The following is a 57671-nucleotide window of genomic DNA, read 5'->3' on the forward strand; positions in this document are numbered from 1 at the left end:
TGTTTGCTGCGATAATGACAGGGGCCGGCGTTCCCGGAAGTATTTCAGAAAGGCAGACAGAAAGTATTTTGTTCTCCCCGTATTCGCCCAGGGTACGGACAAGCTGCTGCACACACCGGCGGCAGTCTTCCGTGAAGGGAACCCGTGAATCCGCCGCGTCTCCGGCAGAAAATGATGGATCGGTATGATGGTCTTTATAAGGGGTAAAGGCTTCAGCTCCCTCAAACCAGGTCTCTTCCATTTCAACGTAGTCGATGGCATCAAACCAGATATCCGGGTCTTCCGGGTTTGAATGACACCGGGATATATGGGGTGATAAGGCGGGAATAAGTGGCTGCATATTCTTCGGTCTTTATCCGTAACCAGGTACTGAATTTTCCTTACCCTATCATCATCAGATTTTTTTTCTTTCAGGGAAAAGCTTTATATCTGCCTTTATCAATCGATTATTCAATCGGGGATGGTTTTAGTATGAAATGAAAAAGTGACCGCCGTTATGCGGTCACTTAACGGAATAAAGACGGTACGCTTATTTCACTTCCGGCATCAGCCCGATAAAGACGGTTTTCTTACGCGGACCGGTCATCAGGTCTTCCAGCTTTTCCACACACTGTAAATAGTGCGGCGTTTTCTTATGTGCCGCCACGGCCGCATCATCGGCATAGGCTTCATAAATATAAAAGCGGGTTTCCACTTCCGGATCCTGTAATACATCAAAACGCAGGTTACCGGGCTCTTTTACCGACCCGAGATGATTTTCACGGAAAACGGCAATAAACTCGTCCACTTTGCCGGGTTTCACATTAATTTCCACTAATGTTACGTTCAAAATTTACCCCTTGTTCTTTTCGCTCAGGAACAGCTGATAAGCTTGTGCAGCACTTTCACCGCCATGCACAACGGCACGGATCGCTTTCATCATGGCAACCGGGTCTTCGGACTGGAAGATATTCCGGCCCATATCCACCCCGGATGCGCCCTGGTCAATAGCGCGGAAACACATATCGAGTGCTTCGTTTTCCGGCAGTTTTTTACCGCCCGCAATAACAATCGGCACCGGACAACCGGCGGTGATACGCTCAAAACCTTCTTCAACAAAGTAGGTTTTGATGATATTGGCACCCATTTCGGCGGCAATACGGCTGGCGAGCGAGAAATAACGCTGATCACGTGCCATATCTTTACCCACCCCGGTCACTGCCATTACCGGCATACCGACACGCATTCCCGCATCCACCATACTGATGATGTTTTTGATGGACTGGTGTTCATGTTCGGTGCCGATATAGACCTGGGCCGCAACCGCCGCCACATTCAGGCGAACTGCATCATCCATCGCCACCGCGACCGCTTCGTTGGAGAGTTCGGTCAGGATGGAGTTAGCGCCGGATGCCCGCAGAACCACCGGTTTGTTGGTCGCGACCGGCACCTGTGCGCGCAGGATCCCGCGCGTACACATCAGAACATCGGTATGTTCAAAGAGCGGGGCAATATTAATATCAATCCGCTCAAGGCCGGTGGTCGGCCCCTGGAAATAGCCGTGGTCAAAGGCCAGCATGACCGTTTTATTGTCCTGCGGATTAAAAATACGGGCCAGACGCGATTGCATCCCCCAATCCAGCGAACCGCAGCCTTTGAGGGTATAAAGGGTGTTTTTTTGCGGCGTATTAAGCCCGAAGTCTTTGCCGTCACGGATATCATCTAAATCAGCCATGGAATTCTCCCCTGGTTAAACTGGCACGGAGGGTGTCCGCGCCATTGGTTAAATCAGCAACTACATCAGAAATCATAGTTGTTAATGTTCTCTTTGGTGAAGATCACGCGCTCAGGCAGCACCACAATCCCGTTGCCTTTTGCCTCGTAGTCATAGCCCTGAACACTGTTCGGGGAGACTTCAACTTCACCGACACCGGCGACGGTGATCTTATCGCCGACATTCAGCTCACCTTTTTTCATCAGTGCATCAGCCACGGCGACAGAAATCTCGCCTTGTTTGACCACATCCCATAACGCGAACTGATTAACGGTGCCGCGCTCCACATACGGGCGCATCACGTTCGGGGTACTGAACCCGACAACCGCCACATCGTTGCGTTTCAGGTTTTCTTTGGCCTGAGCCGCCGCAGGCAGGGCGTTGGCATCCGGTGCGATAATCACATCCAGATCACTCCAGGCATTAAGAATACCTTCGGCAGTCTGTAAGGATTTGGTGGCATCGTTATAACCATACTGGGTGGTAACCACTTCCCAGCCCGGATGCTCGGCTTCGATTTTCGCTTTCGCTTCTTTGACCCACTGATTCTGGTCGGTTACGGTCGGGCTGGAATAGAAGAAAGCGACTTTGGCTTTCTCTTTTTTCACCTGATCCGCTGCCATATCCACCAGGATACCGCCGAGCTGTTTCGGGGTGCCCTGGTCGATATAAATGGAGCGGCATTCCGGGTTGGTGTCGGAATCCCAGGTCAGGACTTTCACACCGCGCTGCATGGCGCGTTTCAGGGACGGACATAACCCGTCCGGCGAAACGGCAGAAACAATAATCGCGTCATAACCGCGGTTAACGAAGTTGTTGATCAGCTGTACCTGACCGGACACACTCGGCTCGGTCGGGCCGTCGTAGGTGACATCGATACCGAGTTTTTTCCCGGCGTCCACAGCACCCTGGCCGCCGCTGGTAAAGAAGCCGACACCGACAAGTTTAGGAATAAAGGCGACTTTTTCTGCTGCATTCGCCCAGGAAACACATGCGAGACTTAATGCAGTGGCGAGCGCCAGTTTTTTCATGATGGGTTTCATGGTTTTCTCCATTTCGTCAAATCTGTGATAACAAACGTGTTTTACTCTGATACGAATTGCCTGTTGCGTTTACGCGCCCACCAGCCAAGGATGTGATGTCGGTGTAAAGAAACGGAACGACCAACAACGGCAACAATAAGCAGCGCACCCGAGAGTGCACTGGAGACCTGATTCGGTACGCCGATCATCTGCAATCCCTGCTGTAAAAAGCCGATCAGCAACACAGCCAGCGCGGTGCCTAATACAGAGCCGGAACCGCCGTAAATATTGGCGCCACCCAGAACAACAGCGGTGATCGCAGGCATCAGGAAGGACGCACCGAGATCCGCACGGGCAGAGCCGAAATAGGACACTAAAATGACAGAGGCGAGTGCGGCACTGACGCCGACCATCGCATACAGCAGACAGATAGTGCGTGTCACCGGGAAAGCACTGTAACGGGCGACACGGGCATTCTGTCCGATTAAAAAGACATTACGGCCCGGATGGGTGCGGTGCAGATAAAACCAGAACACCAGCACGCACAGGACAAAAATGATCAGCGGCAGCGGAATGCCGAGTAAATCAAGGTTAGCAAAATCAGTGAAGGCCGCCGGGAAGCCGCCGATCCCCTCAAAGCCGGTTGCACCGGATAATCCGGAGAGCAGCAGGGCGCAGCCGCCGAACAGATACATGGTGCCGAGTGTAATCACCAGCGGGTTAACACCGGTAAACAGAATCAGCAGCGCGTTAATCAGACCGCACAGAGCGCCGGTCAGCAGCGTCAGCGGAATAGCGGCAATCATCGGTACACCGGCCTGATTGAGTATGCCGAGTACAATGGCGGTCAGCCCGATGGTGGAGCCGAAGGAGATATCCATCCCGCCGCTGACAATCACCAGGGTCAGCGGCAGCGCCACCAAGCCGATACAGATAAAGTCACTGGTACTGAACAGCAGTACATTGACATCGAGCAGGCGCGGGTTACCCATACCGAATAACAGGATTTCGAGGACAATCAGCAGCGCCAGGGCAATTTCCCAGCCGTAACGTTTGGTGATGCTCATTTTTTCGCCTCCTGCGGTGCGGAAGGATTAAGGAACCGGGCATAGCGCTGGGCGCGGAGGTTTTTCTCCAGCGCCACACGCAGACGGCCGTCAAAGACCAGAACCGCGAGTAAAACAAACCCGGCGATAAAGTCATTCCACCAGGCAGGCAGTCTGAGCAGCACCAGCACACTATCAATCTGAGTCATAAAATAGGCACCGAGGATCGCACCGATAATGGTGCCGGTACCGCCGAGCAGGCTGATCCCGCCCAGCACACAGGCGGCGATAGCTTTCATTTCCAGGCCGTTACCGGTCTGATTCGGGATAAAACCAATTTGTGAGGCGAAAACAATCCCGGCGAGTGCCGCCATCATGCCGTTTACCGAGAAGGCAATGATGCGGGTGCGATCAACCGGCACACCTAACTGACGTGCGCCCTGTAAGTTATCGCCGGTGGCGTAGAAACCGCGTCCGGCAGTGGTGCGGGACAGGAACAGGGTCATCAGAATAATCAGCAGGATAATAAACCAGCCGATTGGCGACAGCCCGAGGAAGATCGGTTTTGACAGATCTTTCAGTTCCGCCGGTAAACCTTCGATCCATTTCCCGCCGGTGAGCAGCAGCATAATGCCGCGATACAGCCCGAGCGTACCGAGGGTGGCAACAATGGCGGGGATCCGCAGCCAGGTGACCAGGATGCCGTTGAAAAATCCGGCCAGCAGACCGGCGGCGACAGTCAGCAGGATCGCCACTGTCAGCGGCAGTCCCGCATTCAGCGCGATACCGACAATCACTGCACATAACCCGGTGGTGGAGCCGACAGACACATCAATATTGCGGGTCAGCATCACCAGGGTGGCACCGATGGCCAGCAGCATCTGGATTTGCGCACTGCCGAAAATCATGGTGACGGTTTGCAGACTGAAGTAACGGGTTTCCATACCGCCGAGCAGGGCAAACAGGCAGAGAATAGCAAGCAGTGCCGTTACTTCACGGTTGTTCTGGATATATTTCAGCATGATGCGGCTTCCTGTAACGGGTTGCTTTCTGTTTCTGTCTGCGGACGATGCTCGCCGAACGCCATATGCATAATGGTGTCGGTATTCAGCTCGTTGTGCTGCAATTCCCCGGAGAACTCGCCCTGATGCATCACCAGCACGCGGTCAGCCAGCGCCACCACTTCATCGAGGTCAGAGGAGATCAGTAAAATCGCCACATTTTGTTGCGCGATACTTTGTATCAGCTGATAAATGTCATTACGGGCACCGACATCCACGCCGCGTGTCGGTTCATCAATAATCAGCAGGGACGGATTGGCTTCGAGGCATTTGGCAATCAGAATTTTTTGCTGATTACCGCCGGACAGTGTGCGTACCGTCTGTTGTCCGTCACTGAATTTAATATTGAGGGCGCGGCGGTAACGCTCGAGCAATGCATCATCCCGCGAGCGGTTGACCAGCAGCCCCTGGTGGTTATGCACCAGCGCACCGATATTCCAGGTGAGCGGGGCATCAAGAAAAAGTCCGGAGGCCTGACGGTCTTCAGGTAAACAGACCAGCCCCCGGATGAGGCGTTTTTCACTGCTGACACCGCGCAGATTGTCACCGTTGAGGAAGACCTCTCCGGCGATCAGCGGGCGCAGCCCGTATAATGTTTCTGCGAGTTCGGTCCGGCCGGCGCCGACGACGCCGGCCAGCCCGACCACTTCCCCCGGGTTGACAACAAAACTGATGTTACGGAATCCTTCGCCGCACGCATTACGGACATCCAGCACCGGTGTATCATCCTGCGGACTGTTACGGGTGGCGGACAGATCCAGCCAGAGCTTCTGCGTCTCTGACAGCGGCTTTTTCTTCGCTTCAGGTGTGATGGCCTGAATAATTTCATCCGTGGAAAACTGTTTTGCCGGACCGGCCAGTGCGATATTACCGTCACGCATCACACTCAGATAATCGGCAATGGCATGTATTTCCGGCAGTTTATGAGAGATAAAAACAATCCCGACACCCTGCTGCTGTAATTCCCGCACCCGCTCAAACAGGCGTTCGGTTTCGGCGGGGGTCAGGGACGCTGTCGGTTCATCAAGAATAAGGATGCGGGAATCACGCATCAGCCCGCGCATGATCTCCACCAGCTGCTGATCCGCCACATTCAGGCTGCCCGCCCGCGCACTGAGATCAAAATTGCAGCGCAGTGATGTCAGCATCTGCTGTAATTTGGCTTTGCCCGCCTGATGTTTCGGCAGACGGAACAAAATGTTTTCCTGTACAGACAGATTAGGGAACAGCAGCGGCTCCTGCGGAACCAGATACAGTCCGAGCTGATGAGCTTTCGCCGGGGTCAGGTGCGATATCTCCTGACCTTCCAGCATCAGGGTGCCGGCGTCCGGCTGTTCAATCCCTGCAATAATTTTCATCAGCGTGGACTTTCCCGCGCCGTTGCCGCCCAGCAGCGCATGAACCTGTCCCGGCAACAGTGTGAAATCGATGTGTTTGAGGACAACCACACCGGAGAACTGTTTGGCTATTCCGCGGGCGGTGAGCAGCGGCTGAATCGGGTGTTGCTTCTCTGACATAACGGCACCTCTGGTGTTATGGGTATTGCTGCCGGATGTTATGTGATTAAGAAAACATCAATAAAATGAACATTTATAATTTATAAACACATTTGTTCATAAATGTAAGCCATAAAAATCAAATAAGACAATATTTCGGCCATATTTTGTGAAAAAATCAGATCTGCGTTAGAATTTGTTCAAAATTTTGGCCCGCACCTCTGGCAGATTTCTGTAAAAGGTGCTTATCTGTAAAAACGGAAAACAAAAGTTCACATGACAACAGTTTCAAAAAACACGAAAGCAGCCCCGGTAAGCTCCGTTTCTTCGATGGACTATGACGCCTCAGGACTTAGTATGAATGAAGAAGAGTTATTGGCCCGTATTGCCTGGTTCTATTACCACGATGGTCTCACACAGGGAGATATCGGGGATCTGCTCGGTCTGACACGGCTGAAAGTTTCGCGTTTGCTCGAAAAAGGACGTCAGTCCGGCGTCATCCGGGTGCAGATAAACTCCCGGTTTGAAGGCTGTCTTGAACTTGAAGATATTCTGAAAAAAAGATTTTCGTTAAAACAAATTCGCATTCTCCCGGCACTGAACGGCCCGGAGATCCACACCCGTCTCGGCGTAGCCGGTGCACATCTGCTGATGTCACAGCTTTCGCCCGGTCAGTTACTGGCCGTCGGGTTCGGGGAAGCGGCAATGGCGACACTGCAGCATCTGAGCGGGTTTGTCTCTTCGCAGCAGATCCGTCTGGTGACACTGTCCGGCGGCGTCGGGCAGTACATGACCGGTATCGGTCAGCTTGATGCCAACTGTCCGGTCAGCATTATTCCGGCACCACTGCGGGCATCGAATGCCTCAGTAGCCGCGACATTCCGTCAGGAACGCAGCGTGCAGGATGTACTGATGGCAGCCAGCGCAGCGGATATCGCGGTGGTCGGCCTGGGGGCGGTGAATCAGAAACAGGACGCGACCATTATGCGTTCCGGCTATATCAGCAGCGGCGAACAGCTGATGCTGGCACGGCGCGGGGCGGTCGGGGATATCCTCGGCTACTTTATAGGGCGCGAAGGGGAACTGACAGAAGACGTGGAGATGCACCGCGAACTTATCGGTATCACCCCCGCAGAACTGAAAAATATTCCGACGGTGGTCGGAGTGGCGGGCGGTGAGGAAAAAGCCGAGGTGATTGTGGCGGCACTGCTGGGGGGCTATATCAACTCCCTGGTGACAGACGAGCAGACGGCGCGGGTAATGCTGACATTATTAACCTGATGCACTGACTGTCCCGCAGACGAAAATCACGCTGTATTTCATGGTGTAACGGTATCAGTCCAATTGAATTTGTGAGGATGGCGACATGAATCAGATTACGGGCAGCGGCTCATCAGAAAAATACCTGATGGCGCTGGATGCGGGAACAGGCAGTATCAGAGCTGTTATTTTTGATCTTCACGGTAATCAGGTGGCGGTCGGACAGGCGGAGTGGCGTCATAATGAGCTGCCGGATGTACCGGGCTCGATGGAGTTTGATCTGCCGGTGAACTGGCAGCTGGCGTGCCACTGTATTGCGCTGGCGCTGAAAAATGCCGGTTTGCCTGCTTCGGCGATTGCCGGGGTGGCGGCCTGTTCGATGCGTGAAGGCATTGTACTGTATGATCGCAACGGCGAACCGATCTGGGCCTGCGCCAACGTGGACGCGCGCTCAAGCCATGAAGTCAGTGAATTAAAAGAACTGTACGATAATACTTTTGAATATGATGTTTATCAGTGCTCCGGTCAGACCTTAGCCCTCGGTGCCATGCCGCGTCTGTTGTGGCTGGCACATCACCGGCCGGATATCTACCGGCAGGCGGGCACACTCACCATGATCAGCGACTGGCTGGCCTGCAAACTAACCGGCGAGCTTGCCGTCGATCCCTCCAACGCCGGCACCACCGGGATGCTGGATCTGAAAACCCGTGACTGGCGGCCGGGACTGCTGGAAATGGCCGGGCTGCGGGCGGACATTCTCTCTCCGGTTAAAGAAACCGGTACGGTTCTGGGCTATATCACAGCGAATGCCGCGAAAGAGTCTGGTCTGGCGGAAGGCACGCCGGTGGTGATGGGTGGCGGGGATGTCCAGTTGGGCTGCCTCGGGCTGGGTGTGGTCAGAGCGGGACAAACTGCGGTGCTCGGCGGGACGTTCTGGCAGCAGGTGGTGAATTTACCTGCACCGGTCACCGATCCGGATATGAATACCCGCATTAACCCGCATGTCATCCCGGGGATGGTACAGGCAGAATCCATCAGTTTCTTTACCGGACTGACGATGCGCTGGTTCCGTGATGCATTTTGCGCGGAAGAAAAAATTATTGCCGAACGCCTCGGTGTGGACACTTACTCATTACTGGAAGATATGGCGGCCCGTGTGCCTGCCGGCTCTCACGGTATTATGCCGATTTTCTCCGATGTGATGCGGTTTAAATCCTGGTATCACGCTGCGCCTTCCTTTATTAACCTCTCGATTGATGCGGAAAAGAGTAACAAAGCCTCGCTGTTCCGCGCACTGGAGGAAAACGCCGCGATTGTTTCCTCCCTGAACCTCGATCTGATTGCAAAATTCAGTGGTGTGAAAGCGGATTCACTGGTATTCGCCGGTGGTGGTTCGAAAGGCAAACTCTGGAGTCAGATCCTGGCGGATGTTACCGGGGTGCCGGTACGGGTGCCGGTTGTTAAAGAAGCCACAGCACTGGGGTGTGCGATCGCTGCCGGAGCGGGTGTCGGGTTATATGATGATATGGTGACGGCGGGTGAGCGTCTGGTGCAGTGGCAGCATGAGTATCAGCCAAATCCGGCGCACCGTGAGGTTTATGATAAAGCCAAACAGAACTGGCAGAAGGTGTATGCGGATCAGCTTTCGCTGGTGGATTCCGGCCTGACAACATCGATGTGGAAGGCACCGGGGTTGAAATAACCGGCGGTATAATCAGGCCCCGGGGAGTGCCGTTAACGGGCAAAAACGAAAAGTCGCTGTGAATACAGTCCCTGTACGCTCAGGCTCGCCATCCATGGCTCGCATGCTTTTCGTTTCCTTTGCCCGTTACCGGCTCAGTACCTGACCGGCAGTGCTTTTTTCAACACTTATACAGCCGCGATCACTTTGATTTCGACTTTATAATCCGGGTGCATCAGTGCCGCTTCCACGGTGCAGCGCACAGGGGCACTGCCTTTCGCGACCCATGCATCCCAGGCGGTATTCATACCGGCAAAATCAGCTTTGTCTGCCAGAAAAATGGTCGCATCGAGGATTTTGCTTTTATCTGAACCGGCGCGGGCCAGAATTTTATCGATCGCGTGCAGGGCACTGGTGGTCTGGGCAGTAATATCGCCGCTCAGATCTTCCGGAACACTGGTGTAATAAACGGTGTTGTTGTGTACAACCGCTTCAGACCAGCGGTCTTCCGGATCAATTCGCTGAATTGTCATTCTCTCTCCTGTAAATATATCCAGTTTCTTACACGGCAAGGTGGTGCTATTGCTCAACCCTTGGCATAATTAGCGCCTATTTTGTCAGAAGAGAACGCGCGTGTCAGACGATTTTGCAAAAAACGGCCGCTTAGCCCGTGTCATTCCCGGTTTTCAGCCGAGGGAAGCCCAGGTCACCATGTCGGCGGCGATCAGCCGGATAATTGAAACGCAGGGACAACTGGTGGCGGAAGCCGGGACCGGGACCGGCAAAACCTTTGCCTATCTGGTGCCCGCGCTGCGTGCCGGAAAGAAAACCATTATTTCCACCGGCTCGAAAGCGTTGCAGGATCAGCTCTATAACCGCGATCTCCCCACCATTATTCAGGCACTGGATTATGACGGCAGGGTGGCGCTGCTCAAAGGGCGCTCGAACTATCTCTGTCTGGAACGGCTGGAGCAGCAGACCCTCGGCGATATTAATATGGAGCCGGAAACCCTCACGCAGATAGTGGCGGCACGGCGCTGGGCGACGGCGACGGAGCTGGGGGATATCACTACCTGTCACGATATTCCGGAAGACAGCCCGGTCTGGCCGCTGATCACCAGTACCAACGATAACTGCCTCGGCAGCGACTGTCCGCAGTATAAAGACTGTTTTGTACTGAAAGCCCGGCGCAAGGCACTGGAAGCGGATGTGGTGGTGGTTAACCATCATCTGTTTATGGCGGATCGCGTGGTGAAAGACACCGGTTTCGGGGAGCTTATCCCCGAGGCGGATGTGATTATTTTCGATGAGGCGCATCAGATCCCGGATATTGCCAGTCAGTATTTCGGTCAGCAGCTCAGCAGCCGTCAGTTATTTGATCTCACCCGCGATATCACATTAGCTTACCGCAGCGAGCTGCGCGACCAGGCGCAGTTACAGAAATGTGCGGATCGCCTGACCATGAGTGTGCAGGATTTCCGGCTGGCACTCGGTGATACCGGTTTTCGCGGGAATCTGCGCGAATTGCTGGCACAACCCCAGTTTCAGCGGGCACTCACATTGCTCGATGATGCGCTGGAACTTTGTTATGACGTGATGAAACTCTCTCTCGGCCGCTCTGCCATGCTGGATGCGGCGTTTGAACGGGCGACCCTGTACCGTAATCGTCTCAAACGGCTGAAAGACGTTTCCATCCCCGGTTACAGTTACTGGTTTGAAAGCTATGGCCGTCATTTCCTGCTGGCACTGACACCACTGACCGTGGAAGATAAATTCCGCGAAATGATGAGTAATCAGAAAATGGCGTGGGTGTTTACATCCGCGACACTGTCGGTGAATGATGATCTGCACCATTTTACCCGCCGCCTCGGGCTGGATAACGCCGAAACCCTGATCCTGCCGAGTCCGTTTAATTATCAGGAACAGACGCTGCTCTGTGTGCCGCGTTTTCTGCCGTCCCCGAATCAGTACGGTGCGGCAAAACAGCTGGCGGAACAACTGCGCCCGCTGATCAACCATAACCGTGGCCGCTGTTTCTTTTTATGCACCTCACACCAGATGATGCGCGATCTTGCCGCCGAATTCCGCCAGTCACTGACACTGCCGGTACTGGTGCAGGGGGAAACCAGTAAAACACAGCTGCTCCGTGATTTTATCTCCTCCGGTAATGCCTTGCTGGTGGCTACCGCCAGTTTCTGGGAAGGGGTGGATGTGCGCGGTGATGCACTGACCTGTGTCATCATCGACAAACTGCCGTTTACCGCACCGGATGACCCGCTGCTGAAAGCCCGCATGGAAGATTGCCAGGTGCGCGGTGGCGATCCGTTCCGTGATGTCCAGATCCCGGATGCGGTGATCAGCCTTAAACAGGGGGTCGGGCGGCTTATCCGTGATACGGAGGATTACGGCGTGATTGTGATTTGCGATAACCGGATTGTCATGCGGCCTTACGGGGAAATCTTCCTGAAAAGTCTGCCGCCGTCACCACGGACCCGTTCACTGACCAAAGCCGCGGAATTTCTGGCAGCTCGGCAGTCACAGCGACGTACAGCGGAATAACACTGAATCAGTTTCGCAATAAAAGTCACTGTTACTATGATTTTTTTGTTACCATAAACCTTATTTATTTGCCGGAGTTATGGCATGTCCAGCCGAATTTTAGCCTTAGATACAGCAACAGAAGCCTGTTCTGTTGCACTTTACAACAATGGTGAGGTCACCGCCGATTTTGCCGTCACCCCCCGCGAACACACACAGCGCATTCTGCCGATGGTGCAGGCGGTGCTGGCACAGCAGAATCTCACTCTTCGTGATCTTGATGCGCTGGCCTTTGGTCAGGGGCCGGGCAGCTTTACCGGTGTGCGGATTGGTGTCGGGATCGCGCAGGGCCTGGCGCTGGGCGCTGAACTGCCGATGATCGGTGTTTCATCACTGGAAACCATGGCGGAAGGGGTTTTCCGTACCACCGGGCTTTCCCGTGTGCTGGTTGCCATTGATGCCCGGATGGATGAAGTGTACTGCGCAGCGTATGTCCGTGATGAGCAGGGCATCTTCCGGCAGGAACTGGCGGAAGCGGTGCTGAAACCGGCAGATTTTGTCACGCGCTGTGCCGCACTCACCGGCGAATGGGGACTGGCCGGTACCGGCTGGGCCGCATATCCGCAGATGCAGGAAACGCTGCCCCTCAGCACACAAATGACAGAAATTACGCTGCCGCATGCACAGGATATGCTGCCGCCTGCACTGAATGCACTGCGCCACGGGGAAACGTCTGCCCCTGAATCGGCGGAGCCGGTGTATCTGCGCAACGAAGTGACCTGGAAGAAATTACCCGGCCGGGAATAACGTAAAAAAATAGCCTGCGTCAATTGTTGAACCGGCAATCATCAGCCACAATAAATGAATACTATCCGTCACAGGAGCTCATATCATGATGAATCGCATACGGAGCAGTCTGAAGTATGGTGTTGTGATTATATCTCTGGCGCTGACCGGCTGCGCCACAATCCCGGAGTCTATTAAAGGCAGCGGCACCACGATGCTGACGGATTTTCAGGCCGTTCAGAAAGCGCCGCAGGCCTATAAAGGAATGGAGGCGCGTTTCGGCGGGCGGGTGCTCAGCGTGCAGAATCAGCCCGATATGACACAGCTGGAAATCGCAGTGATGCCGCTTGACAGTACCGGTGCGCCATTCCTCGGTTCAACTATCACCGGCCGGATGTATGCCCGGATCAACAGCTTTATGGAGCCGGATAACTTCCGTGACCAGTATGTCACGGTCATCGGGCTGATGAACGGCACGCAAGCCGGTAAGATTGGTGATGTTCCTTATACTTTCCCGGTCATTGATGTCACCGGCTTCCAGCGCTGGCACCAGGCACGGCAGGTGATTATGCCGCCGCCGGTGTACGGGCCGGATCCGTGGCGCTGGCATAACGGGTATTACGGCGGCGGCTACTATGGCGGCGGCTGGTACTATCCGCCGGGACCGGCAGTGGTGCAGGATTATTTAGTCCCTTAATCGCGCGGATTGGCGGGTATAGTAACCTTAAAGTTCAGCATAGATGCGAATTTGAGTGTATAATCCCGCCCGCGACGATAAGCAGGAATGATTATCCTCAGCGTATTACAGTGAATAAATTAAGAGGCGGCATTTGCCGCCTCGATTATTATCTGGCGTTATAAAATAAATTAGTGATGTGACTCTCAACCTGAAACAGAAAAATTATCCGAAAACGCCGTTTTATGTAAATACTTTGTTTATGTAAATAATTTGTTAATGCCGGCGGGTCATGAGATGAGCAGCAATAATCAGGAGTAAAACCTTGGAAAGAGTCTGGCTTAAACACTATCCGGAAGATGTCCCGGCAGATATCAATCCTGACACCTATGCCTCAATGGCAGAGATGCTGGAGAATGCGGTATCGCGCTTTGCGGACCAGCCTGCCTTTATCAATATGGGCGAGGTGATGACCTACCGGAAACTGGAAGAGCGAAGCCGTGCATTTGCCGCTTACCTGCAAAACGGGCTGGGGCTGAAAAAAGGGGATCGCATCGCGCTGATGATGCCGAATTTACTGCAATATCCGATAGCGCTGTTCGGGATTTTACGGGCAGGGATGGTGGTGGTGAATGTCAATCCCCTCTATACACCAAGAGAGTTAGAACATCAGTTAAATGACAGCGGCTGTGCCGCGATTGTGATTGTTTCCAATTTTGCACACACCCTCGAAAAAATCGTTTATAACACACCAATCCGCCATGTGATCCTGACCCGTATGGGGGATCAGCTTTCCCGTCCGAAAGCGACGCTGGTGGATTTTGTGGTCAAATACATCAAGCGTCTGGTGCCGAAATATAACCTGCCGGACGCGATTTCATTCCGCCGTGCTATCCATCAGGGTTACCGCATGCAGTATGTCAAACCGGAAATTCACCGCGAAGACCTGGCATTTCTGCAATATACCGGCGGTACCACCGGGGTGGCCAAAGGCGCGATGCTGACTCACCGTAATATGCTGGCAAACCTCGAGCAGGCGCGCGCAGCCTATATTCCGGAGCTGAAGGTCGGCAAAGAGCTGATTGTCACTGCACTGCCGCTGTATCATGTATTTGCCCTGACGGTGAATTGCCTGCTGTTTATTGAAATCGGCGGTCGTAATCTGCTTATCACTAACCCGCGTGATGTCAGCGGGACGATTAAAGAACTGGGCAAATACCCGTTCACGGCCATTACCGGGGTAAACACCCTGTTTAATGCCTGGATCAACAATCCGGAATTTCACAAACTTGATTTCTCCACCCTGAATCTTTCTGTCGGCGGCGGTATGCCGGTGCAGAAAGCGGTGGCGGAAAACTGGGAAAAACTGACCGGAAAACACCTGCTGGAAGGCTACGGACTGACCGAATGCTCACCGCTGGTCGCCGGTAACCCGCATAACCTGAAAAGCTACAGCGGAAGTATTGGTTTTCCGGTACCGTCCACGGAGATCCGTCTGCTGGATGATGACGGCGCTGAGGTGCCGGACGGTCAGCCGGGGGAAATGTGGGTTCGTGGTCCGCAGGTGATGAAAGGCTACTGGAACCGCCCGGATGCCACTGCCGAAGTGCTGAAAGATGGCTGGGTTGCTACCGGGGATATCGCGCAGTTTGATGATAGCGGTTTCCTGCATATTGTTGATCGTAAGAAAGACATGATTCTGGTGTCCGGTTTCAATGTTTACCCGAATGAAGTTGAGGATGCGGTCATGCTGCATCCGGCAGTGCTGGAGTGTGCGGCTATCGGTGTGGAAAGTGACAGTTCCGGTGAAGCAGTGAAAATTTTTGTCGTCCGCAAGGATCAGTCACTGACGGAAGATGATTTGCGTCTGCATTGCCGCCGTTATCTGACCGGTTATAAAGTCCCGAAAATCATTGAGTTTCGTGATGAATTACCGAAATCGAATGTCGGTAAAATTCTGCGCCGCGAACTGCGCGAAGAGGAAAAGCACAAAACGGATGTTCAGCCGGTTGCATGACACCGTATCAGGCCGCAGAATAATAACGCCGGTAAAAACCGGCGTTTATCTGTTCTGTTATGACTATTGATTGAAATACCCTGATCTATTGAATTATTCTGTATCACATCACTTAACCACGTCGTTAAAGACTAAGAGAAGTTGTTTTGAATTATCAGTTGATTACCAGCGATACACATCTTGCCGCCTATTGTGAACAGGTTACCGGCAAACCTTATCTTGCTCTGGACACTGAATTTGTCCGGATCCGGACCTATTATCCGCATCTCGGTCTGGTTCAGCTTTATGACGGGGAGCATCTCGCACTGGTCGATCCGCTGGGGATCACTGACTGGACACCGCTGAAAACCTTACTGACTGCGCCGGAGATGATCAAATATCTTCATGCGGGCAGTGAAGATATCGAAGTCTTTTTCAACAGCATGGGATGTGTGCCGCAGCCGCTGGTGGATACCCAGGTACTGGCTGCTTTTACCGGGCATCCGCTCTCCTGCGGGTTTGCCACGCTGGTGGAAACCTATCTCGGCGTTACCCTGGATAAAAGTGAATCCCGGACTGACTGGCTGGCACGTCCGCTGACAGAAAAACAGTGTGAATATGCAGCGGCGGATGTGTATTACCTGCTGCCGCTGGCGGAAAAGCTGACTGAAAAAGTCCGTGATGCCGGTTACCTGGCGTCAGCGGAAGAAGAGTGTGCCATGATGGCGCAGCGCCGTATTACCCAGACCGACCCGGCGGAAGCCTACCGCGATTTCAGCGGTGCCGCGCAACTGCGTCCGCAGCAACTGGCCTGTTTACAGAAACTGGCGCAATGGCGGCTGGAACAGGCGCGTCAGCGTGATATGGCTGTCAATTTTGTGGTGCGCGAAGAACACCTGTGGAAAGTGGCGCGCTATATGCCAACGTCACTGGGTGAGCTGGACGGACTGGGGCTGACCGGGCAGGAAATCCGTTGTCACGGCAGACGCCTGCTGGCGTTAACGGAAGAAAGTCGTGCGCAGGATAACGCTGACTATCCGGCACCGGTAGAAAATGTGTCCGATCATCCGTTATACCGCAAAACCTTTAAGGCGATAAAAGCACGCATTACTGAGCTGAGTGAAGCGGAACAATTCAGTCCGGAACTGCTGGCATCACGCCGTCAGATTAACCAGTATCTGAATAAAGTGTGGGGATTCAAAAATACACCCGAAGAGCCGGAACTGCTGAGCGGCTGGCGCAAGCCGTTGCTGGAAACTGCACTGGCAGAGGTGGTTGCCGGTATTGAGGCAGGTGCTGTCTCCGGGGAATAAACATAAAAAAATACGGCGGGGTAACCCGCCGTGTTATCAGTGACAGTAACGGTACTATTTTACCGTCTCGTCTTTTTTCGTACCCTCATCGCCTTCAGGCAGCGTAACGTTCAGTTCAAGAACAGAGATATCATCACCTTTCTGCTCAAACTGGACAGACAGCATTTCCGGATCGACCTGAACATACTTACAGATAACGGCCAGTAAATCGCGTTTCAGATCCGGAAGGTAATTCGGTTCAGATTCACCGCGGCGACGCTCTGCAACAATGATTTGCAAACGTTCTTTTGCAATATTAGCTGTCGGTTTTTTTCTCGACAGGAAGAAGTCTAACAGCGCCATGGTTTACCCCCCGAATAAGCGTTTTAAGAAACCTTTTTTCTCTTCCTCAATGAAACGGAAAGGACGATCTTCACCCAGAATACGGGCGACAGTATCGTCATAAGCTTTACCTGCATCTGATTCCTGATCCAGAATCACCGGCTCACCCTGGTTGGATGAACGCAGAACAGACTGATCCTCCGGAATCACACCGATAAGCGGGATGCACAGGATTTCCAGCACATCTTCCATACTCAGCATATCACCGCGGCTGACACGGCCCGGGTTGTAACGGGTAAGCAGCAGATGCTCTGTAATCGGCTCCAGCCCCTGTTCCGCACGGCGGGATTTGGAGGACAGGATCCCGAGAATACGGTCAGAGTCGCGGACAGATGAAACTTCAGGGTTGGTGGTAATAATGGCTTCATCAGCAAAATAGAGCGCCATCAGTGCGCCGCTCTCAATCCCTGCAGGGGAGTCACAGATGATAAAATCAAAGTCCATTTCACCTAATTCATTCAGCACTTTCTCCACGCCTTCGCGGGTCAGTGCATCTTTATCGCGGGTCTGTGATGCCGGCAGAATAAATAAATTATCAGTCCGCTTATCTTTGATAAGCGCCTGATTCAATGTGGCATCGCCCTGAATAACGTTCACGAAGTCATACACGACGCGACGCTCACACCCCATGATTAAGTCAAGGTTACGCAGACCGATATCAAAATCGATCACTACGGTTTTCTTTCCTTTCTGGGCAAGGCCGGTCGCTATGGCCGCGCTGGAAGTGGTTTTGCCTACGCCACCTTTACCTGAAGTAACAACTAAAATGCGTGCCATGGAATTATTCCTTGTTAAAGGTCTATATGAGATTGTTGATAGTGAGTTCATTATTAACCAGACTGAGTTTGGCCGCTTTCCCGGCGAATTCGCCCGGGATTTGCTCACTCAGCCAGTATTGCCCGGCGATAGAAACCAGTTCCGCATGCAGGTGGGTGCAAAAAATCCCGCTTTCCGTATCACCTGCCGCACCGGCTAACACACGTCCGCGCATCAGCCCGTAAATATGAATATTACCGTCCGCAATGAGTTCTGCGCCCGCACTGACATTGGCGGTCACGATAAGGTCACTGTTCGGGGCATAAATGCGCTGGCCGGAACGGACAGGCACATTAATCAGCCGGGTTTTCCGGCAGGGGGAGTCTGCGGCGGCAGGGGAAGACACTGACGGTGCTTCAGGCTCCGGTATATCCGGTTCAGCAGTGCGGGCACTTTTGCCTTCATTGAGCAGCGGAAGCCCGTTACGGGTGGCTGCTTTGCGCATTTTCTCATCCTGACAGCCACTGACCCCGACAATCCGCAAACCGGCATCGGTCACGGCACGACAGATAATTTTCAGGTTCGCACCGGCTGAAATCTGGCTGACATTCAGCACAACAGGGGCATTCCGGAAAAAGGCAGGCGCCTGGCTGACTTTTTCGCGCACAGCCTGTTCAATAATCTGAGGATCCTCATTATTCAGATGAAGAACCGAAAGTGTGAAGTTACTGCCTTTAAGGTCAATTGGCGATGGTGACATCTGTCCGACTCAGTGTAATTAGCGGCCCGCTATTCAGCCATATATAAAATGTGCATTGCTGCGACGCAATGCCGGGTAACGATATTATCAAAAACAATAGCATGTTATAGTTAGTGCCATTTACTGGCAAGTCACGATTTGATTTAAACGGGATAATTCCAATGTTGTGTGCAATTTACAGAAGTCCGAACCGCGATCAAACCTATTTGTTCATCGAAAAGAAAGATGATTTTTCCCGTGTCCCGGAGGAATTGCTGAAAAGTTTCGGCAAGCCCGTCTTCAGCATGCTGATTAACCTTGCAAACCGCGATAAACTGGCCAATGCGGATATTGAAAAAGTGAAACAGGAACTGACGGCTGCCGGTTATTATCTGCAGTTCCCGCCACCGGTGGAAGATCTGTTATCAGAATACCGGGATACACTGAACATTCAGGATAAATCCTAATAATAATCCCCGCGAAATAACCAGAAAGGATATCGCTATGCGCCTGACATTATTAAGCGCCGTGATTATTACGGCCTCGCTGACGGCATGCAGTGCATCTCAGACGCCGGTATTACCGGCAAAATTACTGGCAGATACCCCGGCAGCACAGCAGACCGCCGCAGTACGGTTGTCAGTGGCGGATTTACAGCGGGAATTTCCGGCTGACTCACGGACAGCAGAACAATTTCCGGCCTATGCTGAACAACTGAAAGCGATGGCGCGTCAGGAGGGTATTAAAGAATCCACACTGACCCGCGCTTTTGAGAATTTTCATTTTATCGAACGTGTTATAACGTCTGATAAAAACCAGCCGGAGAAAAAAGTCACGCTGGATGATTATCTCTCCCGCCGCGTGACCAAAGGCGCAGTCAGTGCTGCAGTAAAACAGCATGATGCCAATGCGGCGCTGCTGGCCGGTATCAGTCAGCGTTACGGTGTGCCGGAGGAGTATATTGTCTCTCTGTGGGGGCTGGAAAGCGGTTTTGGCCGTTATCAGGGCAAAGAGGATGTCATTTCTGCTCTGGCAACCCTGGCGTATGAAGGCCGCCGTGAAGAGATGTTTGTTAAGCAGTTTATCGCCGCGTTACAGATTATCGACCAGGGCCATATCCCGGCAGATCAGCAGCTGAAAGGCTCCTGGGCCGGTGCCATGGGGCAAAACCAGTTTATGCCGACCAGTTATCTGACCTATGCCGTGGATGGTGACGGTGACGGTGTGGTGGATATCTGGAATAACAAAGCGGATGTATTTGCCTCCACCGCCAATTATCTGGCCACAGAAGGTTGGGTAAAAGCGCTGCCGTGGGGATATGAAGTCTCTGTTCCCGCAGGCTTTGACCGCAGCATTGAGGGAACAAAGAAAAACCAGAGCAAAACACTGGCACAGTGGAAAGCGCTGGGGGTGACACTCCCGGCACAGGCCAATCTGCCGGAATCGACCCCGATGTGGTTAGTCGTCCCGGAAGATAAGCAGGCGCGGGTGTATCTGGTCACACAGAACTTTATCACCATCATGCACTGGAACCGCTCGTATTTCTTCGCACTCAGTGTTTCACTGATGGCGGATAATGTCGGTGCGGAAATCCGCTGATGTCATCAGAATAATAAAGTAAAGGGGTAAGACTATGTATCAGCATCGTGACTGGCAGGGCGCTCTCCTCGATTTTCCGGTCGGGAAAGTGGTATGTGTGGGGCTGAATTATGCAAAGCATGTTGCGGAGATGAAATCACAGGCATCCGCAGAACCCCTTCTTTTTATTAAACCTGAAACGGCACTGTGCGATCTGCGCCAGCCGGTCGCCATTCCGAAAGAGTTCGGCGAAGTGCATCACGAAACCGAACTGGCGGTGCTTATCGGCGCTCCGCTGAAACAGGCCAGTGAAGACCGCTGCGCCCGGGCGATTGCCGGGTTTGGTGTCGCACTGGATTTAACACTGCGCGATGTGCAGATGAAATTAAAGGCGGCGGGGCAGCCGTGGGAAAAAAGTAAGGCATTTGACGGCTCTGCGCCGGTATCCGGGTTTATTCCGGTCAATGAATTCCCGGATCCGCAGAATGTCACCCTGAGCCTGACCGTTAATAATGAACTGCGCCAGCAGGGAAACACCCGCGAAATGCTGACGCCGGTGATACCACTGATTAGCTATATGTCCCGCTATTTCACGCTGCGTCCGGGGGATATTATCCTGACCGGCACACCGGAAGGGGTCGGGCCGCTGGTATCGGGCGATATGCTGAAAATCTCGGTAAATGATCATATGCTGACCACACGGATTATCTGAAACGGGTCAGCCACGAAGTAAAAGGAAAAAGAACATGTCTCAACCATTCTGGACGGTGAAAACCCTCGATGAAATGAGTGATGAAGAGTGGGAATCACTGTGTGATGGCTGCGGGCAATGCTGTTTGCAGAAACTGATGGATGCAGACACCGATGAAATCTATTTCACCGATGTGGCCTGCAATCAGCTGGATATAAAAAGCTGTCAGTGCCGTCATTATGAAGACCGTTTCCGCTATGAACCGGACTGTATCAAACTGACGCGGGAAAACCTGCCGACATTTGACGCCTGGCTGCCGATGACCTGTGCTTACCGCCTGGTTATGGAAGGCAAACCGTTATTACCCTGGCACCCGCTAATCAGCGGATCCAAATCCCTGATGCACCAGAAAGGGATTACCGTCCGCCATACCGCCGTCACCGAAAGTGTGGTACAGAACTGGGAAGACCATATTCTGAATAAGCCGGAAGGCGGGATCTAAGTTATACGTCAGCAATGATACTGTTCCGGATGAATATAGCGTAATCCGGAACGGTATAATCCGGAATCCGGCTGGTTATTATTCTTAATAAACAGACTATCAGCGGTACAGCAGAATAAATTATGGAGTTAATGCGTAATCCGGGCTATATGTGAGGGGTGTCCGGTAATATATAAAGGGAGTTTGCATGGGTATTATTACGCAGGAAAATAAAAAGAAAGAAATAAAAGAACCGATGCTGAGACAAATAACGCTCGGTGAAATGGCAATGGCTAAAACCATATTTGGTAATTCAATGTCCTATAATGTCTGGGTTCATTGTGATAGTTATCTGCCATTCGGCATGCAGTCAGACAATGTAGCCATGGCGCCGAATGGGGATATTTATTTCAGAAAATTACTTTACAGGCACGATTTTTCAGAGGATTTTGCTGAATATAAACATCTCTTTATGCATGAGCTTACGCATGTCTGGCAGCATCAGAACGGGATGTGGGTCAGAACAAGAGGGTTATTTAGTAGCCTTGCTGACTACAATTATTATCTTGATAGTAAGAAAAAATTAAGTGATTACGGCATGGAACAGCAGGCCAGTATCGTTGCTGATTATTTTATTCTGAAAACGTATGGTATCAGCGGGCTTATTACTGGTATTCAGGATGGCTATGTTCGTATTAGTAATCGAATAGATCCCAATACTATAGAGAGTATTTACAGATCAGTGCTGCCAAATTCCATTTTATAGAGACTTAGTATGCGTAAATTTACTATCATACCCCTGATATTTCTGCTGAGTGCATGCTGGCATGGGAATGACCCCAGACCAAGAATGGTTAATGGCAGTGTGAGCACTAATGCAGGTAAACTATGTGTCAAAGCGCCGGATGCATCTGATGATGAATATATTTTGTATGTAAGAATATTTGATTATAAAGAACAGATAGACATTGCCTCTCTCGATTTTAGTGCAAACCCTGTTAAGTTAGATGAAAAAACGTGTTTGCCATCACCTGATATTCAGTATCAGGCAGACAATAAATATGCGTACAGAGCTTCTACGGTTTTACAGAAAAAACAGGCAAAGAAAATTAATCCCCACAGACGAACAATTGTGGCGACGTTTTTTATTAAAGACGTTGATGGTGATAAACAAGCCGTTGATGTCTTAAACCGGTAATTTCAGCAAAACCACCGGACTTAACAAATCCGGTGGTTTTCACCTTTACGACATAACTCACTACTTATTATTTTGTACTGACAACGGCAATATAGCGCAGGCGATCACGGTTCTGCCGGAAATGGCGGAACATCTGTAAAAACTGCGGGCGATTCTCTTTTTTCAGGGCGTTGCGGATAATCTTCAGCGTGCCGGAGAGTCCTTCATCGTGCAGCATGCCTTTTGGTGTCATCAGTGTCATCGCACCCTCCGAACGGATCACATCACGGAAACCTGCGTCACGGAACAGTGCCAGCCAGTCATCACTCAGCATCGGTTGTGCTTTGACATGGATGGCAGCCTGCATTTCCTGCGTGACACACTCATCCTCACGCCGCCCTGTCAGCGCGATATCGTGGGTCAGCAGACGACCGCCGGGCTTCAGCACACGGAAATATTCCTGTAACAGGCGGGCTTTGGCTTTGTCCGCATACATGGTCAGCATGGCTTCATTGATCACCACATCAAAATGATTATCCGGGAACGGCAGTTTTGAGGCATCCGCTTCCTGCACGGTGATTAGGTGCGATAATCCGTTAGTGAGGATATTTTTCCGGGCATTGGCAAGTGCCTGTTTATCCATATCAATACCAGTAATATGGCACTGAAAACGCTGTGCGATTTCAATCGCGGTGGTGCCCATATTACAGGCAATCTCCAGCACCCGGCTGTCGGTCTGCAATCCGCTGTGTGATAACAGCCATTCTGTGGCGGTGCGGCCCCCCGGGCGCAGGCGTTTTTTACCCAGACGCGCCAGAAACTTGTGTCCGGCTTCATGACCGGTATGTGTGCTTTCCATTATTCAGTCCTGTTTGTTTTCCGGTTCACGTAACATCACCAGCAGCATTTTTGCCCGCTCCGGCGCGTCCACAGCATGAGGAATATTGGCCGGCATACGGACAATATCCCCGGGTTTTGCCGTCACCGGTTTTCCGGCAATGGTCAGGATCAGTGAACCTTCGGCAATCATTACAATGGCATCAAACGGGGCGCTGTGCTCAGAGAGCGCCTGGCCTTTATCAAAGGCAAACAGGGTGATATTGCCGCCGCCGTTTTTAGCGAGAACACGGCTGGAAATGCCTTGTTCGGTGTAGTTGACCAGGTCGGCAATCACTAATGCTTCTGCCGGGGTAATCGTGTTATTGCTCATAATAAATATCCTTATGGTTAATCAGGTAATAAATGGGTTCAGCGGAACAGCGGGATCACGCCGCAGGTCTGCCGGTGCGGGTGGTTAACCGGCACGACAGAAACCGGAAGCTGATACAGCTTTCCCAGATTCTCTTCCGTCAGCAGTGCGGGTGTCTGACCAAACTGCGCCTGTGTGCCGTCAAACAGTAACAGTGAATAATCCGCAATATGCAGGGCATGCTGCGGATAATGGCTGGTAAACAGGATGGTTTTGCCGCGTTCGGCGGCCAGCATTTTCAGAACAGAGAGAACTGTGTCCTGGTTAGCCAGATCCAGCGCGGAAGTGGGTTCATCCAGGATCAGAATGTCCGGTTCACCGGCCAGTGCGCGGGCAATCATCACCATTTGTTTTTCACCGCCGCTGAGCAGGTTAAATGCGGTGTCCGCAAACGGGGTTAATCCGAGGTCAGCCATTGCCTGTTCGGTGATGTCATGATCACGCCGCGACGGGGATGCATACCAGGGCAGATGGCGAACCCTGCCGAGGCTGACCATGGTGCGGACCGGGTAATTGAACAACGCACCGCTGAGTTGCGGCACATAGGCTGCCGGTGCACTGAGCCGCACAGTACCGGTTGCCCCTTTTTGCAGGCTGAGCAGCAGGCGCAGCAGCGTGGTTTTCCCGCGTCCGTTCGGGCCGAGAATGGCGGCGATAGTGCCCGGCGGCTGGCGGAATGTGAGTGCGTCAAATAACGGACGTTTACCGGTGTGGTAACTGAGCTGATTAACATGGATCACAGGTCTGCCACCTTTTTATTCATGGAGTGAATGAGCAGGGCGAAAATCGGTGCCCCGATCAGCGCGGTGATGACACTCAGCGGGATCTCGGCACTGGTCATACTGCGCGCCAGGGTATCGACGGCGATCAGATAAATCGCGCCGGTCAGGGCACTGGCGGGCAGAAGGACGCGATGGTCATGTCCGCTGATCAGTCGTGCGATATGCGGAATAATCAGTCCGACCCAGCCGATGGTGCCGGAAACGGCCACGGTGGCGCTGGTGATCAGCGTGACGCAGACCAGGATAGTCCAGCGGGTTGTTGTGACCGGCAGTCCCAGCGCCTGAGCATTTTCTTCGCCGAGGGACAGCACATTGATGCGGAAGCGCAGAGCAAAAATAATCCCGCCTGCAATGATGACAACCGGCAGTAACACGCTCACTTTCAGGTAGGTTGCGGTGGCAAAACTCCCCATCAGCCAGAACACGATGGTTTGCAGGGTATTGTTCGGATCCGCAAAATAGGTGATCAGCGAAATCAGGGCGGCAAAAAAAGCATTAATAATCACGCCTGCGAGGATCAGCATCAGAAGACTGCTGCCGTGCCGGTTCAGTCCCAGCAAAAAGACCAGCACAATAGCCAGCAGACCACCGAGAAAAGCAAAGCTGATAGTGATAAACAAAGAGGAGAAGAGCAGCAGTGCCAGTGCGCTGCCCAGCGCTGCGCCGGATGAAACACCGATAATCTGCGGTCCCACCAGCGGATTACGGAAGATGCCCTGTAAGGCGGCACCGGCAACCGCCAGCCCGGCACCGGCCAGCCCGGCGATCAGAATGCGCGGCAGACGGACATACAACACCACATTTTCAGCGGTGCGGCTGTATTCCGCAGACGGACTGCGTCCGGTCAGGGTATCCGCCATGATTTGCAGAACCGTTGTTACAGATACCGCATAGCGGCCGGCACACAGCGCAAGCACGATGGTCAGTAATAGCAGGGAGGATAACAGGCACCATTGCAGACGGGATTTTCGCATCACGGCCGCCCCATCAGTGTCAGATAATCACGGCCTTCCCGGTTCAGATCAAGCTGCAGAATACGGTCTGTTTCTGCCTCAGTGAGGGAATAGCCGTACAGTTGCAGATAGCGTTTGCGGATCTCCTCGCGCAGCGGAAATACCGCACTTTCCGGATGAAAAATCTGAGCCAGCCACTGCCAGTAAAGCGGTGTTTCCTGATTTGGCGCATCCCAGATAAAGCCGCCGATCGGCAGTTTATAGACCCGTTTATTCTTTACCGCCGTCACATCACTGAGCATCGGATTGTTATAAATATCCGCGGGTGCCAGTCCGGCCTCAAAATTACCCAGCAGGATAATGTCCGGATCCCACACCAGAATCTGTTCGATATTCAGGGTGCGGGGACCGGTCAGGTCACGGTTGAGGCTGACACCTCCGGCGAGTGCAAAATCCGCATTGTTATGAGAGGTGGATCCGAACGTCTGAATACTTTGTTTAAAATGGGAAAGATAAAGCACGCGCGGCTGTTGTGCTTCCGGAATGGCGGCAACACTGTTTTCCAGCTGGTTGATCACCTGTTTGCGCCAGGCAATCAGCCCGTCCGTTTTGGTTTCTTTACCGAGGGTTTTCCCCATCAGGGTTAACCACTCCTGTGTATAGGCTTCTTTGCCGTAATCCAGCGTGGCGACTGTCAGACCGGCATTGCGCATCGGTGTGATAATGTCATCGCCCCGGTGTCCCCATTGCCAGACCAGATCCGGGTTAACCGAGAGCAGGGCTTCAATATTGGGTGCGAAATCATTTCCCACCACATCACTGCGTACAGAGAGGACATCCGGAAACATCACACTGAGCATGCCGTCACGGGCGGCGACACCGGCGAAGGGATGCATCCCGGCGAGCCGCTTGCTGTTCTCGTCAACGCTGACCAGCATGGAGGCGGCAGGAATCGGGATCACCACAATCCGCTGTGCAGGTGCGGCGAGTTCAATATGCTGCTGTGACATATCGGTGAAATGCACGGCACCTTTTGCGGCATAAGCTGCTGTTGTGCAGGTAAAAAACAGGACCGGAAATAATGCAAATCTATTACTAATCATAAGGTTATTCGCCTTTTATTTTATGATTAAATTGATAATGCGATTGGTTATCATTTATAATTGCATTTATTCTGACCGCACTGAGAGGAAAACCCTATGACATTTGTCAAAAAGACCCATGCCCCCGCACAGCAAATGGCGATCCTCCGGTCGTGCCCGTTATTTCAGGCGGCAGAGGATGATGATCTGGCGCGGGTACTGGCAGACAGCACACATCGTCAGTTTGCGGCGGGGGAATTGATCAGTCGTGAAGGGGAAACAGTAAAAGCCTGTCCGCTGATGATCAGCGGGCAGATTGATGTTTTCCGTCACACCTGGTCGGGTGAGGAAAAAGTATTTGGTATGTTTACTGCCGGTGAGCTGGTGGCGATCGCCGCTGTCTTTATGCCGCATAACCGTTTCCCGATGAGCCTGCGGGCGAGAACAGACAGCAGTGCGCTGATGCTGGATAAACAGGCGATTTTACGGCTGTGTCATGCCTGTCCGGCAATTATGGCGCAGTTACTGGCGCGGTTCAGTCTGAAGCTGTATGAAAATATCAACCATATCGACTGGCTGACCTCCAGTTCCGCAGAGCAGCGGCTGGCGGCTTATCTGCTGGATCTGAAACGGTGTCAGCAATCGGATTGTGTGGTGCTGCCGTTATCGCGCGGGCAGTTAGCCGCAAAACTGGGTGTCCGTTATGAAACCCTCAGCCGCCTGTTTTCCGGCTGGCGGCAGAAAGCGTTTATCGGGATTGATAAAGACGCGGTGCGGATCACCAATGAATCCTATCTGGCGGAACTGGCTATTCCGGCGCAGCGTCCGTTCTGAAGAAATGAAAAATCCCCGTCCGGCGGGGATTTTTTATGTCAGTAAGATCAGAAATTATAGGTGATTCCGCCGTTGACACTGAATCCCATCCCCGGGAACAGGGTGCTGTCTTTGTCGGTAACGGAGCGGTTCGCCACAGAGGTGGTCGCATAGTGCTCGTTGGTCAGGTTATCCATCGACATATAAAGCGACCAGTTCTCTGCAGGCTGATAAGTGCCTCTCAGCCCTAGCACCGTATAGTGTTTACGCTTCTGAATATCGAGATGATTTTCGTGATCGACAGCCATATCGGTCGGTGCCCAGTGAATATTCGGGCCGAAACGCCAGTCGCCGATGCGGTACAGCACTTCCGCCGAGACGATATTGCGCGGGATCCCGGCGATATAATTGCCGTTATATTCGCCGCCCATAAAGCGGAAATCATTCCACGTCCAGGCCAGTTTGTATTCCACATCACCGGGACCCGCCGGAATGACGCCGTTAATGCCTGCTTCCAGCCCCTGATGGCGGGTTTTGGCGGCATAATTAAAGACACCGGTGATATTTCCCTCTGAATCATAAGTTGTGATGTATTCATCTTTGATAAAGCTGCGGTAGAGCGCCACATTCCATTTTAGTTGTTCAGTAAAATCACCATCGCCGCCGATTTCGAAAGTTACGCCTTTCTGCGGATCCAGTTTTGTCAGGCGACCGTCAGAGGAATTAATGATTTCATGGAAGGTTGCGGGCTCCTGACTGGCGCTGACGTTGGCAAACCAGCGCTGATTATCCGCCGGACGCCAGATCACCCCGGCTTTCGGTGTCCAGAAAGTCCAGCTCTGATCCAGTGAAACGGAACTGTTGCGCTTTTCTGTATTCCGCCGTGCATGTGTGGCTTTGAGATCCAGATTCAGGGTCAGATCCGGAGTCAGATGAATACCGGCACCGGCAGAGGCATAAATATTGTCTGCGTTGCCGTCAAACTTACCGATCGGTGTTTTGTCCATCTTTGTGCCGCGCCGGTTCTGCATCAGATCGGTTTCCAGACTCATATGATCCGCCGCCAGTGCCGCCCGCCAGGAGACCGGCTCGGTTTCCATCTGCCAGCCCAGCTGCATACCTTCACTGTGGCTCTGGCTGAAACGGTAATACGCCGGGGTGGTGAAATTATCATGAGTGCGGATATACCAGACACCGGCACTGATGCGCTGATTATCGATCTGCCAGTCGGAACGGTTGGCGGCACGGAACTGCTCCACATTGCGGTGCGGATCCCGCAGCCAGACCATCGGGTAAACCTCTGTCGGGTCACTATCGAGTACCGCTTCGGAAACCGGCCCCGCGACATCAAAGCGCAGATCGGTCCAGTTCAGGGAGGTGCGGTTTTCAAAATTATCTCCGGTATAGCCAAAATTACCGCGCACGGTTTTGCGCTGTGATGAGGAATGTTTGCGGTAGCCGTCGAAATGGTCATAAGTGAAATTGATGCGTCCGTCGAAGCGTCCGTCATCTGATACACCGCCGAAGGCGGTCTGCAAACCTTCACGGCCGTAAGAGCCGTATTCATAACGCAGGCGTCCGCCTTCGTCACGGCCGGTATAGGAAATCAGATCCAGTTCGCCGCCCAGGCTGTTACTCTGCGGATTCAGGCTGTTAGCTCCGCGCCGGACACTGATCATCCGCGCATCCCGCATTTCCAGGGTACTGATATGGAAACTGCCGTCCGCATCGGTGACCGGCAGCCCGTCCTGCATCAGCAGAATACCGCGTGCCAGCGGGGCACTCTGTACGCCGGAGCCGCGGATATTCAGCCGTGGCTGATCAATACCGCCGAAGAAATTCTGCACCAGCACGCCGGGCTGATAATCCAGCGCATCATGCAGCGTCGCCAGCCGGGTATCTTTTTCAACCATAATCAGGTTGGTGCCGCCAGCGACATTTTCCAGTTTTTCTTTTTCCTGAGCGGCATCCGGCGCGAGGCGGCTTTGCTTTGCGGCGGTGACAATAAGGGTGTCCGGCGCGGGTTCCGCTGCCGCAGCGGAGACACCGGCAGTAAGTGAGAGCGCGAGGCAGTGTGTCAGCCTGCGGCGGGTGATTTTATTCTGCATTATCCCTGACCTCATAAATGTAATGGTTATCATTTTCATTTGAGGTCATAACATAGTGCAGAAAATGCGGCTTACCCTATGACATTTGTCAAAAAGTCCCGTCCGGGGATTATTTCAGCCCCAGACGTTTTGCCAGCCGGTGCACGGGATGTTCCAGCTTCCGCACTGTTGTCCGGTATTCCGCAGGTCTGTATCGCTCTTGCGATACCCACACCGCATAATGCTGCCGCTGAACATATATTTGAACCACTCTTTTAAGCCATTTTAAATGACGTTTAATTCTTTAAAAAATCATCTGATCTACCGATGTGATTAACTTGCCGGCGAGATAATATCATCCTCATTATTTTTTAACGGCACCTCGCCTGTAAACTAATTTCACCCTGCGTCCTTAATATGTCTTTACACAGGAGTATTTGTTATGCCCTTTCACCTTGAGTCAGGATATTTTTCTGCTGCTGTCAGTAACAACCACATTAACCAGACAGCCAACTCTGATATTTACCCTTACGTGAGTGTATGGGAAAAAATTAAGGTTTTTTTCTGCCAGACCCATGAGTCTGACGCACTGGAATGCATACGAAAGATTTGTCACCCGACGGTCAGAACGACGAGAGAAGATGTGGCCGGCAGATTTGAACAGCTCAGAAAGATCGCGTATCCGGGATATGAGGAAAACATCCGGTCCGGTCGGTACGCGGAAAACCACTTCTGTATTTTGGACGAAAACAGCCGGGAAATACTGTCGCTGACCCTTAATGATGCTGGCGGGTATATTGTGGAATGTGAGGGACATAAGATTATACATACCCTCACAACGCCCTCGCAACGGGCGAAAGAGTATGAGGTTGTCTGGTCAGACTGGATAAGGGAATTGCCGCCTGAAGAAGCTGAAGCCCGTAATGTCGTTGTACAGAAAATGCGGGACTGCCTGGAAGGTAAATCTGCATCACTGAGCTTTTCCTTCTCAGATTTTTCCTCATTACCGCCAATCCCGGAAGGTGTACTGTCATTAGAATTGAGTAATCTGGAAAATTTACAATTAATGCCGGTTTTACCTGACAGTCTGAAAAAACTGAACATTTATTATTGCGAAAATCTCGATATTTCAGACCTCCCAAATGGAATAGAAGAACTGGATATAGTTGCAGTAAACAAAATCTCATTTATACCGGATGGAGTTCGCAGTCTCACTATCATAAACTGTGATTTCTCCTCATTACTGCCAATCCCGGAGGGTGTACGGTCATTAGAATTGATTGATCTGAATAATTTACAATTAATGCCCGTTTTACCGGTCAGTTTGAAAAAACTGAGCATTCATTGTTGCAAAAAACTCGATATTTCAGATCTCCCAAATGGAATAGAAAAACTTAATATAAGAGAAGTAAATAAAATTTCATCTATACCTGATGGAGTGTGTAATCTTAACATGTATAAATGTAATTATGAAGACGAAATAACCTCTGATTCTTTTACTAATCTAAAAGAACTTAGGATTGAGAAATGTGATAAAGTTAAAATTCATGAATTTCCATCCGGTCTTGAGTTGATTAAAATCATCGGGGATAATTTCAGCCTTCCAAACTTCCCCGATGGCTTATTGACGCTCTCACTACACTACACCGATAACAATAGTGTAACTAAAATACCGGCGCTGCCAGGTCAGTTAAACGAACTGAACATACATTTTGGCCTAAAAGGGGTGGGGATTCCAACAAAGTTACCTGAAACCCTGTCAAAAATAACGATAACATCCCGGGTAAAGAATCAGTGGGATATTTCACCAACAGATTTGCCACGAAATGTTAATATTTACACGGCTAATATTTCTTTTAATCCAAAGTGCTATAATCGACAGGACATAATGTTTAATAATGTTTATACTGACTCATCTGTAAAATTTGAATCAGGAGATATTGTGTATGGTCTGGCAAGGAGGCTAGGTACCATAAATAATATTATAGAAAAAATAAACAAATTTAATGAAAAAGATATCATTATACAAAGTACACTTACTGATGCAGTCCTGGATAAGAATAGTTATAGCAAATTCAATTCTGACGATCAAATCGAAGCATCATTAAATGATAGTGTTCGTGGTATTGAGTTTAAAAAATTCCTTGAGAATCATAAGCGTTATAATGTCACAAACGAGCATTTCAGGGATTTTCCCTACAGGGATATTTGGGCAAAAACAAGTAAAGCAGGGCTGGAATTTCAGACTAAAGTAAGAGAACGTAAAGTTATTTTTTGCGTTGATCAACTAATTGATTCTATAGATTATATTGCCGATAAACGAGATGATTATGGTAATGCGATCACCGCACATGAACTCAGATGGATTTACCGCCATCGTGACGACAATAAAATAAAAGAAAATGTGATATTTTCTTTAAAGGGGAAACTTGTTTCTCAGGAATACGTTTTTTCTCTGAAAGGTTGGGAACGATATCAGCCTAAAAGAGTTTTGTCACATTAAATGCGGCTTACCCTATGACATTTGTCAAAAAGTCCCGTCCGGGGATTATTTCAGCCCCAGACGTTTTGCCAGCCGGTGCAGATTTCCGGCATCAATACCGAGACGGCGGGCCGCCGCAGCCCAGCTGCCGTCACTGCGGGTAAGGGCAGTGCGGATAAGCTCTGCCTGAAAGGTATCGGTGGCCGTGCGCAGATCCTGCCCGGCTTCTGCGGGGGCGGATTCAGGGCTGACAACCGGTTCAGGGATTTCTTCCGGTGAGAAGTGATGAGGCTGTAACAGCAGTTCTTCACTGTTGCAGGTGGCACGCGCCAGCACAATGGCGCGGTGTACTGCATGTTCCAGCTCCCGTACATTACCCGGCCAGTGATAGTGCAGCAGTGCCAGGCGTAACGCAGGACTTATCACCACCTGTGGTAAACTAAATGCCTGGCGGTAGCGTTCGCAGAAATAGCCGGTCAGCAGCAGGATATCATCGTGGCGTTCCCGCAGCGGCGGTACCTGTAGCGGGAAGATGCTGAGCCGGTGGAACAGGTCGGCCCGGAAGTGGCCTGCAGCAACTTCCGCCCGCAGATCCCGGTTGGTGGCAGCCAGCACGCGGACATTTACCCGCAGCGGCCTGTCATCCCCGATCCGCTGGATATCACCATACTGTAAGACCCGCAGCAGCTTGGCCTGTAACGCCGGAGATAATTCACCAATCTCATCCAGAAACAGGGTGCCGTTATCCGCCATTTCAAATTTCCCGCTGCGGTTGCTGATAGCCCCGGTAAATGCGCCTTTGACATGCCCGAATAGTTCACTTTCCGCCACGGTTTCCGGCAGTGCCGCACAGTTAAGATACACCAGCGGGTGATCACGGCGGGCGGATAATTCGTGAATGGATTGCACCACCAGCTCTTTACCGGTGCCGGTTTCGCCGCTGACCAGCACATTCATATCCGCACCGGCCACAATGGCGATCTCTTTCTTTAACTGCATCATGCAGGGCGAAAGGCCGATAATATCGGTTTGCCCGCCGGATTGCCCTGCTGCCAGTCCGGCGGAGGCGCTGAATGCCAGCTGCTGGTTCTCGAGCTGGCCGATAAGCAGGGCGTTATTAAGTGCTCCGGCGGCCAGAGCAGCAATCAGGCGTAATTCCTCATCACTGAATGTATCAAACTGATCCGGAGCAAGACTGTCGAGTGTCAGCGCGCCGATAAGGTTTTGCCCGGCAAACAGCGGCAGACCGGCGCAGGCGTGTACTTTCAGATGGATATGATCCGGGATCAGCCCGTCATAAGGATCAGGTAACTGACTGTCTGCGGGAAAACGGACGACATCCCCGGCGCGGGCGATGGCTTCCAGTCTGGGGTGAGCATCCAGCCGGAAGCGGCGGCCGAGAACATCCGGCGACAGTCCGTCAATCGCCAGCGGAACAAACTGATGTGACTCATAGCGCAGCAGTGCAGCCGCATCACAATTAAGTACCCGGCGCAGCGTGGAGACCAGACGCTGAAAGCGATCCTGATGACCGATATCCCGCTGTAAGGCAATGGCAATGCCGGTAAGTACATCAACTGAAAATCCCATGTTGTCCTCCGCTGTCATTATGACAACACAATGTCATATTGACAGTTAATTGCATAGTCATTTTGACACTTACTTTTCCCGGTAAAATTTAAAATCCTTATAAAACAACATAATAAAAGTTGGCACGCAAATTGATTATCTCTCTGTAACGAAGCATAAAAACAGAAGGTAACTATCAAATGGCTATTCATGTAAAAAATAATGTGCATTGGGTCGGACAGCGTGACTGGGAAGTCCGCGATTTCCACGGAACAGAATACAAAACCCTGCTCGGCAGCAGCTATAACAGCTATCTGATCCGTGAGGGGAAAAATGTCCTGATTGATACGGTTGATCACAAATTCAGCCGTGAGTTTGTGCAGCATTTACAGACACAAATCGACCTGAACGATATTGATTACATTGTCATTAACCATGCGGAAGAAGATCACGCCGGGGCATTAACCGAACTGATGGCGGCGATTCCGGACACACCGATCTATTGTACAGAAAATGCCATTGATTCGATTAATGGTCATCATCATCACCCGGAATGGCATTTTAATGTGGTGAAAACCGGGGACACCCTGGATATCGGCAACGGCAAACAGCTGATTTTTGTCGAAACCCCGATGCTGCACTGGCCGGACAGCATGATGACCTACCTGACCGGAGATGCCATTCTGTTCAGTAATGATGCCTTTGGTCAGCACTATTGTGACGAGCGGCTGTTTAATGATGAGGTGGATCAGACTGAGCTGTTTGAGCAGTGCCAGCGCTACTATGCCAACATCCTGACACCGTTCAGCCGCCTGGTGACCCCGAAAATTAATGAGATCCTCGGGTTCGGGCTGCCGGTGGATATGATCGCGACCTCACACGGCGTGGTCTGGCGCGATAATCCGACCCAAATTGTGGAGTGGTATCTGAAATGGGCGGCGGATTATCAGGAAAATCGCATCACGATTTTCTACGATACCATGTCCAATAATACCCGCATGATGGCTGATGCAATCGCACAGGGGATTAATGAAGCGGACCCGGATGTGGCGGTGAAAATCTTTAACATCGCCCGCAGCGACAAAAATGACATCATTACCAGTGTGTTCCGTTCAAAAGGCGCGCTGGTGGGCTCATCCACCATGAATAATGTCATGATGCCGAAAATTGCCGGTATGTTGGAGGAATTAACCGGCCTGCGCTTCCGCAATAAAAAAGCAGCGGCTTTCGGCAGTTACGGCTGGAACGGCGGCGCGGTTGATCGTGTGCAGACCCGGCTGATGGATGCCGGTTTTGAAACCACGATGTCACTGAAAGCAAAATGGCGTCCTGATCTGAATACCCTTGAAGAGTGCCGTCAGTACGGGCGTGATCTGGCGCGCCAATGGGCGACCGGGGTATTACCGGCAGTCAGCAGACCGGCAGTGCAGGCACCAAACCCGGTTACACCGCAACCGGCGGCAGCTGTAAATGAAACAGAAGACGTAATACAGTGTGACACTGTCACTAATGTATCGTCGCAGGATCTGGGATCGTGCATGCAGTGCAGCGTGTGCCAGTGGATTTATGACCCGGAAAAAGGTGAGCCGATGCAGGGCGTGGAGCCGGGCACACCGTGGTCCTGCGTGCCGGACAACTTTTTGTGCCCTGAGTGTTCTCTCGGCAAAGAGGTATTTGATGTCCTGGCGACGGAGGCCGTATGAGCGCAGGCATTGTAATTATCGGGGGAGGCTTTGCTGCCCGCCAGCTGGTGAAAAATATCCGCAAAGCTGATACACAGGTGCCGCTGACGGTGATTGCGGCAGACAGTATCGATGAATATAACAAACCGGATTTAAGCCATGTGATAAGCCTGAATCAGCGTGCCGCTGATCTTATCCGGCAGTCAGCACCGGAATTTGCACAGCAATATAATGTGGCGTTGTTCCCGCATACCCGGATCAGCAGCATTGATGCACAACAGCATCTTATCAGCAGTGGTCAGCAGCAATGGCACTATGACAAGCTGGTATTGGCGACCGGCGCAACGCCGTGCCGCCCGCCGGTGCCGGGTAATGAACTGATGGTGACACTCAACAGCCGTGAGGACTTTCAGCAGCACGAAACACCGCTGCGTAATGCACAGCGGGTACTGATCCTCGGCAGCGGCCTTATCGGCACAGAACTGGCTATGGATTTTTGCCGCGCCGGTAAAACTGTTACCCTGGCGGATATGGCCGCCAGTATTTTATCGTCACTGATGCCCGCAGAGCTCAGCAGCCGTCTGCGGCATAACCTGTCTGCCTCCGGGGTTCGGGTGCTGACCGGCACACAGTTGCAGTCACTGATAAAAACGAAAGACGGCATTGAAGCCCGCTTTGATCATGATTGTGTGACCCGGGCGGATGTGGTGATTGCCGCCACCGGCCTGAAACCGGATACTTCGCTGGCTGAGCTGGCCGGTCTGACTGTCCGGCGCGGTATTGTGACAGACAATTCATTACAGACATCCGACCCGGATATTTATGCTCTCGGCGACTGCGCGGAAATTGACGGCAAAGTGATGCAGTATCTGCAGCCGATTATGCTCAGTGCGGTTTGTCTGGCGAAAAATCTGACCGGCGGAGAGGGAAAACTGACACTGCCGCCGATGCTTATCAGGGTAAAAACGCCGGATCTGCCGGTACAGCTTGCCGGGAATTTCCGTCATCCGGATTTGCAGTGGAGTATTGATATCAGCCACCGTGGCATGATCGCCAAAGGCCATGACAGCGCCGGAAACCTGCATGCGTTTGCGGTAACGGAAGACAAACTCAGTGATGCATTTACGCTGTTACGTCAGCTTCCGCAGCACTGATTATCACCGTTTACGACTGAATTCTGAGGTAACAAAAATGACATTACGTGAAAAAACCCTGGGTGAACTGGCACTGTCTGTAAATGGTGCATCGGCACTTTTCCGCCGTTATGACCTGGATTTCTGCTGCGGCGGAAAACGGACGCTGGCAACAGCGGCAGAGAAAAAATCCCTGAATATCGATGAAATTGAACAGGCATTACTCGCCCTGAAAGATGAGGCACCGGTGCAGGACTGGCGGAAAGCGCCGTTGGGCGACATTATCGCTTTTATTATTACCCGTTATCACGATCGCCACCGCGCACAGTTGCCGGAGCTGATTTTACAGGCAGAAAAAGTGGAGCGGGTACATGCTGCCAAAGCCAGTGTCCCGAAAGGGCTGGCCCGGCAGCTGACTGCACTGCATGAAGAACTGACCTCACATATGATGAAAGAGGAACAGGTGCTGTTTCCGATGATCTGCAACGGCATGGGGCCGCAGGCGGCGGGGCCGGTACAGGTGATGGAAGCAGAGCATGATGATGCGGGGGATATTGTGGAGGTTATTAAGTTTATCACCAACAATGTCACACCGCCGGAGGAAGCCTGCACAACCTGGCGGGTGCTGTATAACGGCATCAATACATTCATCGATGATTTGATGGAACACATCAGCCTGGAGAATAACTTACTGTTCCCGCGTGCCCTGGCCGGGAAATAGTTCAGTCGCTGAGATCATGACGGAACAGCGGGATATATTGTCCGCCTTGCTGTTCCGTCTGTTGCTTTTCTTCCTTATTCCAGCCGTAGTTAACAGCACGGCTGACGGCGCCGGAGTCCCGGAGGGTGACAATCAGTGAGGCCGCCGGGGTTGCCGTGTATGCAGAGAGTGCCCGGATAAGTATATTCAGTTCATCACGGGTGAACATGACCTGTGATTCAGGCGCAGTGGTTTGCAAGCGTTGTAACAGAATTACCAGGTGGTCATCCATTAATTTTGCCTCTTTTTTTTACCGGTATCATTAAAATTACTTAATTTAAAGGTAACGGTACCATATGATAAAAAAGAGAACTACCGGCTGAATCTGATAGTAACAATGGCGGATATGGAGATGGTTTTTTCTTTATCACAAATAAAAAAATCAAACACCCGGAGATGTTTGATTTAAGTGAGGTCTGTTATTTATTGTTTTTGATTTTACGGGATATGTGTTGTTTTTAATGACCCCGTTATTTTGTTTTTATATTTGCTGTGTAGTATATCTTTGCCAAATCAGCGATAGCTTACAGTAACAATATGTTTTTCTGAATCAGATGAAACAGGTGCGATGTTTACTTCACCAATATTATCCGGTATTAATGTGCCGTTAAGTTTATTGCCTGCCTGAATACTGCCATTAAATTTGGTCGTATCGCCGGCGCGGTAGCATTCGGTATTCACACTGTTACCGGATACCCGGTAAGTGCAGGGTGCTTCTGTCAGTGACCCGTAGAAATGAATGACACCGCCTTGCTGGCCCTGTAATGACTCACTGTGTGCGACAAAAGATAATGCAATACCTGCAATTAAAACTAAACGGTTTAACATAGACATATTTTTACTCTCTGTATTCGATATTAACCGGAAGCATCCCGTTTTAATATTATGGGAAAGCCTCCGCTAATAACATCACGAATGATAGTTTACGGTTAATGATAATATATGGTTGCTGCGTCTTACTTTATAGATGCAATGTTACATCAATATAATTAAACAGAGCCATAACAAAGAGAATGCCGTAACAAAACTGTGTCTGTTGTGTGTGTTCTCTTTATTTAGGCTTTGTTTATTAAGTATGAGTTATAATGCGGACATTAAAACAAAAAATAGATTAATCAATATCTGTATCCTGTCCGCCCCGTTCGGGGCTTCTTTTATCCGGAATATATTTACTCTTAAATCTGACCAATATCGAAGGGAATATCAGCTGCCGTGATTATTGAGAAAATCTCATCAAAAAACTGAGGCGAATCTTAGCATCAAAAATTGAGATGAGCAAAATTGAGAATAAACTTAATGACACTGCCTAAGTTTATGTTTCTTGGTTTTTTTATAACCAAAATCCCGGAGAACAGGATAAAATCCCCGGGATTAAATTGTAATGTTCTGTGTAGTAGTCACTAGTTTTGTAACACTGCGTTACAGGATGTTTCGCCATTATAGAGGGCAGTGATGTTTTCCAGCGTGGTTTCGCTGATACTCAGCAGTGCTTCTTCTGTCAGAAACGCCTGATGACCAGTGAACAGTACGTTATGACAGGAGGAAAGGCGGCGGAACACATCATCCTGAATCACATCATTTGATTTATCCTCAAAAAATAAATCCCTTTCGTTTTCATAGACATCCATGCCAAGTGCGCCAATTTTTTGTTGTTTGAGGGCATTAATCGCGGCAACGGAATCAATCAGTGCTCCGCGGCTGGTGTTGATTATCATCACACCGTCTTTCATTTTGGCAAATGCGGCTTCATTCAGCAGGTGGTGGTTTTCCGGTGTCAGCGGGCAGTGGAGAGAAATCACATCAGACTGTGCGAACAGGGTGTTCAGATCGACATACTCTGCACCCAGATCCAGCGCTGTCTGGTTAGGGTAAGGGTCAGAGACCAGCAGACGCATCCCGAATCCCTTTAATATCCGCAGTACGGCCAGCCCGATTTTGCCTGTCCCGACAACCCCGGCAGTGCGGTTATGCATATTAAAACCGGTCAGACCTTCGAGAGAAAAGTTAGCATCACGGGTGCGCTGATAAGCCCGGTGAATACGGCGGTTCAGGCTCAGCATCATGCCGACAGCATGCTCTGCCACGGCTTCCGGTGAATAGGCCGGAACACGGACAACCTGAATACCCAGTTCTTTTGCAGCGGCTAAATCCACGTTATTAAAACCTGCACAGCGCAGTGCGAGGATTCTGATATTGAGATCCGCCAGTTCCTGTAATACTTCCCGGTTCGCATCATCATTAACAAAGATACAGACAGCATCGGCACCCACTGCGTTTTTTGCGGTCTGTTGTGTCAGCGGGAAATCAAAATATTCGATATCATACTGAAAGCGCGGATCCTGATTAATCAAATCCATATGTTTGCTGTCGTAATGTTTGGTACTGTAACTGACGATTTTCATCGGGGTTCCTCCGCTAAAAAAATAAATCGCTACACTAAACCGGATAGCCCTGACAAAATAGGGCGGTCCTGTGTTCAGAAATGATTGAAATCTGCTGACTACAGTATAACGCTTAGTTGATGTATCTGTAACCGGGGAACTGCACCTCTGAGGTCTATGAAAAAATTACTGAAAGTGCTGGTGGTACTGCTTGTTCTGCTGATGATTATCCTCCCGGCGGCCTGGCTGACAATGCCGTGCTGGCTGCCTGCCGTGGTGAAATCCTCTCTGCCTGATGGCGTTACATTGTCACTTTCTCAGCCGAAAATTCGTGCCGGTGGTCTCTATATAGAAGAAGTGTCTCTCCGCAGTAATGCCTGCCTGCTGGCAGGCGGGGAAAAGTTATCACTTCACTATCAGCGCGGCGGTCACTGGGTTATTGATGCCGGTTCACTGATCGGTGATGCGGATTGCTTTCAGAAATTACCTTCCGGCTCTGAAGATACAGACAGTACACCGGTTGATATCGGCGCGCTGTTATCGCGGCTGCCGCCGGTGACGCTGACCGCTGATACTGTTATCCCCGTGCCCTGGCAGAGGTATCAGGGAAAACTGAGCCTGACAACCGCACCCGGCCGGGGACAGCATCTGAGTTATCAGGGAGAGAATATTCAGGCGGAACTGGCGGTTGATCCGGCGCTGAACCTGACCTTGTCACAACTGGACGCCACTATCGGTGATGAAAAATTTGCCCTCAGCGGCGCACTGACTCTGCCGCTGAATACGGCGGCGCTGCCCGGAAAAGGCGGTTTGCAGGCGGAAATTACAACCACATACCGGCCACAGCCGCTGAGAGTGACCTTTGACTGGCAGGGACGGCAGGGTGTGCTGGCTCTGAGCGAAACCGATCCGCAGACTGTGCTGCTGAATATTCCCTGGGAAGCCACGGCGGAAAGCATTCTGATTAAAAACGGGGAATGGCGCTGGGATGAGTGGGAGCAGCCACTGAAGGGAACGATCAGCGCAGAACTGAAAAACTGGCTCGCCTCACCGGCGGATATGCTTGTGGGCGCCCGGATCTCCGTGACCACGCAGGGTGTGCGCGGTAAAGGTACAGTGGTATTGCAGTTACCGGAAACACCGCTGCCGCTGACTGAATTTGATATTCCTTTTGAGCTGGCCGGGCAGGTCAATCACAATGATATGTGGGCAGCCGGACGGGTACCGGCGGTACTGACCGGCACATTTGCTGACCCACTGATCCGGTTACGCTCCGGGGCGCTGGTGCGGGCACGCGGGAAGCTCAGTCCGGATTTTCTGGTGGAAGAACTGCGTCTGCCGCTGGCGGGAACGTCGTTGTCACAGCAGGGAATTTCCGGGCCGCTGGATGCCATTGTGACGGTGAATAATCCGGAGCTGGGGCGTTACCGCTTTCAGATGAAAGGCCAGGCGCGGGAATTTCTGCCGGATAACGGACGCTGGTACTGGCAAATCTGGGGAAAAGGCCGGATGAAGCCGCTGAATGCGGACTGGACATTCTCCGGCGCCGGTTCCTGGCTGGATGAGGAAATCCGCATCCGCAAACTGAATACCGGATTCAATGGTATCCGCTACGGCGTCATGTCAATGGATGCCCCGGCGCTGACACTGCTGTCTCCGCTGATCTGGACCCGGACCGGCGGACAGGAGAAACTGTCCGGTAAAGTGCAGCTGACCACCCGTAAAATCCGGCTGGATAACAGTTATCTGCCGTCCGCTACCTTTGATATGACGTTGGATGGCCGTGATCCGCGTGATTTTTCTGTTAAAGGCAAACTGTCAGCCGGAAAAAATATCGGACCGATACATTACTGGAGCCGCTGGGACGGCGTTCGTCTGCGTGGTGAGGCGCGCTGGCCGGAGCAGGATATGCGGGCATTTCAGACGCTGATCCCGGCCGATCTGGGGATCACACTGCGCAATGGTGTTTTCTATGCCCAGGCAGCGTATTCCGCCGCGCCGGGGCAGGGATTTGTGGCCGGCGGGCACTGGGTGGTCAAACAGGCGGGCATGTGGCTGAAAGACGGCGAAGTGGACGGTGTGGATTTTGTGCTGCCGTGGCGTCTTTCGGACAGCCGCTGGCAGCTCGGCAGTAAAACGCCGGTGATGCTGCGTATTGCGCGGGTTGAGAATCTGTTTGACGTGACGGATATTAAAGCCGATTTACAGGGCTATTATCCGTACGATGATGCCTATCCGCTGAAACTGTCCGGCGTCAGTCTGGATGTGCTGGGCGGGCAGGTGACTATGCCGTTGCTGACTATTCCGCAGAAAACCGCAGCGGTGATAAAGCTGGATAAGCTGAATACCGGCCCGCTGATCAATACGCTGAAGGTGACACAGTTTGCCCTTGAAGGCAGTATCAGCGGGGAATTGCCGTTTTATATTGATAATCCGCAGTGGATTGTGCATAACGGTTGGGTGGAAAACGACGAACCGCTGACCCTCAATCTGGATAATCAGTTTGTTGAATCGGTCAGTGAAAATAATATTTCAGCGGGTACGGCGATTAACTGGCTGGATTATCTGGTGATGAAGCGGGTGCGGACGGATGTCAATCTCACCAACCTGGGTGTCCTGACAATGTCATCGGTGATTTCCGGCTATAATCCGGTACTGGATGCACGGCGGACGGTAAACCTGAATTACCGGCATGAGGAAAATGTGTTTCAGTTATGGCGAAGTCTGCGTTTCGGCAGCAATCTGGAAGCCTGGCTGGAAAAGAGTATTTCACAGAATCAGGAGTAACCTCCGACGGAGTCAGAATGAAAAAATGGATAGCAGGTGCGGTATTACCGCTGATGATTATCGCGCTTAACGGGTGTCTGCGGGTGGAAGTCGCTACACCGGACAAACCCATTGATATCAATATGAATGTCAAAATTGAACATGAAATTAATGTCAAAATTGACCGTCAGGTTGAAGATTTGCTGAAAAATAACTCAGCGATATTTTGAGGTGAATAATGCGTAAATTCATTAACAGCGGGCTGGCTGCGCTGACATTACTGATCAGTACCTCCGCGTTTGCCCTGACCCTGGATGAAGCCAAACAGCAGGGACTGGTGGGCGAAACCTTCAGTGGTTATATCGCAGCGGTGGATAAAGCATCGTCACGGCAGGATGTCAGCGGTCTGGTGAAAGAGATTAATACAGCACGGACGCAAAAATACAGCGAACTGGCACAAACCAACCGGATGAAAGCGGATGAAGTGGCTAAAATCGCCGGACAGAAACTGGTGACCCGCGCACCGCAGGGAGAATATGTGCTCGGTATCAACGGTAAATGGCTGAAGAAATAGCGCCGCAGAAAAAAAACAGCGCCGGATTATCCGGCGCGCAGGCCGTTGACAAGCCCGGAGGGATTGGCGACGACCGACAGAGGTTGTAAAAATAAACGAGGAAAATCAATTTATTGATTTTCGGCTGATAACACAAAGCAGGAAAAACCACGTTTTATCCTGCTTTGTCAGCAAGTTCTGCGCCGGATGACCTGGCGCGGAACAAGGATGATTAATGATGATACTGCTTGTTTTTATGTTGTTATCCGGTTATGCGGAAAGCGCTTCAACGCACTGACGGGCATTCTGCTGTGCTTTTTCAGCAAAATCTTCACCCATCGAGACACCTTCGGCATAAATAAACTCAATATCACTGATCCCGATAAAACCCAGGAACTGCGTCATAAACGGCACAATCAGGTCAGAGGTCTGATCGCGGTGGAAACCGCCGCGGGCGGTGAGGACAATCGCACGTTTGCCCGACACCAGCCCTTCGGCACCGTTTTCGGTATAGCGGAACGTTTTACCGGCAGCAGCAATGAAATCCAGATAGGTTTTCAGTTGTGTCGGTATCGTGAAGTTATACATTGGTGCGGTGAATACGATAACGTCGTGTGCAAAAAGCTCATCAATCAGTTCAGTCTGTAATGCATTTGCGGACTGCTGACGCTGTGTTAAGGTGCCGCCTGCCGGCGCGTGCATACCGGAAACAATTTCGTTATCCAGCACCGGTACCGGGTCTGCACTCAGATCGCGGACAGTGATCGCATCATCTGCATGATTTTTCCGCCATTGTCCGATAAAATAATCCGCCATTTTGTTGGTGTGTGAGTAGTCCGCAAGAATACTGGATTTCAGAACGAGAACTTTTTGCATAGTAAACCTTGTTATTGTGATTCAGCTTATTTATTACGTAATCAGTGTATGAAAGCCGCTGCATAAAGAACAGCAGATAAATTCGGCGCATAACATCAAAAAATCTGACCATAGCCGGATATGGCAAGTTTAATCAGGATGTGCAGTGTGTGTTACTCCGAAAACGGGATAACAATGACAGAGGGGAGACCCGCCGCACAAAAAGCCAAACCGTACAGACGGCACAAAATTACCGACCAGAAGGACAGCAAGGTGAATTCCCTTCTTAATGAATTAAAACAGTTAATCCCTCATTTATCGCTGCGGGAGCAGCATCAGTTCCGCAAACGGCTGGCGGGGGTGGCGAAGATCCGCAACCCGGAATCGCAGCAGAAGGTGCTGGCAGGGTTACAGGATGAGATGCTGCGCGGTATTACCCGCACAGAGCTGCGTATTGCCAACCGGCCGGAAATTACCTATCCGGATAATCTGCCGGTCTCACAGAAGCGTGAAGCTATTTATAACGCGATCCGTGATAATCAGGTGGTGATCATCGCGGGGGAAACCGGATCCGGGAAAACCACGCAGATCCCGAAAATCTGTCTGGAGCTGGGACGCGGTATCACCGGGTTTATCGGCCATACTCAGCCGCGCCGTCTGGCTGCGCGGACTGTGGCCTCCCGCATTGCGGATGAGCTGAAAGTCCCGCTTGGCGGCGCTGTCGGTTATAAAGTCCGTTTCAGCGATCAGGTCAGTGATAATTCGCTGGTTAAGCTGATGACGGACGGGATCCTGCTGGCAGAGTTACAGCAGGACAAGCTGCTGCTGCAATATGACACCATTATCATCGATGAAGCGCATGAACGCAGTCTGAATATCGATTTTATCCTTGGCTATCTGCGTCAGCTGCTGCCGAAACGTCCGGATCTGAAAGTGATCATCACCTCCGCGACCATTGATCCGGAGCGGTTTTCCCGTCATTTCGGTAATGCACCGATTATTGAAGTCTCCGGGCGTACCTATCCGGTGGAAGTCCGTTATCGTCCTGTGATGGGTGAAGAGAATGACTCGGATCGTGACCTGACTCAGGGCATTCTGGATGCGGTGCATGAGCTGGGACGGGAAAGTGCCGGGGATATTCTTATCTTTATGAGCGGAGAGCGGGAGATCCGTGAAACCGCCGATGCGCTGAATAAAGCCGATTTGCGCCATACCGAAGTGCTGCCGTTGTTTGCCCGTCTTTCCAACAGCGAACAGAACCGGATTTTTCAGCCCCACACCGGGCGGCGTATCGTGCTGGCGACCAACGTGGCGGAAACATCACTGACCGTTCCGGGCATCAAATATGTGATTGATACCGGGTTTGCCCGTGTCAGCCGCTACAGTTACCGGACAAAAGTTCAGCGCCTGCCGATAGAACCGATTTCACAGGCTTCGGCAAACCAGCGGAAAGGGCGTTGCGGCCGTGTTTCTGACGGGATCTGCATCCGCCTCTATTCTGAGGATGATTTCCTGTCACGACCGGAATTTACCGACCCGGAAATTCTGCGTACCAACCTGGCCTCCGTTATTCTGCAGATGACCGCGATCGGGTTGGGGGATATCGCTGCCTTCCCGTTTGTGGAAGCGCCGGACAAACGCAATATTCAGGATGGCGTCAAACTGCTGGAAGAGCTGGGTGCTATCGATGGTAAAACCTCCGCTGAAGGGCATTATCATCTGACACAAACCGGCCGCCAGCTGGCAAAACTGCCGATTGACCCTCGTTTGGCGCGGATGGTGCTGGAAGCCCGTAACCACGGCGCGGTACGGGAAACCATGGTGATCGCTGCTGCTCTCTCCATCCAGGATCCCCGTGAGCGTCCACTGGAGAAACAGCAGGCGTCGGATGAAAAACACCGACGCTTTGCGGATAAAGAATCTGACTTTATTGCCTTTGTTAATCTGTGGAACTACCTGAAAGAGCAGCAGAACGTGTTATCTAACTCGCAGCTGCGCAAACAGTGTCGTCAGGAGTTTCTTAACTATCTGCGGATCCGGGAATGGCAGGATGTGTATACCCAGCTGCGTCAGGTGGTAAAAGAGCAGGGGATCCCGGTTAACAGCGAACCGGCGGATTATAAAAGTGTCCATCTGTCGCTTCTGAGCGGTCTGCTGTCCCATGTCGGGCAGAAAGACACGGAAAAACAGGAGTTCACCGGGGCGCGCAATGCGCGTTTCTCTGTCTTCCCGGGCTCCGGCTTATTTAAGAAGCCGCCGAAATGGGTCATGGTGGCGGAATTGGTGGAAACCAGCCGGTTATGGGGGCGTATTGCTGCCAAAATCGAACCGGAATGGATAGAGCCGCTGGCACCGCATCTGGTGAAATATCACTATAGCGAACCGCACTGGGAAAAATCACAAGGTGCGGTGATGGCAACGGAAAAAGTCACGCTCTACGGGCTGCCGGTTGTGGCGGGACGTCCGGTGAATTACGGTAATATCGACCCGGCGCTGTGTCGTGAACTCTTTATCCGTCATGCGCTGGTGGAAGGTGACTGGCTGACCCGTCATGCGTTCTTCCGGGAAAACCAGAAACTGCGCAACGAAGTGGAAGAGCTGGAACATAAATCCCGGCGCCGCGATATCCTGGTGGATGACGAAACGTTGTTCAGTTTCTACGATACCCGTCTGCCGCCGGATATTATCTCATCACGGCACTTTGATAACTGGTGGAAACGGGAACGGTTACAAAAACCGGATTTTCTCAATTATGAGAAAAACATGCTGATTCGCTCTGATGCTAATCAGGTGACGGCACAGGATTATCCGAACTACTGGTATCAGGGGGATCTGAAATTCCGCCTGAGTTATCAGTTTGAGCCCGGAACGGAAGCGGACGGCGTGACCGTACATATTCCGCTGCCGGTACTGAATCAGGTCAGTCCGGAAGGGTTTGACTGGCAGATCCCGGGACTGCGTGAAGAACTGGTTATTGCGCTGATCAAATCGTTGCCGAAACCGGTACGCCGTAATTTTGTGCCTGCACCAAACTATGCGGGCGCATTTATGGAGCGGGTGCCTGAGCCGCAGGGCGCGCTGCTGGATGCGCTGGAGCGGGAACTGCGCCGTATGACCGGTGTTACCGTTGATCGTGAATCCTGGCAGTTGGATCAGATCCCGTCACATCTGAAGATCACCTTCCGTATCACGGGGGATAAACAGAAAAAACTGGCGGAAGGTTACGATCTGGAAGCGCTGAAACTGAGCCTGAAAGCGCAGGTACAACAGACACTGTCCGATGTGGTCGATGACGGTATCGAACAAAGCGGTGCCCATATCTGGCGTTTCGGCGACATTCCCGGCTGTTATGAGCAAAAACGCGGTGGTTATGCGGTTAAAGCATATCCGGCGCTGGTGGATGAAAAACAGAGTGTCGGCATTAAGGTTTTTGAAACGGAATTCGAGCAGCAACTGGCGATGCAGGCGGGAACACGGCGTTTGCTGTTGCTGAATATTCCGTCGCCGATCAAATATCTGCATGAGAAATTACCGAACAAAGCCAAGCTGGGACTGTATTTTAACCCGTACGGCAAAGTGCTGGATCTGATTGATGACTGTATCGCCTGTGGTATCGACAAGCTGATCGCACAATACGGCGGCGTGGTCTGGCAGGAGGATAAATTCGCGCAGTTACAGGAATTTGTCCGGGCTGAGCTGAATGAAACCGTTGTCGGTATCGCGAAGCTGGTGGAGCAAATCCTGACCACCACATTTGCTATTAATAAACGCCTGAAAGGGCGGATTGATATGCAGATGGCGTTTGCCCTCTCTGACATCAAAGCACAAATGAGCGGTCTGGTTTTCCCGGGTTTTGTGACGGCGCACGGCTGGCAGCGTCTGCCGGATATCCTGCGCTATTTACAGGGGATAGAGCGGCGCATCGAAAAACTGGTATCTGACGTTAACCGCGACAGGGCGAACATGAGTAAAATCGAGCATGTTCAGAACCTGTGGAAGCAGTGGCAGGGTAAATTGTCACCGGTGGAGAAACGCAGACCGGAAGCGGAGGCGGTGCGCTGGATGATAGAAGAGTTGCGTATCAGTCTGTTTGCCCAGCAATTGGGGACACCGTATCCGGTTTCCGATAAACGGATTATTCAGGCAATGGAACAAATCAGCGGGTAAAGTGCCGTTTTTACGGTATACTGTTTATTTATCCAGTGTCGGTGATTATAGTAACAAACGGGCATATCATCGCCCGTTTTCTTTTGCCCTTTTTTTGTGCCTTTATCTTTTTAGTTACAACATACAATTTGTTTTTATCCACGTACTCTGCAGGAAGCAATGAAGTCTGTTTGTGTTTAGCAGCGAAAATTGGCGGGATGCGGGGGAGGTGATAAAAAAGCCGGTCAGTGACCGGCTCCTGTTATCAGATTTTCAGCGCACCAGATACCAGAGTGCGGGAACTGCTGCTATCAGCAGGGCAGCAATAATGCTCCATTCGATAAAATGCAGTGTGGTTTTTATCTCACGGTTTTTCAGGGCATACAAAAATACCAGAATACCCGGTGCATACAGCACAACGGACAGCATCAGATTGATAATGCCGGATGCATAAATCAGCCATAAGCCATACAGGGCTGCGATCATGCCAACACCGAGCAGTGCCGGTTTTTTCATTCTCAGGGCGGTTTTTACCAGGAATGCACCGACCAGGAAATAAGGCACCAGAATCATTTCAGAAGCAATGGTCAGCAGCGTATTATAATTACTGCCGCTGAGCCAGATCAGCACCAGTGCCAGCTGTACCGCACCGTTAGTCATCCATAAAGAGGAGGATGGGGCATTATTCGCGTTCTGTTTTTTAAACGGTGACGGGAAAGAGCCATGTAATGCGGCAATAAACGGCACTTCGGCAGCCATAATTGTCCAGCTCAGATACGCACCGCAGACTGAAATAATCAGACCTGCTGCGATAATAATCTCACCGCTGCCGCCAATCAGATTCACCATCAGAGTTGCCATCGATGGATTACGCATTTCTGCCAGTTCAGGACGGGCAACCACCCCCATTGACAGCAGGGTAACCAGGATATAAATCGTCAGTGCGGAAATCACCGCCATCATGGTCGCCAGACCGACATCTTTACGGCGGCGGGCACGGGCGGAAACCACAACGGCACCTTCAATCCCGATAAACACCCACAGGGTGATCAGCATGGTATCTTTCACCTGCTGCCACACCGGCACACCGAGATCCACACCGGTGAAATCCAGATGGAAAGTATCCCAGCGGAACGCGATCACCGCCAGCACGATAAACAGGCCGAGCGGCACCAGTTTGGCGAACGTTGCCAGCTTGTTGATACCGGCGGCAGTCTGTACCCCGCGCAGCACCAGACAATGCACAAACCACAGCAGAACAGATTCACCAATCAGCGCCTGCCAGGTATTTCCGTCACCGAAAACAATGTTACCCGGGGTATCCGTAAAAAAGCTGAACGCCGCAAACACAATCACCAGATAGGAGACGTTGGCGATCACCGCACATAACCAGTATCCCCAGGCGGAGCAAAAACCAATCAGCTCTCCGAAACCGTCTTTGGCATAGGTAAAGATGCCGCCGTCGAGATCCGGACGCAGCCGGGAGAGCAGCAGCAGGGCGAAAGCCAGAAAGAGGATACCGACACCGGTAATTGACCAGCCGATAATAAGTGCAGCCGGACTGGCCACTTCGGCCATATTCTGCGGAAGACTAAACACACCGGCACCGACCATAGAACTGAGCACTAAAGCGGTGAGCGCGGTTAAACTGAGTTTCTTATCCAAAAGACCTTCCCGGTAAATCTGATGCGGTAAGCAGGGGATTCATGCAGTCAATCTGACTGAATACGCAAAAATTGGCGCTGATTGTACGGATACGCGGCGGGATATGCAATGTTTAATCATGCATTAATTGCATTATATTATGCATATTTACTGTTTATCAGAATGACAGCAGAAGAATGTAGTGAAAGTGTTAATACCACAGCGGGAAGCCATAAAAAAAGCGTATCTGAGATACGCTTTTTCCGGTGAACTGTCAGGCGGTGATTATTTAAATAAGTCGGCGCTGATAGTCACGTTACCGCCGCTGGACTGCCACTGGCGGGTGATATGGTAATATTTCGCCCCTTTGGCTGCCGCACGTTTAGCGACCTGATAAGAGACTTCCGGTGACGTGGTGTAGTAACCGGTGAAGGTCACGCTGTCAAACGGCGCCATAACAGCGGCTGATGCTTTGTTCAGTTCCTGAACCTGGGTGCCGTCCGGCAGCGTGACGGTATAACGACCGCTGCGGGAGGACTGAGTTTCAAAGAAACGGCCGACATTATTACCGGCGGTATCAGTGGAAGAGGCTACGCCCGGGATTTCAACCTGTTTGGCGGCTTCGCCACCGGCAGCCAGTGCGGCACGACCGGCATCTGAATCCGCAGGGATCAGCGCTTCTTCTGTCTGCAGTACACGTTTTGGTGCATCCGCTTTATAGACATAGGCAGTGACCAGCTGGTTGCCGCCATCGTTGGTGAAAATATTACGGACGATAAAGAAAGAGGCCGCACCTTTTTTCACTGCTTCTTTGGCGATAGCATCGTTCAGATCTGGACTGTTGGCAAAAAAACCGCTGACAGTGACGGTATCAAACGGCTGAAGGCCGATAGCATCTTTCTCAGGTAATTCATTAATGCCACGGAACTGGCGGTAGCCTTTTTTCTCGGCCGGCGGTGCATCACGGTGGTAAACATCCGCAACAACGCGCATATTGCCATTGTTGTTCAGATCATCGAGGCTCTGGATATAGAAAGCATCGGCACCCATTTTGTCTGCTTTACGCGAAACGGCAGCTGCGGCTTCATAAATAGCATTAAAACGCCCTGTAACTGCAATCCGCTCAAATGGCTGGTACTGAGCGGCCTGTTCCGGTGTTAATTCCTGTGCCGCCTGAGCGGGGAGCAGACTGGTAAATGAAAAAAACATCGCAGATGCGATGACCGTTGTTTTCAGCTTCATACAAAATCCTTCCGCCTTGCGCAATTAATATTCATAACGTGCTGAACCTGTAAATTTTATATCCTGGCCGCACAATTATGACATGTATTTGTGCTTGTTGTCGCTTTAATTTATCGTGCAATCTAACGACTGTTAATCATACAGCTATTTTTACCATAAATTTATGCAATCATAGTCATTTATCGGCAAAAAATTTTTCCTCCCGGATAAATGCCGTTTTAATTTCATCCGGCAAACAAATTAGATGGATCGATATCACATTTTTCAGTAGCTTATTAGGACATATCGGATAAAAGGGTGCTTTTGATCTGAATTTGTGCAGTTGGTTGTTTTTTTACGCACATGTCCGACCAATCATCCGTAAAATACTTGAGCTTATATAAGGGAACATTATGCGTATTGGTGTACCAAAAGAGCGACAGTCCAGTGAAACCCGGGTCGCCGCCACGCCGGCAACAGTAATACAACTGAAAAAACTCGGATTTGATGTGGCTGTTGAAACAGGAGCCGGTCATCTTGCCAGTTTTGATGACAACGCTTACCGCGAAGCCGGTGCTGATATTGTCAGCACACAGGAAGCCTGGCAGTCTGACCTTATTTTTAAAGTGAATGCCCCTCAGGATGATGAAATTCCGCTGATGAAGGCGGGCAGTTCACTGGTCAGTTTTATCTGGCCGGCCCAGAACCCGCAGCTGCTGGAAAAACTGGCGGCACAGGGTGTCAACGTATTCGCGATGGATTCTGTACCGCGTATCTCACGCGCCCAGTCGCTGGACGCACTGAGTTCGATGGCCAATATCGCCGGTTACCGTGCGATTGTGGAAGCCGCCAACGCCTTCGGCCGTTTCTTCACCGGGCAGATCACCGCCGCCGGTAAAGTACCGCCTGCCAAAGTGCTGGTGATCGGCGCCGGTGTTGCCGGTCTGGCCGCCATCGGGGCGGCGGGCAGCCTCGGGGCTATTGTCCGTGCTTTTGATACCCGTCCTGAAGTAAAAGATCAGGTTAAAAGTATGGGTGCCGAATTCCTCGAACTCGATTTCGAAGAAAATGCAGGCAGCGGTGACGGTTACGCGAAAGTCATGTCGGAGGCCTTTATTAAGGCTGAGATGGCACTGTTTGCCGATCAGGCGAAAGAAGTGGATATTATTGTCACTACCGCGCTGATCCCGGGTAAACCGGCACCGAAACTCATCACCAGAGAAATGGTGGAGTCGATGAAATCAGGCAGCGTAATTGTTGACCTGGCGGCTCAGAACGGCGGTAACTGTGAACTGACGGTACCGGGTGAAATCCACACCACAGAAAACGGTGTCAAAATCATCGGTTACACCGACCTGGCAGCACGCCTTGCCACCCAGTCATCCCAGCTTTACGGCACCAACCTGGTGAACCTGATGAAGCTGATGTGTAAAGAGAAAGACGGGCAGATCAACATCGATTTTGATGATGTGGTGATCCGTGGTCTGACGGTAGTGAAAGCCGGTGAAATCACCTGGCCTGCACCACCGATTCAGGTATCCGCTCAGCCGCAGGCAAAACCGGCCGCTGTGAAAGCAGAGAAAAAACCGGAAAAACCGATGTCACCGTGGCTGAAATACGGCCTGATGGCACTGGCATTTATCCTGTTCTCCTGGCTGGCGAATGTGGCTCCGCCGGAATTCTTATCCCACTTTACCGTGTTCGCACTCTCCTGTGTGGTCGGCTATTACGTGGTCTGGAATGTCAGCCATGCACTGCATACCCCGCTGATGGCGGTGACCAACGCAATCTCGGGGATTATCGTTGTCGGCGCACTGCTGCAAATCGGCAGCGGCGGCTGGGTGACATTCTTCTCCTTTATTGCGGTACTGATTGCCAGTATCAATATTTTCGGCGGATTCACCGTCACACAGCGTATGCTTAAAATGTTTCGTAAGGGGTAATGAATATGTCGGGCGGAGTCGTTACAGCGGCATATATTGTTGCCGCAATCTTATTTATTTTCAGTCTGGCCGGGTTATCCCGCCATGAAACCTCACAACGGGGTAACCTGCTGGGTATTACCGGTATGGCTATCGCGCTGGTTGCCACCATCTTCGGGCCGTATTCTGCTAATATCGGCTGGATTATTGTTGCCATGGTGATTGGTGCGGTGATCGGTATTCGTCTGGCACGTAAAGTCGAAATGACCGAAATGCCGGAGCTGGTTGCTGTTCTGCACAGCTTTGTGGGTCTGGCAGCGGTACTGGTCGGTTTCAACAGCTATATGGATCACGACCAGGCACTGACCTCTGCGGTGATGAATAACATTCACCTGACAGAAGTGTTCCTCGGTATCTTTATCGGGGCGGTGACTTTCACCGGTTCTATTGTTGCTTACGGCAAATTATGCGGGAAATTGTCCTCCAAACCGCTGATGCTGCCTAACCGCCACAAACTGAACCTAGCGGCACTGGTGGTGTCTTTCCTGCTGTTATGGACCTTTGTCAAAACTGACAGCACCGGCTTACAGGTCTTCACCCTGATCCTGATGACCGTGATTGCACTGGCCTTCGGCTGGCACCTCGTCGCCTCTATCGGCGGTGCGGACATGCCGGTCGTGGTCTCCATGCTGAACTCCTATTCCGGATGGGCAGCGGCGGCGGCGGGCTTTATGCTCAGCAACGACCTGCTGATTGTCACCGGTGCGCTGGTCGGTTCTTCCGGTGCGATCCTGTCTTACATTATGTGTAAGGCGATGAACCGCTCCTTTATCAGCGTGATTGCCGGCGGTTTCGGTACTGACGGCACCGCATCATCCGGCGATGAAGAGCAGGGCGAGCACCGCGAAATCAGTGCGGAAGATGTGGCGGAGATGCTCAAAGGGGCAAGTTCCGTCATCATCACCCCGGGCTACGGTATGGCGGTTGCCCAGGCTCAGTATCCGGTTCACGATATCACCCAGAAACTGCGTGATAAGGGCATCGAAGTCCGTTTTGGTATCCATCCGGTTGCCGGTCGTCTGCCGGGACACATGAACGTCCTGCTGGCTGAAGCAAAAGTGCCTTACGATATCGTACTGGAAATGGATGAAATCAATGATGATTTCAAAGACACCGATGTGGTGCTGGTGATCGGCGCGAACGACACCGTTAACCCTGCGGCACTGGAAGATCCGAACAGCCCGATTGCCGGGATGCCGGTTCTGGAAGTATGGAAAGCGCAGAACGTGATTGTCTTTAAACGTTCGATGAATACCGGTTATGCCGGGGTTCAGAACCCGCTGTTCTTCAAAGAAAACACCCAGATGCTGTTTGGCGATGCCAAAGCCAGCTGTGACGCGATTCTGCGCGCACTGTAATCCGGGTAAAAAAGCATAAGATGCACAAGGCGGGTAAATGTATTACCCGCTTTTTTTTCACTCAGAGGGTTCAGATTAATGAAAAAAATAATGGCCGTTTCACTCTTTCTCTTTTCTGCCTCCGCATTAGCCATTCCGAATATCTGGACATCCGGTTTCGGTCAGGGGTTTATTGAGTACGGGATCAGTAATGACACCGGTGTGACTGTTGTTGTCGCCTGTAATGTCGGGGCGGACCCGGAGGATTATGAAAATTCAATCGATCACAGTATTGCTATTTCCGCCGGAGATCATGAAGTGGAAGGGCAGATTGAATTTCTGATCGACGACGAAGCGTATTTTGTACCGGACAGCACCAAGAACCGTGCCGGTGCTGCGGCCTGGACCAATCTGACGGAAGCGCTCAGTAAAGCCACAGAGTTTAAGGTTTATTCCGATAATAACGTGGTCGGTGAATTTAAACCGAATAAGAAGAACGTGAAAAAAGTGCTCGGTGACGGGATGTGTGCACCGTTGTTCTGATTATCGCAGAACGCGAAGAAAATTCCCGCAGATGCCGTGGCCTCTGCGGGAGACAGAATTAATCATCGTCACTGGTATCGATCGGACAAACAAAACCGTCCGGTTTCACCGCCAGCAAATCACACTTCAGGTGGTCGATAACATGCTCTGCGGTATTGCCGAGGAACGCGGCAGAAATACCGGTACGGCCGATAATACCCAGCACCACCACCCCGGCATTCAGTTCACCGCACACTTCCGGAATCACTTTCTCCGGTAATCCCTCATAAACGTGGGTGTACTCCTCGCCGATGGCGAATTGCTGGCGCAGCTCTTTCATGGCGATAAGATGCTGACCGCGCAGTGCGTTGTTGTAAGTATTCGGGTCAAAATCCGGTAATTCGATAGCGATATTGATAGGCGCTACCGGATAAGCACTGACCAGATGGATAGCCGGGTCTTTCACAATCCGTTTTGCGAGATCCTGTGTCAGTGACACCAGTTTGAGATTCAGCGCGTCATGGTAGGATTCTTCATTGGACAGATTCACACCGACCACCACAGAACCCTGTTCCGGCCAGACTTTATCCTTAACCATCCAGACCGGACACGGACATTTGCGCAGAAGCTGCCAGTCCAGCGGGGTGAAAATCAGAGACTCAAATTTATCATTCTGATGTGCCATTTTCAGCAGCAGATCATGACCACCACTGACAACTTCCCTGATAATCGCCTCATAAGGCCGGTTATGCCATACCACTTTCACGTCGATATCGATACCGGCTTCCAGATAATAACGCGCCTGCTGTTTGATCCACGCGCAACGCTGAGCAATCACGCCTTTGCGCATGGCATCCCGTTCTTCGGGGGACAACAGGGTGGTCATATCGTATGACAGATCATAGATAGGTAAGAAAGCTTTGATGCGTCCGCCATTGCGTTGCACGATATATACCGCACGCCGTAATGCCGGCTGATCATCCTGATTGGGGTCTATTGCAACTAAGAGGTTCTGATATTCAGACATTCATCTCTCCTCGCGGGGCTGGATACGTATCTATAAAGATAAACCAAACGGGAGCAGTAATGTAGGAAATATTCGCACCAGACCGAAATTAACCGGTCTGATGCGTTTTACGGCAGGCAAAAATGCTGCCGGGAGGGGAATGATTAATCCTGCGGCAGTGCAGGTACTTTACCAGCCAGTGCCGCCAGCTGTTCCATATCTTCGATGGTGATATATTTGCCTTTTACTGCCAGCATTCCGCTTTTCTGGAAACGCCCCAGCAGACGGCTGATAGTCTCGACCGTCAGGCCCAGATAGTTACCGATATCACCACGGGTCATGGTCAGACGGAATTCCCGCGGGGAAAAACCGCGCTGCGCAAAACGGCGGGACAGGTTATAAATAAAGGCCGCCAGACGCTCTTCCGCATTCTTTTTGGAGAGCAGCAGGATCATTTCCTGATCGCCTTTGATTTCACCGCTCATCAGGCGCATCATCTGCTGACGCAGATTCGGCATTTTACCGGACAGGTCATCCAGGGTCTCATACGGAATTTCACAAACCATGGAGGTTTCCAGCGCCTGAGCGAAACTCGGATGCTCGGTATTGATAATGGCATCAAAGCCGACGAGGTCACCGGCAAGATGGAAACCGGTGATCTGCTCATCACCTTCTTCGGTGATGGTGTAGCTCTTGATGGTCCCGGAGCGGATTGCATACAGTGATTTCAGCTCATCTCCGGCTTTAAACAGTGCCTGACCTTTCTGGATAGGCTTTTTACGCTCGATAATATTGTCGAGCTGATCCAGTTCATGCTCATTGAGCGTGAACGGAATACAAAGCTGGCTGATGCTGCAATCCTGGCAGTGGATCGCGCAGCCACCTGATTGAATTCTACGTACTACACGTTTTTCCGGGATCATAGGCTTGCTCTTGAAATAATATTGATTTGAATCAATTTTATCACAGACTACCAAAAGTGGTAAGTAGTCTGAGTTTAAATATCGTCATACCGGGCTGAAAACAGGGGCATAATATTGACATATTATGCTTTTTCCGTGATGTCATAATGTGAATTATTTGATTAAACTCTCAATAATCCGGTTTAAAATAACAGAGCGGGGGAATGCAGGTCAATTTCCTGCTTATCAGCCTGTTAATAAGCCGGTTAAATATGAATAATGCGTTCCTTCCGCGTTATAAAGTAGTGTGATACATTAAAAATCGTCACAAATAAATAACGAAAAAACCAAAATTCCGGCCGGATAAAAAATATAAAAAGCAGTGGCCGGATATAATACACCGTTATAAACATGCAGTGCTATCTTTGATAAGCTGCACTATGCTGAAACCGTAACTTGCCTGACTCGTCATAAAACGACAGGTATTACAAAACCGGGACTGTTTAAGGAAAAGTAATGATGTCATATGCATTACCTGAATCAATGATGGCAATTGATATAACCCGGCACGGTGGCCCTGACGTATTACAGGCAATTGAGATGCCGTTGCCGAAGGTACAGGGAGAATACCTGCTGGTTAAGGTGGCAGCCGCCGGTGTTAACCGGCCTGACGTGTTTCAGCGTCAGGGCAGTTATCCGCCGCCGCCGGATGCCTCCCCGATTCCGGGGCTGGAAATCGCGGGCGAAGTTGTGGCAGTCGGGGAGGACTGCAAACGCCGTCAGATCGGCGATAAAGTGTGCGCACTGGTTGCAGGCGGGGGATATGCGGAATATTGCCTGGTTCATGACAGCATCGCGTTGCCGCTGGAAAACCTGAGTTACACCGAAGCGGCAGCCATTCCGGAAAACTTCTTCACCGTATGGGCGAACGTCTTCCAGACCGGCAAACTGCAGAGTGAAGAGAGTGTGCTTATCCACGGTGGTACCTCCGGTATCGGCAGTGTGGCGATTATGCTGGCGAAAGCCTTTGGTGCCACGGTATACACCACCGTCGGCAGCAGTGAAAAAGCAGAGCTTGCCCGGCAACTGGGTGCTGATCACGTCATTAATTACCGCGAAGATGATTTTGCCCGGATTATTCCGGAACTGACCGGCGGGCAGGGCGTGAATATGGTTGTTGACCTTATCGGTGGTGATTATGTCAGCAAAAACTATGAGGTTGCAGCCAAAGGCGGGCGGATTATCCAGATTGGCCTGATGCGCGGTAATCCGCAGAATCTTAATCTGATGCCGCTGATGGTAAAACGCCTGCTGCATACCGGCTCAACACTGC

51 protein-coding genes and 1 pseudogene (1 of these 52 running past the window's edge) are annotated in these 57671 nt (G+C 51.5%); 26 read left to right on the top strand and 26 right to left on the bottom strand.

Features of this window, described 5'->3' with window-relative positions; translation table 11 throughout:
- The 7 genes and pseudogenes from ACF8OF_RS13290 to lsrA form a co-directional block, all read right to left on the bottom strand.
- A pseudogene (locus ACF8OF_RS13290) lies at positions 1-340 on the bottom strand (hypothetical protein); the annotation flags it as partial.
- A gap of 189 nt (positions 341-529) precedes the next feature.
- Complete coding sequence (gene lsrG / locus ACF8OF_RS13295) at positions 530-829, bottom strand: (4S)-4-hydroxy-5-phosphonooxypentane-2,3-dione isomerase (protein WP_004239424.1); 300 nt, start codon at positions 827-829, stop codon at positions 530-532.
- A 3-nt stretch (positions 830-832) separates the two neighbouring features.
- Entirely contained in the window at positions 833-1714 is an 882-nt protein-coding gene (gene lsrF, locus ACF8OF_RS13300; RefSeq protein ID WP_025154211.1) for a 3-hydroxy-5-phosphonooxypentane-2,4-dione thiolase, read from the bottom strand.
- 65 nt (positions 1715-1779) lie between these two features.
- Complete coding sequence (gene lsrB, locus ACF8OF_RS13305) at positions 1780-2796, bottom strand: autoinducer 2 ABC transporter substrate-binding protein LsrB (protein WP_262861564.1); 1017 nt, start codon at positions 2794-2796, stop codon at positions 1780-1782.
- A gap of 41 nt (positions 2797-2837) precedes the next feature.
- Positions 2838-3842, bottom strand: a complete 1005-nt coding sequence (lsrD, locus tag ACF8OF_RS13310; RefSeq protein ID WP_004237496.1) for an autoinducer 2 ABC transporter permease LsrD — start codon at positions 3840-3842, stop codon at positions 2838-2840.
- Complete coding sequence (gene lsrC, locus ACF8OF_RS13315) at positions 3839-4843, bottom strand: autoinducer 2 ABC transporter permease LsrC (protein WP_392496924.1); 1005 nt, start codon at positions 4841-4843, stop codon at positions 3839-3841. Before lsrC ends, lsrD begins: the two co-directional genes overlap by 4 nt.
- Complete coding sequence (gene lsrA, locus ACF8OF_RS13320; RefSeq protein WP_392496925.1) at positions 4837-6399, bottom strand: autoinducer 2 ABC transporter ATP-binding protein LsrA; 1563 nt, start codon at positions 6397-6399, stop codon at positions 4837-4839. The genes lsrC and lsrA overlap by 7 nt, the downstream gene beginning before the upstream one ends.
- Positions 6400-6708: 309 nt before the next feature.
- Between lsrA and lsrR the strand changes: the two genes are divergently transcribed.
- Both lsrR and lsrK read left to right on the top strand, forming a co-directional pair.
- Positions 6709-7659, top strand: coding sequence for a transcriptional regulator LsrR (gene lsrR, locus ACF8OF_RS13325; protein ID WP_186848317.1), 951 nt, complete (start codon positions 6709-6711; stop codon positions 7657-7659).
- A gap of 85 nt (positions 7660-7744) precedes the next feature.
- On the top strand, positions 7745-9340 hold the full coding sequence (gene lsrK, locus ACF8OF_RS13330) for an autoinducer-2 kinase (RefSeq protein WP_004237500.1): 1596 nt from the start codon (positions 7745-7747) through the stop codon (positions 9338-9340).
- Positions 9341-9507: 167 nt separating this feature from the next.
- On the opposite strand, the gene ACF8OF_RS13335 is transcribed toward lsrK, so the two are convergent.
- Positions 9508-9852 carry a RidA family protein gene (locus ACF8OF_RS13335; protein ID WP_004237501.1) on the bottom strand — a complete coding sequence of 115 codons (345 nt, stop codon included), beginning with the start codon at positions 9850-9852 and terminating at the stop codon, positions 9508-9510.
- Between the two features lie 100 nt (positions 9853-9952).
- Between ACF8OF_RS13335 and ACF8OF_RS13340 the strand changes: the two genes are divergently transcribed.
- The 5 genes from ACF8OF_RS13340 to rnd all read left to right on the top strand — a co-directional run bounded on the left by ACF8OF_RS13340 (position 9953) and on the right by rnd (position 16628).
- Positions 9953-11878, top strand: coding sequence for an ATP-dependent DNA helicase (locus ACF8OF_RS13340; protein WP_392496926.1), 1926 nt, complete (start codon positions 9953-9955; stop codon positions 11876-11878).
- 84 nt (positions 11879-11962) lie between these two features.
- A complete protein-coding gene (gene tsaB, locus ACF8OF_RS13345; protein WP_392496927.1) occupies positions 11963-12664 on the top strand; it encodes a tRNA (adenosine(37)-N6)-threonylcarbamoyltransferase complex dimerization subunit type 1 TsaB in 702 nt (233 codons plus the stop codon).
- An 85-nt stretch (positions 12665-12749) separates the two neighbouring features.
- Positions 12750-13340 (top strand): Slp family lipoprotein, encoded by a 591-nt coding sequence (locus ACF8OF_RS13350; RefSeq protein ID WP_392496928.1) that lies wholly within the window; start codon positions 12750-12752, stop codon positions 13338-13340.
- A gap of 304 nt (positions 13341-13644) precedes the next feature.
- A complete protein-coding gene (gene fadD / locus ACF8OF_RS13355) occupies positions 13645-15336 on the top strand; it encodes a long-chain-fatty-acid--CoA ligase FadD (protein ID WP_262859226.1) in 1692 nt (563 codons plus the stop codon).
- A gap of 146 nt (positions 15337-15482) precedes the next feature.
- The gene (rnd, locus tag ACF8OF_RS13360) at positions 15483-16628 is read left to right on the top strand and encodes a ribonuclease D (protein WP_392496929.1); all 1146 of its coding nucleotides are present in this window, start codon (positions 15483-15485) and stop codon (positions 16626-16628) included.
- A gap of 54 nt (positions 16629-16682) precedes the next feature.
- Here rnd and minE read toward each other — a convergent pair whose 3' ends face one another.
- Genes minE through minC form a run of 3 tightly spaced genes read right to left on the bottom strand, consistent with a single transcriptional unit; the run spans position 16683 to position 18525 of the window.
- Complete coding sequence (minE, locus tag ACF8OF_RS13365; protein ID WP_024472998.1) at positions 16683-16970, bottom strand: cell division topological specificity factor MinE; 288 nt, start codon at positions 16968-16970, stop codon at positions 16683-16685.
- A gap of 3 nt (positions 16971-16973) precedes the next feature.
- A complete protein-coding gene (gene minD, locus ACF8OF_RS13370) occupies positions 16974-17786 on the bottom strand; it encodes a septum site-determining protein MinD (protein ID WP_262859224.1) in 813 nt (270 codons plus the stop codon).
- Positions 17787-17808: 22 nt separating this feature from the next.
- On the bottom strand, positions 17809-18525 hold the full coding sequence (minC, locus tag ACF8OF_RS13375) for a septum site-determining protein MinC (RefSeq protein ID WP_262859223.1): 717 nt from the start codon (positions 18523-18525) through the stop codon (positions 17809-17811).
- 161 nt (positions 18526-18686) lie between these two features.
- Between minC and ACF8OF_RS13380 the strand changes: the two genes are divergently transcribed.
- From ACF8OF_RS13380 to ACF8OF_RS13405, 6 genes are all read left to right on the top strand, one after another.
- Complete coding sequence (locus ACF8OF_RS13380) at positions 18687-18971, top strand: YcgL domain-containing protein (RefSeq protein ID WP_262859222.1); 285 nt, start codon at positions 18687-18689, stop codon at positions 18969-18971.
- Between the two features lie 37 nt (positions 18972-19008).
- Positions 19009-20103: a lytic murein transglycosylase gene (locus ACF8OF_RS13385; protein WP_279800746.1), complete on the top strand. Its 1095-nt coding sequence runs from the start codon at positions 19009-19011 to the stop codon at positions 20101-20103.
- 34 nt (positions 20104-20137) lie between these two features.
- Positions 20138-20794 carry a fumarylacetoacetate hydrolase family protein gene (locus tag ACF8OF_RS13390; RefSeq protein ID WP_072867894.1) on the top strand — a complete coding sequence of 219 codons (657 nt, stop codon included), beginning with the start codon at positions 20138-20140 and terminating at the stop codon, positions 20792-20794.
- 34 nt (positions 20795-20828) lie between these two features.
- Positions 20829-21275 carry a YcgN family cysteine cluster protein gene (locus ACF8OF_RS13395; RefSeq protein WP_392496930.1) on the top strand — a complete coding sequence of 149 codons (447 nt, stop codon included), beginning with the start codon at positions 20829-20831 and terminating at the stop codon, positions 21273-21275.
- Positions 21276-21462: 187 nt separating this feature from the next.
- Positions 21463-22020 (top strand): type IV secretion protein Rhs, encoded by a 558-nt coding sequence (locus ACF8OF_RS13400; RefSeq protein ID WP_392496931.1) that lies wholly within the window; start codon positions 21463-21465, stop codon positions 22018-22020.
- Between the two features lie 9 nt (positions 22021-22029).
- Positions 22030-22452: a putative T6SS immunity periplasmic lipoprotein gene (locus ACF8OF_RS13405; protein ID WP_392496932.1), complete on the top strand. Its 423-nt coding sequence runs from the start codon at positions 22030-22032 to the stop codon at positions 22450-22452.
- Between the two features lie 67 nt (positions 22453-22519).
- Here ACF8OF_RS13405 and ACF8OF_RS13410 read toward each other — a convergent pair whose 3' ends face one another.
- The 5 genes from ACF8OF_RS13410 to ACF8OF_RS13430 are packed head-to-tail and all read right to left on the bottom strand — an operon-like array spanning position 22520 to position 26518.
- Positions 22520-23290, bottom strand: a complete 771-nt coding sequence (locus ACF8OF_RS13410) for a class I SAM-dependent methyltransferase (protein ID WP_392496933.1) — start codon at positions 23288-23290, stop codon at positions 22520-22522.
- A gap of 3 nt (positions 23291-23293) precedes the next feature.
- On the bottom strand, positions 23294-23641 hold the full coding sequence (locus ACF8OF_RS13415; protein ID WP_004237520.1) for a cupin domain-containing protein: 348 nt from the start codon (positions 23639-23641) through the stop codon (positions 23294-23296).
- A 38-nt stretch (positions 23642-23679) separates the two neighbouring features.
- Positions 23680-24420: an ABC transporter ATP-binding protein gene (locus ACF8OF_RS13420; protein ID WP_262864363.1), complete on the bottom strand. Its 741-nt coding sequence runs from the start codon at positions 24418-24420 to the stop codon at positions 23680-23682.
- Positions 24417-25436: a FecCD family ABC transporter permease gene (locus tag ACF8OF_RS13425; protein WP_392496934.1), complete on the bottom strand. Its 1020-nt coding sequence runs from the start codon at positions 25434-25436 to the stop codon at positions 24417-24419. Before ACF8OF_RS13425 ends, ACF8OF_RS13420 begins: the two co-directional genes overlap by 4 nt.
- Entirely contained in the window at positions 25436-26518 is a 1083-nt protein-coding gene (locus ACF8OF_RS13430; RefSeq protein WP_392496935.1) for an ABC transporter substrate-binding protein, read from the bottom strand. The genes ACF8OF_RS13425 and ACF8OF_RS13430 overlap by 1 nt, the downstream gene beginning before the upstream one ends.
- Before the next feature lie 96 nt (positions 26519-26614).
- Here ACF8OF_RS13430 and ACF8OF_RS13435 point away from each other — a divergent pair, with 96 nt between their 5' ends.
- Positions 26615-27331 carry a Crp/Fnr family transcriptional regulator gene (locus ACF8OF_RS13435; RefSeq protein ID WP_279800205.1) on the top strand — a complete coding sequence of 239 codons (717 nt, stop codon included), beginning with the start codon at positions 26615-26617 and terminating at the stop codon, positions 27329-27331.
- Positions 27332-27378: 47 nt separating this feature from the next.
- Here the strand turns inward: ACF8OF_RS13435 and ACF8OF_RS13440 are convergent, their stop codons facing one another.
- Complete coding sequence (locus ACF8OF_RS13440; protein ID WP_392496936.1) at positions 27379-29418, bottom strand: TonB-dependent receptor family protein; 2040 nt, start codon at positions 29416-29418, stop codon at positions 27379-27381.
- 421 nt (positions 29419-29839) lie between these two features.
- On the opposite strand from ACF8OF_RS13440, the gene ACF8OF_RS13445 reads away from it, so the two are divergent.
- Complete coding sequence (locus ACF8OF_RS13445; protein ID WP_392496937.1) at positions 29840-31900, top strand: hypothetical protein; 2061 nt, start codon at positions 29840-29842, stop codon at positions 31898-31900.
- A 45-nt stretch (positions 31901-31945) separates the two neighbouring features.
- Here the strand turns inward: ACF8OF_RS13445 and norR are convergent, their stop codons facing one another.
- Positions 31946-33469, bottom strand: a complete 1524-nt coding sequence (gene norR / locus ACF8OF_RS13450) for a nitric oxide reductase transcriptional regulator NorR (RefSeq protein ID WP_392496938.1) — start codon at positions 33467-33469, stop codon at positions 31946-31948.
- 179 nt (positions 33470-33648) lie between these two features.
- Here norR and norV point away from each other — a divergent pair, with 179 nt between their 5' ends.
- Genes norV through ytfE form a run of 3 tightly spaced genes read left to right on the top strand, consistent with a single transcriptional unit; the run spans position 33649 to position 36984 of the window.
- Entirely contained in the window at positions 33649-35151 is a 1503-nt protein-coding gene (norV, locus tag ACF8OF_RS13455; protein WP_392496939.1) for an anaerobic nitric oxide reductase flavorubredoxin, read from the top strand.
- Positions 35148-36284 (top strand): NADH:flavorubredoxin reductase NorW, encoded by a 1137-nt coding sequence (norW, locus tag ACF8OF_RS13460; RefSeq protein ID WP_392496940.1) that lies wholly within the window; start codon positions 35148-35150, stop codon positions 36282-36284. Before norV ends, norW begins: the two co-directional genes overlap by 4 nt.
- Positions 36285-36321: 37 nt before the next feature.
- On the top strand, positions 36322-36984 hold the full coding sequence (ytfE, locus tag ACF8OF_RS13465) for an iron-sulfur cluster repair protein YtfE (RefSeq protein WP_262882559.1): 663 nt from the start codon (positions 36322-36324) through the stop codon (positions 36982-36984).
- 1 nt (position 36985) lies between these two features.
- On the opposite strand, the gene ACF8OF_RS13470 is transcribed toward ytfE, so the two are convergent.
- The 3 genes from ACF8OF_RS13470 to ACF8OF_RS13480 form a co-directional block, all read right to left on the bottom strand.
- Entirely contained in the window at positions 36986-37255 is a 270-nt protein-coding gene (locus tag ACF8OF_RS13470) for a hypothetical protein (RefSeq protein ID WP_392496941.1), read from the bottom strand.
- Between the two features lie 281 nt (positions 37256-37536).
- Positions 37537-37857, bottom strand: a complete 321-nt coding sequence (locus ACF8OF_RS13475; protein WP_349467341.1) for a hypothetical protein — start codon at positions 37855-37857, stop codon at positions 37537-37539.
- A gap of 566 nt (positions 37858-38423) precedes the next feature.
- On the bottom strand, positions 38424-39425 hold the full coding sequence (locus ACF8OF_RS13480) for a 2-hydroxyacid dehydrogenase (RefSeq protein WP_262859204.1): 1002 nt from the start codon (positions 39423-39425) through the stop codon (positions 38424-38426).
- Positions 39426-39581: 156 nt separating this feature from the next.
- Between ACF8OF_RS13480 and ACF8OF_RS13485 the strand changes: the two genes are divergently transcribed.
- The 3 genes from ACF8OF_RS13485 to ACF8OF_RS13495 are packed head-to-tail and all read left to right on the top strand — an operon-like array spanning position 39582 to position 42744.
- Positions 39582-42191: a YdbH family protein gene (locus tag ACF8OF_RS13485; RefSeq protein WP_392496942.1), complete on the top strand. Its 2610-nt coding sequence runs from the start codon at positions 39582-39584 to the stop codon at positions 42189-42191.
- Positions 42192-42208: 17 nt separating this feature from the next.
- A complete protein-coding gene (locus ACF8OF_RS13490) occupies positions 42209-42400 on the top strand; it encodes a YnbE family lipoprotein (RefSeq protein WP_004237534.1) in 192 nt (63 codons plus the stop codon).
- 8 nt (positions 42401-42408) lie between these two features.
- Positions 42409-42744 carry a YdbL family protein gene (locus tag ACF8OF_RS13495; RefSeq protein ID WP_029991009.1) on the top strand — a complete coding sequence of 112 codons (336 nt, stop codon included), beginning with the start codon at positions 42409-42411 and terminating at the stop codon, positions 42742-42744.
- A 249-nt stretch (positions 42745-42993) separates the two neighbouring features.
- On the opposite strand, the gene ACF8OF_RS13500 is transcribed toward ACF8OF_RS13495, so the two are convergent.
- Complete coding sequence (locus ACF8OF_RS13500; RefSeq protein ID WP_262859202.1) at positions 42994-43599, bottom strand: FMN-dependent NADH-azoreductase; 606 nt, start codon at positions 43597-43599, stop codon at positions 42994-42996.
- A gap of 174 nt (positions 43600-43773) precedes the next feature.
- On the opposite strand from ACF8OF_RS13500, the gene hrpA reads away from it, so the two are divergent.
- Positions 43774-47745, top strand: a complete 3972-nt coding sequence (gene hrpA, locus ACF8OF_RS13505; RefSeq protein ID WP_392496943.1) for an ATP-dependent RNA helicase HrpA — start codon at positions 43774-43776, stop codon at positions 47743-47745.
- A gap of 252 nt (positions 47746-47997) precedes the next feature.
- On the opposite strand, the gene ACF8OF_RS13510 is transcribed toward hrpA, so the two are convergent.
- Together ACF8OF_RS13510 and ydgH are read right to left on the bottom strand one after the other, a co-directional pair.
- A complete protein-coding gene (locus ACF8OF_RS13510; RefSeq protein ID WP_262882563.1) occupies positions 47998-49389 on the bottom strand; it encodes an amino acid permease in 1392 nt (463 codons plus the stop codon).
- Positions 49390-49653: 264 nt separating this feature from the next.
- Positions 49654-50610 (bottom strand): DUF1471 family protein YdgH, encoded by a 957-nt coding sequence (gene ydgH / locus ACF8OF_RS13515; protein WP_262882564.1) that lies wholly within the window; start codon positions 50608-50610, stop codon positions 49654-49656.
- 392 nt (positions 50611-51002) lie between these two features.
- Here ydgH and pntA point away from each other — a divergent pair, with 392 nt between their 5' ends.
- From pntA to ACF8OF_RS13530, 3 genes are all read left to right on the top strand, one after another.
- Positions 51003-52532, top strand: a complete 1530-nt coding sequence (pntA, locus tag ACF8OF_RS13520) for a Re/Si-specific NAD(P)(+) transhydrogenase subunit alpha (RefSeq protein ID WP_279800181.1) — start codon at positions 51003-51005, stop codon at positions 52530-52532.
- A 5-nt stretch (positions 52533-52537) separates the two neighbouring features.
- The gene (pntB, locus tag ACF8OF_RS13525; RefSeq protein WP_045138870.1) at positions 52538-53929 is read left to right on the top strand and encodes a Re/Si-specific NAD(P)(+) transhydrogenase subunit beta; all 1392 of its coding nucleotides are present in this window, start codon (positions 52538-52540) and stop codon (positions 53927-53929) included.
- Between the two features lie 78 nt (positions 53930-54007).
- On the top strand, positions 54008-54451 hold the full coding sequence (locus tag ACF8OF_RS13530; RefSeq protein WP_262859199.1) for a hypothetical protein: 444 nt from the start codon (positions 54008-54010) through the stop codon (positions 54449-54451).
- Between the two features lie 58 nt (positions 54452-54509).
- Here ACF8OF_RS13530 and uspE read toward each other — a convergent pair whose 3' ends face one another.
- Together uspE and ACF8OF_RS13540 are read right to left on the bottom strand one after the other, a co-directional pair.
- Positions 54510-55457: a universal stress protein UspE gene (uspE, locus tag ACF8OF_RS13535; RefSeq protein WP_392496944.1), complete on the bottom strand. Its 948-nt coding sequence runs from the start codon at positions 55455-55457 to the stop codon at positions 54510-54512.
- A 143-nt stretch (positions 55458-55600) separates the two neighbouring features.
- On the bottom strand, positions 55601-56359 hold the full coding sequence (locus ACF8OF_RS13540) for an FNR family transcription factor (RefSeq protein ID WP_004237544.1): 759 nt from the start codon (positions 56357-56359) through the stop codon (positions 55601-55603).
- Between the two features lie 495 nt (positions 56360-56854).
- Between ACF8OF_RS13540 and ACF8OF_RS13545 the strand changes: the two genes are divergently transcribed.
- Positions 56855-57671, top strand: partial view of an NAD(P)H-quinone oxidoreductase gene (locus ACF8OF_RS13545; RefSeq protein ID WP_392496945.1) — the 5' portion only. 194 nt of this gene lie beyond the right edge of the window; the window shows 817 of its 1011 coding nt (coding positions 1-817); the start codon lies at positions 56855-56857; the stop codon falls past the right edge of the window.

This window comes from Morganella sp. TYF_1 (assembly GCF_043105645.1).
Lineage (GTDB): Bacteria > Pseudomonadota > Gammaproteobacteria > Enterobacterales > Enterobacteriaceae > Morganella > Morganella morganii_B.

Coding starts and splice junctions, on each gene's coding strand:
- lsrF (WP_025154211.1), bottom strand. CDS start 1,714: ATGGCTGATTTAGATGATATCCGTGACGGCAAAGACTTCGGGCTTAAT.
- lsrB (WP_262861564.1), bottom strand. CDS start 2,796: ATGAAACCCATCATGAAAAAACTGGCGCTCGCCACTGCATTAAGTCTC.
- lsrD (WP_004237496.1), bottom strand. CDS start 3,842: ATGAGCATCACCAAACGTTACGGCTGGGAAATTGCCCTGGCGCTGCTG.
- lsrC (WP_392496924.1), bottom strand. CDS start 4,843: ATGCTGAAATATATCCAGAACAACCGTGAAGTAACGGCACTGCTTGCT.
- lsrA (WP_392496925.1), bottom strand. CDS start 6,399: ATGTCAGAGAAGCAACACCCGATTCAGCCGCTGCTCACCGCCCGCGGA.
- lsrR (WP_186848317.1), top strand. CDS start 6,709: ATGGACTATGACGCCTCAGGACTTAGTATGAATGAAGAAGAGTTATTG.
- lsrK (WP_004237500.1), top strand. CDS start 7,745: ATGAATCAGATTACGGGCAGCGGCTCATCAGAAAAATACCTGATGGCG.
- ACF8OF_RS13335 (WP_004237501.1), bottom strand. CDS start 9,852: ATGACAATTCAGCGAATTGATCCGGAAGACCGCTGGTCTGAAGCGGTT.
- tsaB (WP_392496927.1), top strand. CDS start 11,963: ATGTCCAGCCGAATTTTAGCCTTAGATACAGCAACAGAAGCCTGTTCT.
- ACF8OF_RS13350 (WP_392496928.1), top strand. CDS start 12,750: ATGATGAATCGCATACGGAGCAGTCTGAAGTATGGTGTTGTGATTATA.
- minE (WP_024472998.1), bottom strand. CDS start 16,970: ATGGCGCTGTTAGACTTCTTCCTGTCGAGAAAAAAACCGACAGCTAAT.
- minD (WP_262859224.1), bottom strand. CDS start 17,786: ATGGCACGCATTTTAGTTGTTACTTCAGGTAAAGGTGGCGTAGGCAAA.
- minC (WP_262859223.1), bottom strand. CDS start 18,525: ATGTCACCATCGCCAATTGACCTTAAAGGCAGTAACTTCACACTTTCG.
- ACF8OF_RS13380 (WP_262859222.1), top strand. CDS start 18,687: ATGTTGTGTGCAATTTACAGAAGTCCGAACCGCGATCAAACCTATTTG.
- ACF8OF_RS13385 (WP_279800746.1), top strand. CDS start 19,009: ATGCGCCTGACATTATTAAGCGCCGTGATTATTACGGCCTCGCTGACG.
- ACF8OF_RS13390 (WP_072867894.1), top strand. CDS start 20,138: ATGTATCAGCATCGTGACTGGCAGGGCGCTCTCCTCGATTTTCCGGTC.
- ACF8OF_RS13395 (WP_392496930.1), top strand. CDS start 20,829: ATGTCTCAACCATTCTGGACGGTGAAAACCCTCGATGAAATGAGTGAT.
- ACF8OF_RS13400 (WP_392496931.1), top strand. CDS start 21,463: ATGGGTATTATTACGCAGGAAAATAAAAAGAAAGAAATAAAAGAACCG.
- ACF8OF_RS13405 (WP_392496932.1), top strand. CDS start 22,030: ATGCGTAAATTTACTATCATACCCCTGATATTTCTGCTGAGTGCATGC.
- ACF8OF_RS13410 (WP_392496933.1), bottom strand. CDS start 23,290: ATGGAAAGCACACATACCGGTCATGAAGCCGGACACAAGTTTCTGGCG.
- ACF8OF_RS13415 (WP_004237520.1), bottom strand. CDS start 23,641: ATGAGCAATAACACGATTACCCCGGCAGAAGCATTAGTGATTGCCGAC.
- ACF8OF_RS13425 (WP_392496934.1), bottom strand. CDS start 25,436: ATGCGAAAATCCCGTCTGCAATGGTGCCTGTTATCCTCCCTGCTATTA.
- ACF8OF_RS13430 (WP_392496935.1), bottom strand. CDS start 26,518: ATGATTAGTAATAGATTTGCATTATTTCCGGTCCTGTTTTTTACCTGC.
- ACF8OF_RS13435 (WP_279800205.1), top strand. CDS start 26,615: ATGACATTTGTCAAAAAGACCCATGCCCCCGCACAGCAAATGGCGATC.
- ACF8OF_RS13440 (WP_392496936.1), bottom strand. CDS start 29,418: ATGCAGAATAAAATCACCCGCCGCAGGCTGACACACTGCCTCGCGCTC.
- ACF8OF_RS13445 (WP_392496937.1), top strand. CDS start 29,840: ATGCCCTTTCACCTTGAGTCAGGATATTTTTCTGCTGCTGTCAGTAAC.
- norR (WP_392496938.1), bottom strand. CDS start 33,469: ATGGGATTTTCAGTTGATGTACTTACCGGCATTGCCATTGCCTTACAG.
- norV (WP_392496939.1), top strand. CDS start 33,649: ATGGCTATTCATGTAAAAAATAATGTGCATTGGGTCGGACAGCGTGAC.
- norW (WP_392496940.1), top strand. CDS start 35,148: ATGAGCGCAGGCATTGTAATTATCGGGGGAGGCTTTGCTGCCCGCCAG.
- ytfE (WP_262882559.1), top strand. CDS start 36,322: ATGACATTACGTGAAAAAACCCTGGGTGAACTGGCACTGTCTGTAAAT.
- ACF8OF_RS13470 (WP_392496941.1), bottom strand. CDS start 37,255: ATGGATGACCACCTGGTAATTCTGTTACAACGCTTGCAAACCACTGCG.
- ACF8OF_RS13475 (WP_349467341.1), bottom strand. CDS start 37,857: ATGTCTATGTTAAACCGTTTAGTTTTAATTGCAGGTATTGCATTATCT.
- ACF8OF_RS13480 (WP_262859204.1), bottom strand. CDS start 39,425: ATGAAAATCGTCAGTTACAGTACCAAACATTACGACAGCAAACATATG.
- ACF8OF_RS13485 (WP_392496942.1), top strand. CDS start 39,582: ATGAAAAAATTACTGAAAGTGCTGGTGGTACTGCTTGTTCTGCTGATG.
- ACF8OF_RS13490 (WP_004237534.1), top strand. CDS start 42,209: ATGAAAAAATGGATAGCAGGTGCGGTATTACCGCTGATGATTATCGCG.
- ACF8OF_RS13495 (WP_029991009.1), top strand. CDS start 42,409: ATGCGTAAATTCATTAACAGCGGGCTGGCTGCGCTGACATTACTGATC.
- ACF8OF_RS13500 (WP_262859202.1), bottom strand. CDS start 43,599: ATGCAAAAAGTTCTCGTTCTGAAATCCAGTATTCTTGCGGACTACTCA.
- hrpA (WP_392496943.1), top strand. CDS start 43,774: ATGACAGAGGGGAGACCCGCCGCACAAAAAGCCAAACCGTACAGACGG.
- ydgH (WP_262882564.1), bottom strand. CDS start 50,610: ATGAAGCTGAAAACAACGGTCATCGCATCTGCGATGTTTTTTTCATTT.
- pntA (WP_279800181.1), top strand. CDS start 51,003: ATGCGTATTGGTGTACCAAAAGAGCGACAGTCCAGTGAAACCCGGGTC.
- pntB (WP_045138870.1), top strand. CDS start 52,538: ATGTCGGGCGGAGTCGTTACAGCGGCATATATTGTTGCCGCAATCTTA.
- ACF8OF_RS13530 (WP_262859199.1), top strand. CDS start 54,008: ATGAAAAAAATAATGGCCGTTTCACTCTTTCTCTTTTCTGCCTCCGCA.
- uspE (WP_392496944.1), bottom strand. CDS start 55,457: ATGTCTGAATATCAGAACCTCTTAGTTGCAATAGACCCCAATCAGGAT.
- ACF8OF_RS13540 (WP_004237544.1), bottom strand. CDS start 56,359: ATGATCCCGGAAAAACGTGTAGTACGTAGAATTCAATCAGGTGGCTGC.